51 protein-coding genes and 2 pseudogenes (2 of these 53 cut by a window edge) are annotated in these 57,671 nt (G+C 37.9%); 32 read left to right on the top strand and 21 right to left on the bottom strand.

Annotated features, from left to right (window positions below; all coding sequences use genetic code 11):
- The 3 genes and pseudogenes from G9371_RS13415 to G9371_RS13405 form a co-directional block, all read left to right on the top strand.
- Nucleotides 1–796 (top strand): annotated as a pseudogene (locus tag G9371_RS13415) (OmpW/AlkL family protein) (it extends 317 nt beyond the left edge of the window).
- 179 nt (nucleotides 797–975) lie between these two features.
- Complete coding sequence (locus G9371_RS13410; RefSeq protein ID WP_000161254.1) at nucleotides 976–1,107, top strand: hypothetical protein; 132 nt, start codon at nucleotides 976–978, stop codon at nucleotides 1,105–1,107.
- Between the two features lie 430 nt (nucleotides 1,108–1,537).
- On the top strand, nucleotides 1,538–1,963 hold the full coding sequence (locus G9371_RS13405) for a hypothetical protein (protein ID WP_000720298.1): 426 nt from the start codon (nucleotides 1,538–1,540) through the stop codon (nucleotides 1,961–1,963).
- Between the two features lie 73 nt (nucleotides 1,964–2,036).
- Here G9371_RS13405 and G9371_RS13400 read toward each other — a convergent pair whose 3' ends face one another.
- Nucleotides 2,037–3,623 (bottom strand): ATP-binding cassette domain-containing protein, encoded by a 1,587-nt coding sequence (locus G9371_RS13400; protein WP_029424715.1) that lies wholly within the window; start codon nucleotides 3,621–3,623, stop codon nucleotides 2,037–2,039.
- Nucleotides 3,624–3,881: 258 nt separating this feature from the next.
- Nucleotides 3,882–4,325 carry a universal stress protein gene (locus G9371_RS13395; protein ID WP_001109442.1) on the bottom strand — a complete coding sequence of 148 codons (444 nt, stop codon included), beginning with the start codon at nucleotides 4,323–4,325 and terminating at the stop codon, nucleotides 3,882–3,884.
- A gap of 288 nt (nucleotides 4,326–4,613) precedes the next feature.
- Here G9371_RS13395 and G9371_RS13390 point away from each other — a divergent pair, with 288 nt between their 5' ends.
- The 6 genes from G9371_RS13390 (at nucleotide 4,614) to G9371_RS13365 (ending at nucleotide 9,964) form a co-directional block, all read left to right on the top strand.
- The gene (locus G9371_RS13390; RefSeq protein WP_000774578.1) at nucleotides 4,614–4,841 is read left to right on the top strand and encodes a hypothetical protein; all 228 of its coding nucleotides are present in this window, start codon (nucleotides 4,614–4,616) and stop codon (nucleotides 4,839–4,841) included.
- A gap of 178 nt (nucleotides 4,842–5,019) precedes the next feature.
- The gene (locus tag G9371_RS13385; protein ID WP_001139332.1) at nucleotides 5,020–5,193 is read left to right on the top strand and encodes a hypothetical protein; all 174 of its coding nucleotides are present in this window, start codon (nucleotides 5,020–5,022) and stop codon (nucleotides 5,191–5,193) included.
- Nucleotides 5,194–5,465: 272 nt separating this feature from the next.
- A complete protein-coding gene (locus tag G9371_RS13380) occupies nucleotides 5,466–5,909 on the top strand; it encodes an RDD family protein (RefSeq protein WP_000221476.1) in 444 nt (147 codons plus the stop codon).
- Nucleotides 5,910–6,210: 301 nt separating this feature from the next.
- Nucleotides 6,211–6,372, top strand: a complete 162-nt coding sequence (locus tag G9371_RS13375) for a hypothetical protein (protein WP_004840892.1) — start codon at nucleotides 6,211–6,213, stop codon at nucleotides 6,370–6,372.
- 100 nt (nucleotides 6,373–6,472) lie between these two features.
- On the top strand, nucleotides 6,473–9,229 hold the full coding sequence (gene mgtA, locus G9371_RS13370) for a magnesium-translocating P-type ATPase (protein WP_029424716.1): 2,757 nt from the start codon (nucleotides 6,473–6,475) through the stop codon (nucleotides 9,227–9,229).
- A gap of 15 nt (nucleotides 9,230–9,244) precedes the next feature.
- On the top strand, nucleotides 9,245–9,964 hold the full coding sequence (locus tag G9371_RS13365) for an MgtC/SapB family protein (protein WP_000775740.1): 720 nt from the start codon (nucleotides 9,245–9,247) through the stop codon (nucleotides 9,962–9,964).
- Between the two features lie 73 nt (nucleotides 9,965–10,037).
- Here G9371_RS13365 and G9371_RS13360 read toward each other — a convergent pair whose 3' ends face one another.
- Complete coding sequence (locus G9371_RS13360) at nucleotides 10,038–11,210, bottom strand: benzoate/H(+) symporter BenE family transporter (protein ID WP_001169535.1); 1,173 nt, start codon at nucleotides 11,208–11,210, stop codon at nucleotides 10,038–10,040.
- Nucleotides 11,211–11,396: 186 nt separating this feature from the next.
- Here G9371_RS13360 and G9371_RS13355 point away from each other — a divergent pair, with 186 nt between their 5' ends.
- The gene (locus tag G9371_RS13355) at nucleotides 11,397–11,870 is read left to right on the top strand and encodes an Lrp/AsnC family transcriptional regulator (protein WP_000344223.1); all 474 of its coding nucleotides are present in this window, start codon (nucleotides 11,397–11,399) and stop codon (nucleotides 11,868–11,870) included.
- A 36-nt stretch (nucleotides 11,871–11,906) separates the two neighbouring features.
- On the opposite strand, the gene leuE is transcribed toward G9371_RS13355, so the two are convergent.
- From leuE to G9371_RS13340, 3 genes are all read right to left on the bottom strand, one after another.
- Nucleotides 11,907–12,557 carry a leucine efflux protein LeuE gene (gene leuE, locus G9371_RS13350; RefSeq protein WP_000467074.1) on the bottom strand — a complete coding sequence of 217 codons (651 nt, stop codon included), beginning with the start codon at nucleotides 12,555–12,557 and terminating at the stop codon, nucleotides 11,907–11,909.
- A 72-nt stretch (nucleotides 12,558–12,629) separates the two neighbouring features.
- Complete coding sequence (gene tal, locus G9371_RS13345) at nucleotides 12,630–13,619, bottom strand: transaldolase (protein WP_029424718.1); 990 nt, start codon at nucleotides 13,617–13,619, stop codon at nucleotides 12,630–12,632.
- 130 nt (nucleotides 13,620–13,749) lie between these two features.
- On the bottom strand, nucleotides 13,750–14,643 hold the full coding sequence (locus G9371_RS13340) for a LysR family transcriptional regulator (RefSeq protein ID WP_001024733.1): 894 nt from the start codon (nucleotides 14,641–14,643) through the stop codon (nucleotides 13,750–13,752).
- A gap of 90 nt (nucleotides 14,644–14,733) precedes the next feature.
- Here G9371_RS13340 and aceI point away from each other — a divergent pair, with 90 nt between their 5' ends.
- Nucleotides 14,734–15,168, top strand: a complete 435-nt coding sequence (aceI, locus tag G9371_RS13335) for a chlorhexidine efflux PACE transporter AceI (RefSeq protein WP_002010078.1) — start codon at nucleotides 14,734–14,736, stop codon at nucleotides 15,166–15,168.
- A 66-nt stretch (nucleotides 15,169–15,234) separates the two neighbouring features.
- Here the strand turns inward: aceI and G9371_RS13330 are convergent, their stop codons facing one another.
- Nucleotides 15,235–16,803, bottom strand: coding sequence for an acetyl-CoA C-acetyltransferase (locus tag G9371_RS13330; RefSeq protein WP_029424719.1), 1,569 nt, complete (start codon nucleotides 16,801–16,803; stop codon nucleotides 15,235–15,237).
- 235 nt (nucleotides 16,804–17,038) lie between these two features.
- Here G9371_RS13330 and G9371_RS13325 point away from each other — a divergent pair, with 235 nt between their 5' ends.
- The 3 genes from G9371_RS13325 (at nucleotide 17,039) to G9371_RS13315 (ending at nucleotide 20,690) form a co-directional block, all read left to right on the top strand.
- Entirely contained in the window at nucleotides 17,039–18,430 is a 1,392-nt protein-coding gene (locus G9371_RS13325) for a 3-oxoacyl-ACP reductase (RefSeq protein WP_029424720.1), read from the top strand.
- A gap of 73 nt (nucleotides 18,431–18,503) precedes the next feature.
- Nucleotides 18,504–19,358 carry a MaoC family dehydratase gene (locus tag G9371_RS13320; RefSeq protein ID WP_001097355.1) on the top strand — a complete coding sequence of 285 codons (855 nt, stop codon included), beginning with the start codon at nucleotides 18,504–18,506 and terminating at the stop codon, nucleotides 19,356–19,358.
- 72 nt (nucleotides 19,359–19,430) lie between these two features.
- Complete coding sequence (locus tag G9371_RS13315; protein ID WP_029424721.1) at nucleotides 19,431–20,690, top strand: serine hydrolase domain-containing protein; 1,260 nt, start codon at nucleotides 19,431–19,433, stop codon at nucleotides 20,688–20,690.
- Between the two features lie 47 nt (nucleotides 20,691–20,737).
- Here the strand turns inward: G9371_RS13315 and G9371_RS13310 are convergent, their stop codons facing one another.
- Entirely contained in the window at nucleotides 20,738–21,316 is a 579-nt protein-coding gene (locus tag G9371_RS13310) for a TetR family transcriptional regulator (RefSeq protein WP_000323806.1), read from the bottom strand.
- Between the two features lie 125 nt (nucleotides 21,317–21,441).
- Between G9371_RS13310 and amvA the strand changes: the two genes are divergently transcribed.
- From amvA to G9371_RS13280, 6 genes are all read left to right on the top strand, one after another.
- Nucleotides 21,442–22,920 (top strand): multidrug efflux MFS transporter AmvA, encoded by a 1,479-nt coding sequence (gene amvA / locus G9371_RS13305; RefSeq protein WP_029424722.1) that lies wholly within the window; start codon nucleotides 21,442–21,444, stop codon nucleotides 22,918–22,920.
- A 258-nt stretch (nucleotides 22,921–23,178) separates the two neighbouring features.
- Nucleotides 23,179–24,960 carry a metalloendopeptidase CpaA gene (gene cpaA / locus G9371_RS13300; protein WP_029424723.1) on the top strand — a complete coding sequence of 594 codons (1,782 nt, stop codon included), beginning with the start codon at nucleotides 23,179–23,181 and terminating at the stop codon, nucleotides 24,958–24,960.
- 22 nt (nucleotides 24,961–24,982) lie between these two features.
- Nucleotides 24,983–25,615: a metalloprotease secretion chaperone CpaB gene (gene cpaB, locus G9371_RS13295; RefSeq protein WP_029424724.1), complete on the top strand. Its 633-nt coding sequence runs from the start codon at nucleotides 24,983–24,985 to the stop codon at nucleotides 25,613–25,615.
- Nucleotides 25,616–25,738: 123 nt separating this feature from the next.
- Entirely contained in the window at nucleotides 25,739–27,829 is a 2,091-nt protein-coding gene (locus G9371_RS13290; RefSeq protein WP_000285243.1) for a DNA polymerase III subunit gamma/tau, read from the top strand.
- 144 nt (nucleotides 27,830–27,973) lie between these two features.
- A complete protein-coding gene (locus G9371_RS13285) occupies nucleotides 27,974–28,126 on the top strand; it encodes a hypothetical protein (protein WP_002046836.1) in 153 nt (50 codons plus the stop codon).
- Between the two features lie 27 nt (nucleotides 28,127–28,153).
- A complete protein-coding gene (locus G9371_RS13280; protein WP_029424726.1) occupies nucleotides 28,154–30,382 on the top strand; it encodes a phosphocholine-specific phospholipase C in 2,229 nt (742 codons plus the stop codon).
- Between the two features lie 48 nt (nucleotides 30,383–30,430).
- Here G9371_RS13280 and G9371_RS13275 read toward each other — a convergent pair whose 3' ends face one another.
- A complete protein-coding gene (locus tag G9371_RS13275; protein ID WP_023896554.1) occupies nucleotides 30,431–30,865 on the bottom strand; it encodes an acyl-CoA thioesterase in 435 nt (144 codons plus the stop codon).
- Entirely contained in the window at nucleotides 30,865–32,022 is a 1,158-nt protein-coding gene (locus G9371_RS13270; protein ID WP_029424727.1) for an iron-containing alcohol dehydrogenase, read from the bottom strand. The genes G9371_RS13275 and G9371_RS13270 overlap by 1 nt, the downstream gene beginning before the upstream one ends.
- A 225-nt stretch (nucleotides 32,023–32,247) precedes the next feature.
- Between G9371_RS13270 and G9371_RS13265 the strand changes: the two genes are divergently transcribed.
- From G9371_RS13265 to G9371_RS13245, 5 genes are all read left to right on the top strand, one after another.
- Complete coding sequence (locus G9371_RS13265) at nucleotides 32,248–33,492, top strand: lactonase family protein (RefSeq protein WP_071543220.1); 1,245 nt, start codon at nucleotides 32,248–32,250, stop codon at nucleotides 33,490–33,492.
- A gap of 300 nt (nucleotides 33,493–33,792) precedes the next feature.
- The gene (locus G9371_RS13260) at nucleotides 33,793–34,296 is read left to right on the top strand and encodes a low molecular weight protein-tyrosine-phosphatase (RefSeq protein ID WP_029424729.1); all 504 of its coding nucleotides are present in this window, start codon (nucleotides 33,793–33,795) and stop codon (nucleotides 34,294–34,296) included.
- A 19-nt stretch (nucleotides 34,297–34,315) separates the two neighbouring features.
- Complete coding sequence (murB, locus tag G9371_RS13255; protein ID WP_002060928.1) at nucleotides 34,316–35,350, top strand: UDP-N-acetylmuramate dehydrogenase; 1,035 nt, start codon at nucleotides 34,316–34,318, stop codon at nucleotides 35,348–35,350.
- Between the two features lie 4 nt (nucleotides 35,351–35,354).
- Nucleotides 35,355–36,485: a YdcF family protein gene (locus G9371_RS13250; protein ID WP_165471278.1), complete on the top strand. Its 1,131-nt coding sequence runs from the start codon at nucleotides 35,355–35,357 to the stop codon at nucleotides 36,483–36,485.
- Nucleotides 36,485–37,513 carry an alpha/beta hydrolase gene (locus G9371_RS13245; protein ID WP_001290023.1) on the top strand — a complete coding sequence of 343 codons (1,029 nt, stop codon included), beginning with the start codon at nucleotides 36,485–36,487 and terminating at the stop codon, nucleotides 37,511–37,513. The genes G9371_RS13250 and G9371_RS13245 overlap by 1 nt, the downstream gene beginning before the upstream one ends.
- A 60-nt stretch (nucleotides 37,514–37,573) precedes the next feature.
- On the opposite strand, the gene G9371_RS13240 is transcribed toward G9371_RS13245, so the two are convergent.
- The 5 genes from G9371_RS13240 to G9371_RS13220 form a co-directional block, all read right to left on the bottom strand.
- Complete coding sequence (locus G9371_RS13240) at nucleotides 37,574–38,077, bottom strand: hypothetical protein (RefSeq protein WP_086221507.1); 504 nt, start codon at nucleotides 38,075–38,077, stop codon at nucleotides 37,574–37,576.
- 56 nt (nucleotides 38,078–38,133) lie between these two features.
- On the bottom strand, nucleotides 38,134–39,189 hold the full coding sequence (locus G9371_RS13235) for a linear amide C-N hydrolase (RefSeq protein WP_000474098.1): 1,056 nt from the start codon (nucleotides 39,187–39,189) through the stop codon (nucleotides 38,134–38,136).
- Nucleotides 39,190–39,399: 210 nt separating this feature from the next.
- Nucleotides 39,400–41,073, bottom strand: a complete 1,674-nt coding sequence (locus tag G9371_RS13230; protein WP_000157981.1) for an FMN-binding glutamate synthase family protein — start codon at nucleotides 41,071–41,073, stop codon at nucleotides 39,400–39,402.
- Nucleotides 41,074–41,237: 164 nt separating this feature from the next.
- Nucleotides 41,238–42,575, bottom strand: a complete 1,338-nt coding sequence (locus tag G9371_RS13225; protein ID WP_165471277.1) for a PepSY-associated TM helix domain-containing protein — start codon at nucleotides 42,573–42,575, stop codon at nucleotides 41,238–41,240.
- Between the two features lie 611 nt (nucleotides 42,576–43,186).
- Nucleotides 43,187–43,759, bottom strand: a complete 573-nt coding sequence (locus G9371_RS13220) for a TetR/AcrR family transcriptional regulator (protein ID WP_000043926.1) — start codon at nucleotides 43,757–43,759, stop codon at nucleotides 43,187–43,189.
- A 323-nt stretch (nucleotides 43,760–44,082) separates the two neighbouring features.
- Here G9371_RS13220 and G9371_RS13215 point away from each other — a divergent pair, with 323 nt between their 5' ends.
- The 3 genes from G9371_RS13215 (at nucleotide 44,083) to G9371_RS13205 (ending at nucleotide 47,048) form a co-directional block, all read left to right on the top strand.
- Nucleotides 44,083–44,946, top strand: a complete 864-nt coding sequence (locus tag G9371_RS13215) for an iron-containing redox enzyme family protein (protein ID WP_029424732.1) — start codon at nucleotides 44,083–44,085, stop codon at nucleotides 44,944–44,946.
- Between the two features lie 284 nt (nucleotides 44,947–45,230).
- Complete coding sequence (locus G9371_RS13210; RefSeq protein WP_199958369.1) at nucleotides 45,231–46,397, top strand: MFS transporter; 1,167 nt, start codon at nucleotides 45,231–45,233, stop codon at nucleotides 46,395–46,397.
- A gap of 147 nt (nucleotides 46,398–46,544) precedes the next feature.
- Entirely contained in the window at nucleotides 46,545–47,048 is a 504-nt protein-coding gene (locus tag G9371_RS13205; RefSeq protein ID WP_001238663.1) for a hypothetical protein, read from the top strand.
- Nucleotides 47,049–47,100: 52 nt separating this feature from the next.
- On the opposite strand, the gene accC is transcribed toward G9371_RS13205, so the two are convergent.
- From accC to G9371_RS13185, 4 genes are all read right to left on the bottom strand, one after another.
- Nucleotides 47,101–48,471 carry an acetyl-CoA carboxylase biotin carboxylase subunit gene (accC, locus tag G9371_RS13200; protein ID WP_000939648.1) on the bottom strand — a complete coding sequence of 457 codons (1,371 nt, stop codon included), beginning with the start codon at nucleotides 48,469–48,471 and terminating at the stop codon, nucleotides 47,101–47,103.
- Between the two features lie 16 nt (nucleotides 48,472–48,487).
- Nucleotides 48,488–48,907 carry an acetyl-CoA carboxylase biotin carboxyl carrier protein gene (accB, locus tag G9371_RS13195; RefSeq protein ID WP_000354611.1) on the bottom strand — a complete coding sequence of 140 codons (420 nt, stop codon included), beginning with the start codon at nucleotides 48,905–48,907 and terminating at the stop codon, nucleotides 48,488–48,490.
- A 17-nt stretch (nucleotides 48,908–48,924) separates the two neighbouring features.
- Nucleotides 48,925–49,380, bottom strand: coding sequence for a type II 3-dehydroquinate dehydratase (gene aroQ, locus G9371_RS13190; protein ID WP_000099412.1), 456 nt, complete (start codon nucleotides 49,378–49,380; stop codon nucleotides 48,925–48,927).
- Between the two features lie 235 nt (nucleotides 49,381–49,615).
- Nucleotides 49,616–50,944, bottom strand: coding sequence for a Y-family DNA polymerase (locus tag G9371_RS13185; protein WP_029424733.1), 1,329 nt, complete (start codon nucleotides 50,942–50,944; stop codon nucleotides 49,616–49,618).
- Nucleotides 50,945–51,160: 216 nt separating this feature from the next.
- Between G9371_RS13185 and G9371_RS13180 the strand changes: the two are divergent.
- A pseudogene (locus G9371_RS13180) lies at nucleotides 51,161–51,255 on the top strand (hypothetical protein); the annotation flags it as partial.
- A gap of 21 nt (nucleotides 51,256–51,276) precedes the next feature.
- Here the strand turns inward: G9371_RS13180 and G9371_RS13175 are convergent.
- A complete protein-coding gene (locus G9371_RS13175; RefSeq protein ID WP_029424734.1) occupies nucleotides 51,277–52,287 on the bottom strand; it encodes an ABC transporter substrate-binding protein in 1,011 nt (336 codons plus the stop codon).
- Nucleotides 52,288–52,878 (bottom strand): ANTAR domain-containing response regulator, encoded by a 591-nt coding sequence (locus tag G9371_RS13170; protein WP_001125253.1) that lies wholly within the window; start codon nucleotides 52,876–52,878, stop codon nucleotides 52,288–52,290.
- Nucleotides 52,879–53,262: 384 nt separating this feature from the next.
- Between G9371_RS13170 and G9371_RS13165 the strand changes: the two genes are divergently transcribed.
- The 3 genes in view from G9371_RS13165 to nirD are tightly spaced (at most 12 nt apart) and all read left to right on the top strand, a layout consistent with a single transcriptional unit that may run on beyond the window.
- The gene (locus G9371_RS13165; RefSeq protein WP_029424735.1) at nucleotides 53,263–53,604 is read left to right on the top strand and encodes a hypothetical protein; all 342 of its coding nucleotides are present in this window, start codon (nucleotides 53,263–53,265) and stop codon (nucleotides 53,602–53,604) included.
- Nucleotides 53,605–53,615: 11 nt separating this feature from the next.
- Nucleotides 53,616–56,162 (top strand): nitrite reductase large subunit NirB, encoded by a 2,547-nt coding sequence (gene nirB, locus G9371_RS13160; RefSeq protein WP_000780171.1) that lies wholly within the window; start codon nucleotides 53,616–53,618, stop codon nucleotides 56,160–56,162.
- Nucleotides 56,163–56,174: 12 nt separating this feature from the next.
- Nucleotides 56,175–57,671, top strand: partial view of a nitrite reductase small subunit NirD gene (gene nirD / locus G9371_RS13155; RefSeq protein WP_001028490.1) — the 5' portion only. 126 nt of this gene lie beyond the right edge of the window; 1,497 of the gene's 1,623 nt are visible here — the first part of the coding sequence; it begins with the start codon at nucleotides 56,175–56,177; its stop codon lies beyond the right edge, outside the window.

The raw sequence follows: 57,671 nt of genomic DNA, 5'->3' as shown, positions 1-57,671 counted from the left end.
ACTTGATGAAGAAGGCAATATAAAACCTGAAGTAGCAGGTGAGGCAACGATTCAAGGGTTAGAGCAGTGGCATCAAAATGATGCCGGCCTTGAAGTAGATGACACAGACACATTAGGGCTTATGTTTAACTATTACCTCAATGACAATGTGTCTTTACAATTTATTGGAGGCATTCCCCCTAAAGTCGATATTAAAGGCCAAGGTGAAATCTTGGCACCATTAAGCGGTGTCGCGTTGTCACCAAATGAATTAGTTAAAATTCTTTTTCCGAACGGCATTACCTTAGGTCAAGCAGTCCCGATTACTAACTTAGGCAATAAACCTAAAGCAGCTAGTGTTCGTGCTTGGACCCCTGCAATTGAAGCACAATATCAATTTGGGAAGAGTGGCGTGAACAAGTTTAGACCTTATTTAGGTGTGGGGTTAATGTATGCTCATTTTAATGATATTAAGCTAAATGACGAAATTCGTTCTGACCTGATCTCTGCAGGTCATATGATTCAAAATGTGTTAGATGGTAAGGCTGGGGCTGCCTTGGATCGTAAAGAGTCGAGTGGAAATATGGTGGTTAAAGTAGATGCAGATGATGCGATTGCGCCTATATTTACTGCCGGTTTTACTTATGATTTTAATGATTCTTGGTATACGGTTGCCTCAGTATCTTATGCAAAACTAAATAATTGAACGCAAATTGATGTCATTAACCAAAATACGGGCGCTCGCTTAATTCATGGGTCAACTAAAGTTGATATTGATCCGATCATTACATATTTAGGGGTGGGCTACAGATTTTAATTTTTTAATCATTTGAAGCAGTATCCTGAAGATGAATTCAATAAACTAAAATCTTTGGGATACTTTTTCATTTTACATTTCTTTGTGAACACTACAAAAAAGTCTATAAATCTATGCTGATCGTAATATTAATAGCCAGTATTTATAAGCTAATCAATTAAAACTGTATGAGGTGAGATATGACTAAAATTATCGCTACCCTAGGTTTAGCAGCAATCGTTTCGCTTTCTGTGGCGGCTTGCCAAGGTGAGAATGATACTAAACAGCAAGATAAAACCACGACTCCACACTCAATGGATAAAGACTCCTAATTTTTATAAATTTTAAAGCCTATCGTTAGATGGGCTTTAAAATAACTTTGCTGCGTCTTGCTATTGCTATTCCTAGCTATTGTTAGGGATCAAACTCATCTTGCGTTAATAAGACAACCCCCCTATAGAAAAATATGAATCTTCTTTTGTATGTGCCAGTTGGTTTCCATAACTTGCATTGAATTAAATACGGTTTTTATAGGCCATGTACTTAAAGCCACTTTGATAAAATGACTCATTATGACCATTACCATAAATTTCGGTTGTAAAAGCTAAAGGGTTGATAAGTTAATTTTAATGACAATCATTTTTGAATAGTGATGAAATAACTTACAAATCCAAACGCTACTCATCAAATCTATACATAAAGTTAAATTTAATAAAAATTATCTTTCTTATAATAATTTAAAAATAATTTTGAGGACTAAAAATGAAAAAAATCATTAAAATTTTATTATTATCTAGTTTGATTTCATCTATACCATTATCTGTAGTTGCTAAAAATGTTGAGACTAAAGTAAGCTTTTTAAAAGATTCTTCTCAAATTACGTTAACCGGAAAGTTTCAAGGTTATGATGATGTAAGATATCGAGTTTTTGCAAAAAGTGGACAGATTTTAAAATTTAATATTAATAGTTATGGTAATTTAGCTTATATTAATATTTTCGCTCCAGGTCAAAAGCCTGGTAAAGATAAGCCATTATTCGTGGGTTCGACTGTAGGTTTTTCAGGTGAAGTAACGCTACCTGTCGATGGTGATTATATTGTTCAAGTTTATCAAATGAAAAAAAGCGCACAAAGAAATAGAGCAGTTTCTTTTAATCTAGATCTACAAATATTAGATAATAAAAAATAAAATGATAATTAAAAGATTTATATAAAAGCTCTAATAGTTAGAGCTTTTATAGAGGCATAAAAATAGCGTAGTGTTAATTTAAATAAATTGAATCAACAATCCCGCATTTTTCAACAAAACTTAAATCATGTGAAACTAATAGCACAGCACCCTCATAATTAGAAATAGCATTTGCAAATAACTCTCTTGACTCGATATCTAAGTGGTTTTCTGGTTCATCAAGTAATAAAAGTTCAGGCATAGGCTGAGCATGGCTCAAACCTAGTAAAGCAACTTTTAACTTCTCACCACCACTGAGTTGAGCTAAGGGATATGTGCTTTTATCACCACGAATCCGAAGTTGACCTAATAAATTTCTCCACTCTAACTCAGAAATATTTGGGTTAATATTTCTTAAGTTTTCAACAGCAGAGAGATGGTCTAATAAAAAGCTAAAGTTCTGATCGAGATAGAAGCAATTTGCAAACAGTTTAATTTCATCTGTAGCAGTTACAGCAGATTGATCAATCTGTTTCAGCAAAGTTGATTTCCCAATACCATTTCGGCCAACCAAATGAATCTTTTGACAAGCTTTTAAGGCGAGATGAATTGGTTGTTGTGTCCCATAGTTGAGTTTTAAGTTATCAATTCTAAGAATTTCTCCTGTTCTTTTGTGAAAAGAGGGAAATATAAATTGTTGGGGCTTAACAGTTTCTAGAAGTACTTTTTTACTCTTCAAGTCTTGCTGGCTTTGATCGATTTGACGCTGATGTTGAGAATGAATTGCTCCTAGGCTTTGTCCAGCCTGTTCTTTTTTAAAATCGAGCAAAATTTTAGCTTGAGAGTTTGAGTCACTAAGTTTGTTGCCAGCACGCTCACGTTTTTGGGCTTTCATTAAAACTTCATGCCGCTTTTGCTTCATGTGCTTAACTTCACGTTGATGCTGATGTACTGACTGTTCTAAAGCCTCGATTTGGGACTGATATTGCTCATAAAATTTTTCATAATTTCCTGTAGTGTGCTGTAGGCCATGCTCATTTAAGTGATAAATATGGTCGACTTCATTTAGCAAAGTCAGATCATGACTAATAATCAGAGCGCCTATTGGATGTTTCTTTAACTGAGCAATTAACCACTGTCTAGCTTCTTGATCGAGATGGTTGCTTGGCTCATCAAGTAATAGGTAATGATCAGTTTTTAAAAATAATGCGGATAAGGCTAACTTGGTTTTTTGGCCTTCGCTCAACTGCTTAACAGGAAAGTCTAAATCGGTTGGTAGCTGAGCAGATCGTAGTAAAGCTTCCCAAATATTAGGAAGATCCCAATGTCCTTCTAACAAATCATAATCATCGTATTCAGCTTCGCCTTGTTCCACTCTTTGAAAAGCGTTGTAAAGATGGTTGACCTCTAAAGCTTCTGCAATTGTGTCTGATTGGAGACGAGTGAGCTGAGATAAATATGCATGGTTTGTTTGCCAGTTTATTTGACCACTTATATGCATTTCTGTAGTGGGTGAAATCTTGTGAAGCAATTGCATAAGTAAAGACTTACCTTGACCATTGCGGCCAATTAAGGCTGATACTTGATGATGCTCAAGTGAGAAATTCAATTCTTTAAACATCACTTTTGAAGGAAACTCCAAAGTGAGTTGTGATATTACACATGCCTGCTGCTGAGTCATAAGAACCTCATAAATACAGGATGTACAAAATAGGAGTGTAAAGCTTTAAATAAAGACGCTAAGTCACTAAAGAATAGTCTATTTTGCACATCAAAAAAGAGAAAATTGATGAGAAAAAGACTTACTTCATTGGCGTGACTCACAAAATAGAGGGTAAGAGAGCAATAGTGTATAACGGTTTTTAAGCTGTGTAAAACTTATGCATTTTTTATGATAAAAAGCCTAATCAATGGATTAGGCTTTTAGTCGACTCAGCAATTATTCTTTTACCACCAAAACTTGGATTTTAGTGCTGTTTAGGACATCTTGCGCAAAACTACCCAAAATAAGTTTTTGGAAACCTTTACGACCATGTGAACCAATAACAATCAGGTCTGAACCCAACTCTTCTACAGCTTTAAGAATGCCATCAGATGAGATTTCACCTTGAATAATTTGTGTTTCAATATCAACACCTTCTTCAGCGCATAGGGCTTTTACTTTCGCAAGTGTTTTTTCTGCATTAGCACGCGCTTCAACAAAATAATCTTTTACAACAGGAGAGATGTAATAGAAATCGACACCACTAAACGGGTCCACTGCAACCAGACTAATTGCTGTAAGTTTACTACCAAAAGCTTTAGCGATATGGGCCGCTTGTCGTGCTGCTGCCAAAGAAATCTCAGAACCATCTACAGGTACAATAATATGTCGGTAATTCATAATGTTATTCCTCTTATTTACAAGTTGTTATATGTATGAAGCTTTTCTTACTTAAAGATTAACACATTTGTTTAAAGGTAGAAATCAATTCAATTCACTTATAGTTAAATTAAATGGTATTTAATTATATATTTGATTTTTAATGATTTTATTTGAGATTGATAAAGAGGGAGTTGAGAGTATGCCAAATTTAATTTTTTAGAAGAACTTTACAATAAATTACCTTTCATATTTTTGTCACACAGAAATCGTATAACCGAATCATATGTAAGGGGGAAGTAGTAAGATATGGCCGATTTAACAGCAAAGAAAGTCAGTAAACTTATCGAGGAATTTCGCCAAACTGGTAAAGAGCCAGAAAAGCTAGTGATTGGTTATAAAACTTATGCAAGACTCATGGCAGATGATAAGTTTGCAGAAAAAGTTGTTCCTTCGTTAGAAAACTCAAAAGATCGATTATATAAAAATCTAAAAATAAAACTTATTACTGAAAAACATTATTTTGAAGTTAAATAAAATATAAATGTGATATTTATCACATTTATATTTTTGTTGTTTACATTTAGTAGGAATTATTAACATATTGTTTTTAAGTTGATACAAATATGGGGTGTAATCAACATTTGAAAACAGCATTCCTTTACAGACTCGATAGAATAAATTGCTTTTATTTTTAAGTAGTGGAATAAATTGAATGCCAAGTATTAGTGTAATTTTATTTTATATTTTAGCTATTTTAGGCTTTTGCTCTGCTGTGGGAGGATTATTAAGTTTAAGCATGTTTTTAATCATCATCGGTATTGGGCTTATTTGTGCAGCTTTTTTGCTAAAAAAAGAATTTAAAATTGATGTTTTATTCTGGAAATAATCATTGGTTATAAATGATTAAATTAATAAGTATAATTAGTTTTCACCTCATACAAATGAGGTGTAATTTAAATATTTTAATATGATATATATTATTTTAACTTAAATTGATATGGCTTTTATTTTTCAAAAATCTTATTACAATTCTAAATAAAACCGGAAATTAAAAAATACATTAAGTATTTAAAAATAAAAAGATTTCAATTACGATGAAAGACGAATAAATTAGTTACTGTGGCATTAGGTAAAAAATAACAAAAGCGAGGTGAACACATGACCTATAAATATGAATATGCAGGGTTTTGGTTAAGATTTGGCGCAATGATCATTGATACTCTTATTCTTTTTTTAGCAATTATTCCAGCCGCATGGATCTTTTATCATGGAGATTACGATCTCATATTTGCTACAGGTATGAGTAGTAAACCGCAAAACTATTGGTTTGATATGATCGTAAATTATGCATTTCCATTTTTATATACTGTTTTGTGTTGGATCTACTTTGCAGGGACACCAGGAAAACGTCTAATGCGTTTAAAAGTTCTCGATGAAAAGACAGGTAATAAGTTAACTTTCGTACAATCTCTCATTCGCTATATCGGATATATTCCATCTATTTTAGTGTTTTGTATCGGTCTTATTTGGGTCGCATTTGATGCTAAAAAACAAGGATGGCATGACAAGATGGCGAAAACAGTGGTGGTTAGAGAACTGTGAGTTATAGTCACTGATGAATTAATAAAAAATTACAAAAAAAATCTTGTGCCTTGTAGACTAAAACCTATACTTGCCGCGAGTTTATTTAACGGAGATCCTAAATGGGTAGTTGTTCGAGGTTCGAGTTTAATTATCAATTAAACCAAAGCCAATACTGAGCAAGGTAACCTTTAGGAGAGGCTATCTTGCAATGAGATAGCTTTGTTAAAAATTAGATTAAACCTATACAAATTACTTGATTTGTAATCATTCACTTCAGCATTTATCTGTTTAGTTTCTCGCTAGCAATGGGGAGAAGCCAATGTTTATATACGCTTCCATACATGACCGTTATATCTACCAGATTTTAATCTTGGTAAACAATTCGTCTCATGCGATTCAAAGCATTCGGACCATGTTCATTTATGTGACATTCCGTCAACGTTGGTCTGGCTTTGGGCTAATTTTCTCTTCTTCATCGTAAGTCTACGATCTCCTATTCCTTTCTAAATTAAAAAATTTAAAAGACTTTATTTTCAATAAGGTCGAGAGCTTTGTACGCCTAAAAAATGGAGGATTTCGTGATGAAATTCTGGCAACGACTCTTCACAGCATTTTTACAAAGATTTCATTTGATGCGTTTTTTCGGTCGTAATCGATCTTTTAAAGAGCTACATCAATCTAGTTATGCTCAAGAAATTAGCAAAAATTTATCTAAGCGTTTGCTTAATGCATCAAGGACTCAAACGAATGATCTATTAAAACAATTCGATACTCATTTGACGGGGCTTACAGAAGAGCAAGCGCATACCCAACAAATGACGGTGGGACTTAATGAAGTTACTCATGAAAAGCCATTAACTTGGTGGCAACACCTTTGGTATTGCTACCGTAATCCGTTCAATATTTTACTTAGCCTGTTGGCATTGATTGCTTTCTTTACCGATGATCTAACAGGTTCAACCATTATTAGTGTGATGGTAATTCTTTCAACACTACTTCGTTACTGGCAAGAAGCAAAGTCAAATCAAGCTGCGGATGCCTTAAAGGCAATGGTGAGTAATACTGCTACTGTATTGCGCCATCAAGTCAGTGCAGAAGATTTAGAACTTATGCATGAGCGTTATGGCATTGATACTAAAAACCAAACCACTCACCAATTTGAAATACCAATTCAGTATTTAGTGCCGGGTGATGTAATTTTATTATCTGCGGGTGACATGATTCCTGCGGATTGTAAAATTTTGTCTGCTAAAGATTTGTTTGTCTCTCAAGCTGCAATGACTGGTGAATCAATGCCTGTCGAGAAATTCCCGTTGCAGAAAAATCTTGAAGAAACCAGCGCTTTAGAGCTAGATAATATTGTATTCATGGGGACCAATATTGTTTCTGGTTCAGCTCAGGCAGTGGTTTTAAGTACGGGTATCCAAACATATTTCGGTGCATTGGCTCATCGAGTTACGGCTACTGATCGGAGCACGACTGCATTTCAAATGGGTGTCAATAAAGTAAGTTGGTTGCTCATTCGCTTTATGTTGGTGATGGCACCTGTTGTACTTTTCATTAATGGCTTCACCAAAGGCGATTGGGCCGAAGCATTTTTATTCGCATTATCTGTAGCTGTTGGTCTTACTCCAGAAATGCTACCGATGATTGTGACTTCAACTTTGGCAAAGGGGGCGGTTTTCTTATCTAAAAAGAAAGTGATTGTTAAACGTCTAGATGCGATCCAAAACTTTGGTGCCATGGATGTTCTGTGTACCGATAAAACTGGAACTCTGACTCAAGACAAAATCTTTTTATCCCAACATATTGATGTTCAAGGCGGGAAATCAGACTTTGTACTCATGCAGGCATTTTTAAATAGTTATTATCAAACAGGCCTAAAAAATTTGCTTGATGTGGCTGTTTTAGAAGCTGTTGATGATCAGATCAAAATACAGAAGTTACGTTACAAGAAGTTAGATGAAGTTCCTTTTGATTTTGATCGCCGCCGTATGTCAGTCGTGGTACAAACGCCTCAACAAAAAGCCCGTATGATTACCAAAGGTGCAGTTGAGGAAATGTTAAAGGTTTGCCGTTATGTCGAGGTAAATGGCAAAGTAGAGCCTTTAACAAAGCAACGTGAAGTAGCAATTGAGGCATTAACTCAACGCTATAACCGAGATGGTTTAAGAGTGGTGGCAGTAGCGTATCGTGAGTTTAAAAATCATCAGGAAAATTATTCAGTTGTTGACGAAAGTGATCTGATTTTAATAGGTTATATTACTTTTCTTGATCCACCTAAAGAGTCTGCCAAAGAAGCTATACAGAGTTTACATGCCCATGGTGTAACGGTAAAAGTGCTAACTGGGGATAATGAGTTTGTCACCCAAAAAGTGTGCCGAGAAATTGGCCTGAATTATGATCAAGTTTTATTGGGCGGTGTAATTGAAACCTTAACTGATCAACAACTCAAAAGAGCAGTAGAGCAATACCACATTTTTGCGAAATTAAGTCCGGTTCACAAAGAACGTATTGTTGAGCAGTTAAAAGCAAATGGTCACGTGGTTGGTTTCTTAGGAGACGGTATTAACGATGCCGCTGCTATACGTGCTGCCGATATTGGTATTTCAGTAGATACCGCAGTAGATATCGCTAAAGAGTCTGCAGATTTAATCTTGCTTGAAAAAAGCCTGATGGTTCTTGAAAAAGGTGTGATTGAAGGCCGTAGAACTTTTGCCAATATGCTGAAATATATCAAAATGACGGCGAGTTCAAATTTTGGTAACGTTTTTTCGGTACTTATTGCGAGTGCTTTTATTCCATTTTTACCAATGCTGCCTATCCACTTATTGATTCAAAACTTACTTTATGATGTTTCACAAATTGTGATCCCTTTTGACAATGTGGATGAAGAGCTAATTGCAAAACCACAGCGTTGGCAACCTGAAGAAGTTGGCCGCTTTATGGTGGTGTTTGGACCGATTAGCTCCATTTTTGACATGATTACCTTTGGGTTAATGTGGTTTGTATTTTCAGCAAACACTCCTGAACATCAGACGCTATTCCAATCAGGCTGGTTTGTGGTGGGTTTACTTACCCAGACATTAATTGTCCATATGATCCGCACAGCTCAAATTCCATTTATTCAGAGTCGTGCCGCGACTCCATTATTAATAATGACAGCGGTGATTATGTGTATCGGGATTTTCTTACCAATGGGTCCTTTAGCAAGCTATTTAAAACTACAAGCTTTACCTTTAAGTTATTTTTTATATTTACCTGTAATTTTAGGTGCTTATATGTGTGTTACTCAATGGGTAAAGAAAATCTATATCCGCCGTTATGGCTGGCAATAAAACAATAGGTGCAAAATGAAATTGCAATTTCTACAACATACAGACTTATCAAATATTATTGATACTTTAATTAGTCTCTCGGCTGCTTTTATTTTAGGGGCGTTAATTGGGTTCGAACGTCAGTATAGGCAACGTACAGCTGGTCTTCGAACAAATGTTCTAGTTGCGGTAGGTGCAGCAATTTTTGTAGATATTGCAATTAATCTTACTGGAGCAGATGGAGCTGTTCGGGTAATTGCCTATGTTGTTTCGGGTATTGGTTTTTTGGGTGCGGGTGTCATTATGCGCCAAGAAGGCAACATCCACGGTTTAAATACCGCAGCGACTTTATGGTGTTCTGCGGCAGTAGGTGCTGCCGCGGGTGCTGATTTAATTATTGAAGCAATATTGGCGACAGCCTTTATTTTATCTGCCAATACGCTATTAAGGCCGATTGTCCATATTATTGACCGTCGTCCGTTAGACGATGACACAGAAGTTTTACATGTAATCTACATTATATGTGACCGAAGTCAGAGCAAGGTTGTTATGGATGAATTAAACCTAACCTTAAAGCATCATAATTATCCTGCTAAAGATATTGATGTCACACCTTTTGGAGAAAAAGAGGTTGAGATAGAAGTAACGCTAATTGCAACTTCAATCGAAGCAGAAGAAGCACAACACATCATTAATCACTTAAATGCAATGCCGCAAATACGGCAAGCGTTTTGGGATAAAAACACAATTAACTAATTTAACGAGAGTTTGCGTTTAATTTTTTATGAATTTCTCTAAATGATGAAGCGCAAACTCTTTCGTTTAAGCCTTATTTTTTAGCTTTAAATTTAAGGACTATAAATACAACAATACCGACAACCAGTCCCCAGAAAGCTGAACCAACACCGAAAAATTGGATACCTGATGCACTACATAAAAAGGTAAATAATGCCGCTTCGCGGTCTTCAACTGGACCAAACGCAAGCGCAATGTTATGGCTAATGGTACCAAGTAAGGCAATGCCTGCTAAAGCTACAATAAAAATATGAGGAAAAGACATCAGTAAGCTTGTAAGGGTTGCAGCAAATAGCCCCATCAACACATAAAAAAAGCCACAGCTTATACCCGCAATATAACGTTTGCTTGGATCAGGATGAACTTGGTCGTCTAAGCTTACGGCAGCACTTATCGCAGCAATATTAACGCTGTAACATCCAAAAGGTGCAAGCACAACTTGAGTTAAACCAGTCCAACCAATTAGTTGATTAACGTGCGGTTTATAGCCATAACTCTTGATCATGGCTATACCGGGTAGATATTGCGACGCCATGCTAATCACAAAAAGTGGTAATGCTAAGCCTAAAAGTGCTGACCAGCTAAATTCAGGGCTAATCCAAACGGGTTTAGCCAAGGACCACTCAAGAGTAGGCATATGAAAGTCTAAAAAAACAGGGCAGAGGGCAATACCTGCCAAGGCGGTAAATACAATGCTGTAACGCGGCCATAATCTTTTTGTAATGACATAAATGGCGAGTAAAGATAAAACAAATGTCCAATCATTTTGCAAGCTCGCGAAAAGTGAAATACCAAACTTAAGCAGAACTCCGGCAAGCATGGCACTGGTTAGGCTTTGTGGTATATAGGAAAGCGCTTTTTGGAATATACCTGAAAAGCCTAAAATCGCAGTGAGTAAACCACCTACTAAAAAAGCGCCAATTGCTTCATTTAAACTATAGCCACTACCTGTTGCCATAATTAAAGCGAGGCCCGCTGTTGACCAAGCTGTTGCTACGGGATATTTAAATTTCCAAGAAAGGATGAGTCCTGATAAACCAATACCTAAGCCTAAAGCCCAAAACCATGAGGTGATTTGTTCAGATGACGCACCTAAAGCTTGAGCAGCCTGAATCACTAAAATAGCTGAAACACTAATACCAATAAGAAAGGTAATAAAACCAGCAAATACGGCTGGTATTGAGAAATCTTGAAGAATCTTTTGCATAGCTAAATGTTCTAAGTCCCTGAAAAATTAATATGTTTCTGCCTATGTTTTCAGCTAGGTAAATCTAACAATTTTTTTTAAGAAGGTGCTTTCTATTTTTGACTTTAAAATGAAAGAATATTTTTTAAATAGCCAGTAATGATATTATTTATTTCACAACAAACGGTGAATTTGGGATATTGTTTTATGGATGAGCAGGCTGAAAATTTAACACCTCTTGAATTGAAAATTATGCGCTGTTTACAAGAGAATGGACGTTTAAGTAATGCTGAACTGGCAAAACTTGTTGGCATTAGTACTTCGTCATGTTGGAACCATACTCAGCGTCTTTTTAAGATTGGGGCCATCTTGGATGTGCGTGCTCGAATCAATCCGGGTATGGTGCAACGTGAGACTATTGTTTTGGTCGGAGTAGTGCTGGATCGCTCGACACCTGATAGCTTTCAGGCGTTTGAACAAGCAGCAGGTGATTTGGAGAATGTTCTAGAATGTTACTTGGTTGCCGGAGAAGTCGATTACTTTCTAAAAATTCGTGTTAAAGATTTGGCTGCTTTTAACCGTTTTCATAGTGAAAAAATTATTGCCTTACCTGGGGTAAGACAGGTGAGGACATTTTTTGTGCTCAATGAAGTTAAAACAGATGGCATGCTGGCATTTTAACAACTTAATAGGTTTCGACTTCCTTGACTCGGCAGCTTACATTGTTGAAGTTGCCAGCTTTAAGCCAAATCCGAAAAATAAAATGCCAACTAAGAAAATTCCGCTTGCTGCAATTTTATGGTTTTGTTTGAAAAAAGTTGAAAGTTTAATTCCAGAGAAAATAAGCGCAGTTAAATAACTAAAGCTAATAATTTGTAAAATCACCGCTAAAATTAAAAAGCTTAAAGCTGGATAGGCATAATCCGGTTCAACAAACTGCACAAAGAAAGACAGGAAAAATAAAATCGCTTTAGGGTTGAGTAAACTAATACTTAAGGCTGTTTTATAAGGGTGAACTTTATCTAAAGCAGGTAAATCAGCCATTTCTGCTTGGGGTTGATTACGTAATTTCCAGCGCTGAATACTGCCTTGTAAAAGCTTAAAACCTAAATAAGACAAGTAAAGTGCGCCGACGAGTTTAAGTACAATAAAAACCCAAGGGAATGCTTTTAATAAAGAAGCTGCACCAAGTACAGTACAGAGCATTAAAATTAAGTCACCGGTAAAAATACCAAGTGCACCCATATATCCGGTTTTAATACCATAGCGTGAAGCAATCGACATCACATAAAGAGAATTGGGTCCTGGCAATAACACAATTAGGAATGTACCAATAATATATGTTGTTAAGTCTGTTATGCCGAACACGAGAAACCCAATAAAAAACCGATTTTTGTCATGATAACAAAAATCGGTAATTTTGTATGAAAAGTGCAGTTTTTAAGATTTAATTTCTGCATCAATTCCAAAAGATTGACGTAATAAAAGACTTAATTGATCTCGCGCTTTAATAAAGCCATCAACACCACCTTGTAAAAGTTGGAATGCCATTAAGTCATGGTTAAGTTCATCTTTAAAACTTTGCTCATCTTGAGCTGGTCTAACAATCGCTTCTGCCTGTTTTGCTTTGTTTGCATCAAGTGCTGCATCGACTGTACGCGTATCTTGCTCAAGCTGCGTTAGCAAGCTTGGAGAGATCGTAAGCAAATCACATCCTGCAAGGCCTAGCACTTGGTCGATGCTACGGAAGCTCGCACCCATGACTTGAGTTGGAATATTTTGCTGCTTGTAGTAAGTGTAGATTTTCTTAACTGAAACCACACCTGGATCTTTCTCGATTGGGTAAGAACCTACACCTTCAGCTTTTTTGTACCAGTCTAAAATACGGCCTACAAAAGGTGAGATTAAAGTAACTTTGGCATCTGCACACGCTTGGGCTTGATGTAAACCGAAAAGGAGAGTGAGGTTGCAGGCAATTCCTTCAGCTTCAAGCACTTTAGCCGCTTGAATACCTTCCCAGGTCGATGCAATTTTAATAAGAATACGTGACTGATCGATCCCATATCCTTTATAAAGCTCACATAATTCATGTGCTTTTTGAATGGTTGCTTCGGTGTCGTATGAAAGTGCAGCATCGACTTCTGTAGAAACACGGCCTTCTATAAGTTTTAAAATTTCTACACCAAATTTTACGGTTAAAATATCAATGGTTCTTTCAATCAGTTCATCATTTTTATAGCCTTCTTCTTTGGCTTGATAATAAGCATCTTCAATGAGCTCTTTACTTTCTGGTTGCTCTGCCGCAGCGGTAATTAACGAAGGATTCGTCGTAGCATCTAAGGGACGAAATTTACGAATTGCTTCAAGGTCGCTACTGTCAGCAACAACGGTCGTTAATGTTTTTAATTGGTCAAGTGCTGTATGAGTCATTGATATTCAACATCTTCAATAAAAAATCTTATGTTTTCTTTATAGCACAAACTCTATCCATACTGTCGATATATCAATTGTTATGTTTCAAAGAAAAACGTTTAGGTTCTGCATCTAAATTGAAATGATTTTACGGAGCTGGTTGCATTCGCTTATTACGAATATAGTCAATCAAAAACCGTGCAGCAGCACCGAGTTCACTTTCGCGGCTCCAGACCAAATCAACGTAATATTCAAATCGAGGCGTAAAATCAAATACATCTAATGCTTTAAGCTTATTGTTTAACTCAGGATTTTCTTTAAACATCTCTTGCGGAAGTACGCCCCAACCTAAATTACGTAAAATCATTAAGCAAGCAGAGTGGTGGTTGTCTGTACGCCAGTAATGTTTTGAAAATAATAATTCGGGTTTTAATGTTTCATCTCGACTTGCCACCACAATTTGTCTTGTACCTAAAATCTGCTCATATGAAACATGCTCTTGGCTTGCGAGCGGATGGGTTTTTGAAATAACAGGAATTAAGGCTTCACGTTTGAGTTCAACAAACTGTTCTCTATTGTCTAAATGCTCACGTTCAAACATAAGGGCCAGTTGGGCAGATCCATCTAACAACATTTGAAGCGCATCTTCTTGAGGGGCAGATACAATATTAATTTGTAGATCGGGAAAGCGACTTTCTAGCAGGCAAACATAGTCGGTCCAATTGGTATGTAGCAGCTCAGACACCACAACAATAGTAAGATTAGGTTCCAGCCCAGTACTTAATGCATGCGCGTGCTGTTTCCATTGATTCATTTCAATCAATAGTTGCGCCGTTTTTTCATATAGCACTCGTGCTTCGGCTGTAGGAGTAGGTTCGCGGCCTTTACGTTCAAATAAAGTCAGGTTCAGATCAATTTCTAAATTAGCAATCGACATACTCACAGCAGAGGGGACTTTACCGAGTTTCCTTGCTGCTGCTGAAAATGAACCTGTTTCCATAACGGCTTGGAACATGAGAAGTTGTTCTTGATTAATATTCATCTATCAAAAAAAATGAAAGAACCTAATTGGATTAATCAAAATTATAAAAATAAAATGCACATTATCCAAGTTATTATTGAGTATTTAAAAATGTTGATTTCCAAGAGAAGACTCATTCATGCAATCAGTTATGAAGGAATTTTGTTGGTCATCATTGCGATTGCATTAAGTTTTATTTTTGACATGCCGATGGAAGTGACCGGAACACTTGGTGTGTTTATGGCAGTGGTTTCAGTTTTCTGGAATATGATTTTTAACCACTATTTCGAAAAAGTAGAGCATAAATTTAATTGGGAAAGAACGATCCCTGTGCGGATTTTACATGCGATTGGTTTTGAGGGTGGTTTGCTGATTGCGACTGTTCCAATGATTGCATATATGATGCAGATGACAGTGATTGATGCATTTATTTTAGATATAGGTTTGACCTTATGTATTTTGGTTTATACCTTTATTTTCCAGTGGTGCTATGACCATATTGAAGATAAGTTTTTCCCAAATGCTAAAGCAGCATCACTTCATTAATTCACATAGATTGAAATGAAATAAGCACCCAGATGGGTGCTTATTTTTTTGGTCGATAAATAGAAATTATTTTTCTACAATCGCAACCACACCTTCACCGCCTGCTGTACAGATCGAGATTAATGCGCGGCCTGAACCTTTTTCATTAATTAATTTAGCTGCAGTAGCCAAGATACGACCACCAGTTGCAGCAAATGGGTGACCTGCACCTAAAGATGAACCATTTACGTTCAGTTTAGAGCGGTCAATTGAACCCAATGGTGCATCTAAGCCAAGACGTTCTTTACAGAATTTTTCATCTTCCCAAGCTTTTAAGGTAGAGAGTACTTGAGATGCAAATGCTTCATGGATTTCGTAGAAATCGAAGTCTTGAAGCTTAAGGTTAGCACGCTTAAGCATACGAGGTACTGCATAAGCAGGAGCCATCAATAAGCCTTCTTTAGGACCGTTCTTGCCAATGAAGTCAACAGCTGCTGTTTCAGAGAAAGAAAGATAAGCTAAAACTTCATGTCCGTTTTCTTTTGCCCATTCTTCAGAAGCAAGCAATACCACAGAAGCACCATCAGTCAACGGAGTTGAGTTACCCGCTGTCATTGTTGCAGTTTCGCCTTTACCGAAAACTGGTTTTAACTTAGCAAGTTTTTCAACTGTACTGTCAGGACGTAAGTTGTTGTCACGGTTAAGACCTAAGAATGGAGTCATTAAGTCATCAAAGAAACCACGCTCATAAGCAGCAGCAAGTTTTTGATGGCTGCTTGCAGCTAATTCGTCTTGTGCTTCGCGAGTGATACCCCATTCTAAAGCAGTGATTGCTTGGTGCTCACCCATTGAAAGGCCAGTACGCGGTTCACCATTGCTTGGTGCATCAAGAAGCTTTTTAAAATCAATTTTTGTGAGTGCTTTAAGGCGGTCTTTACCCGTTTTAGCAACATTAAGCTCAAGTAAAACCTTACGTAAACCATCACCTACAGCAATCGGTGCGTCAGAAGTTGTATCTACGCCACCTGCAATACCTACGTCGATTTGACCAAGCGCAATTTTGTTAGCAACAACAAATGCTGCTTGTAAACCTGTACCACATGCAATTTGGATGTCGTAAGCAGGAGTTTCAGGAGCAAGATCTGTGCTCAATACAACTTCACGAGTCATGTTGAAGTCACGGCTATGTTTTAAAACTGCGCCCGCAACAACTTCGCCAATACGTTTACCTTGTAAGTTAAAGCGCTCAACCAAACCATTCAATGCTGCTGTCAGCATGTCAGAATTAGACGCTTTAAAATAAGCAGTATTTGAACGTGCAAATGGAATACGGTTGCCACCAAGGATTGCAACGCGGCGAACAGTGTTTTGACTCATGGTTTTATCCTGTTGAACAGAAGTTTTGGTTTTTGTTGCTTTTGGTGCTGCAGCTACATTTGAAGATGTAGACGGGGTTGCTGAAGCAGCGCTCTTACTACGAAGGCTACGTGCAGGTGCAGTCGTTGAACGAGTACGTGTCGTTTTTGGTGTATTAGTTGCTGCTTTAGGAGTAGTGTTGTTACGCTTAGCCGTGTTAGAAGCCGACTTTGATGTATTTGACACTTTTTCCTGAGCAGAATTCTCGACTGCTGGATTTTCTTGAGTTGTTTTGCTCATAAGGCTTTTCCAAGCATAATAACGATATTCTTGTTAGCTACCTTAACACAATTCAAATAGACCTGTATTGACTAGAATGACATTGTAGATAGTATTCAGGTCAAGACATCCTAAGATGAACTCAAGTATGATTTGGAGTAACTCTAATGAACGACTGCTTTCATATTGTTTCTATCCATCTCATAACATAATGAAGCCTGTCGTAGAAAATTCATTTCTTTGAGAGATAATAATCATGACTGATCAATACCAAGCATTTACGCAATCTCCTATTGGTAAATTCGTTGTTAAAAATCTGGGTTTACCTTCGCCTGTTGTATTAGAGCGTTTTGAAAGTGCTCAGCCAGTAGTGAAAGGTGCAGTATTGGTTGGCGCGGCGCCGTCAAGCGTTTTGTCTGGTGCGATTGCACAAGTACTTAGCAATATTCATGCAGATAGCTATGTAGGCAATAATGTTGCATTACAACAAGAAGCTGCAAAAGTTGGTTTAAATTTACGTCCATTCAATGCAGGCGATAAAGAATCAAAATTCAAAGCAGTTGTATTTGATGCATCTGGTATTCAAAACTCAGAACAGTTAAACGAACTTTATAAATTCTTTAATCCGATTGCACGTCAAGTTGCGACTTCTGGTCGAGTGATTGTTATTGGTACAACGCCTGAAACTGCAAAAACTGTAAAACAGGCGATTGCTCAGCGTGCACTTGAAGGCTTTATCAAATCTGTAGGTAAAGAATTTAAAAAGGGTATTACTGCTCAAGTTGTGTATGTAGACGAAGGTGCTGCTGCAAACCTTGAATCAACATTACGCTTCTTGCTTTCACCACGTTCAGCTTATGTATCTGGTCAAGTGATTCGTGTTTCTAAAGCAGATGTAGTTGATGTTGATTGGGCAAAACCGCTTGCTGGAAAAACTGCGTTAGTAACTGGTGCAAGCCGTGGTATTGGTGAGGCAATTGCACATGTGTTGGCACGTGACGGTGCTCATGTTATTTGTTTAGACGTACCACAACAACAAGCTGATCTTGACCGTGTAGCAGCTGACATTGGCGGTTCTACATTGGCAATTGACATTACAGCTGCTGATGCGGGCGAAAAAATTAAAGCTGCTGCGGCAAAACAAGGCGGTTTAGATATTATCGTTCATAACGCGGGTATTACTCGTGACAAAACTTTGGCAAACATGAAGCCAGAGCTTTGGGACTTGGTCATTAACATTAACTTGTCTGCTGCTGAACGCGTAAATGACTACTTGTTAGAAAACGATGGTCTAAACGCAAATGGCCGTATTGTTTGTGTATCATCAATTAGCGGTATTGCTGGTAACCTTGGTCAAACCAACTATGCTGCATCGAAAGCGGGTGTAATTGGCCTAGTTAAATTTACTGCACCTATTCTAAAAAATGGTATTACCATTAATGCAGTAGCACCTGGCTTTATCGAGACTCAAATGACTGCTGCGATTCCATTTGCAATTCGTGAAACTGGTCGCCGTATGAACTCAATGCAACAAGGCGGTTTACCTGTTGATGTAGCAGAAACAATTGCATGGTTTGCATCAACTGCTTCTACAGGTGTAAATGGCAACGTTGTACGCGTGTGCGGTCAAAGCTTGTTGGGCGCTTAAGCACTTTTAGCTAAAAGGGGTGCTTGTGCATCCCTTTTTTATTCAAGAATTTATAAATTATAAAAGGTTAGGTATGAATACTCGTCATTTTAGCCAGCTACCAAAAGCGGCATTGGCTTATCCAAAAGTAGTGCAAGGTTTAATTTTTAAAAAGCCTAAAGGCCCAAAAATCTTACCGCAAGTTGAATATGTGGTAGATACCCTAGAAATTGATCAGAACCATTTGAAGGCTTATAACGAAGTATGTGGCTTTCAAAATAATGGCTTTGTACCGGCAATTTATCTAGCGGTACTTTCTCAAAGCTTGCAAATGCACATGATGACAGCAGAAGCCTTCCCATTTCCAATTTTAGGTTTAGTGCATATCCGTAACCAGATTAAACAGACCAGACCGATTGGCGTAACTGAAAAACTCACTCTGTCATGTAAATTTGGGGAACTAAAACCACATGATAAAGGCGTTCAGTTTGACTTTATTACCACGGCAAAAGTTGGCAATGAAGTGGTGATGGAAGGCTTAACAACTTATTTATCTCGCCAAAAAGTTGAGAAAAGAGTAGGTGAGAAAGCTAAAGAAGAACAAGTGCCAGCTTATGTTCCAAAGGCAGAGTGGAATATTTTAGAAAACACTGGTCGCCGTTATGCGAAAGTGTCTGGTGATTTTAACTTAATTCATATTCATGCTATTACAGCAAAAGCTTTTGGCTTTAAGCAAGCCATTGCGCATGGCATGTGGAGTAAAGCGAAAGCATTAGCGAATCTTGAATTACCAAATGCTTATGAAGCAGATGTATGGTTTAAGCTGCCAATGTTCTTGCCATCAAAAGTTGAGTTTTTAACGGCAAATGCAGATAAAAAGACAGATTTCTTGATTCGTAATGCCAAATCACAAAAACCGCATGTTGCAGGAACTGTAAAAGCATTATAAAAATAGCAGCAGCCTGAACAGAGGTTTGGGCTGCTTTTGAGGAAAATAACAAAAAAATGCAAGGAACTTCATGTGATTAAAGAAATTTTACTGGCCGATACCCATAACTATCACGGTATTTTAGATGAACGTTTTATTGATTTAGCTCACCAGTTCAGCCGTCTTCAAGATGCTAGAACAGGACAAGGTGGAGCTGCTTTAGCGGTTTATTTTAGAGGCCAAAAAGTTGTAGATATCTACACCGGTCTAAAATCACAAACTGAAGCTTGGCAACCTGACACATTGGCAGTTTGCTACTCTACGGGTAAAGGTGTACTTGCAACTTTAGCGCATATTTTGGTAAGTGAAGGGTTTTTAGAATACGACAAACCGATTGCGACCTATTGGCCTGAGTTTGCTCAAAATGGAAAAGAGCAAATGACTTTGCGTCATGTGCTAAGCCATCAAAGCGGCATGTTTGATGTTCGAAATATCATCGAAAGTGCGAGAGAAATGCTCGACTGGTCACATATGTTAGAAGTGGTCGCGGCGACTAAGCCAAGATTCCTTGCAGGAGAGGGCAATGCTTATCAAGCTTTAACATTCGGTTGGCTTGTCGGTGGCATACTTGAAAAAGCAACTGGTCAATCTTTAGATCAGCTCATGCAAAAATATCTTGTTGAGCCATTACAGCTAGATGGTGCTTATTTTGGAACGCCTGCAAATGAGTTGGATCGTGTAGCACGTTTAATTATTCAACCAAAACCAGAAAAACCAGCATCTACTCAAGTTGAAAAACCTAAAAAGCCACAGACGCGTAAGAGTTCACTCTCTGAAAAAGTGATTACATGGACGGGTCAAGACCCGCAAGACTTTCAGGATGCCATGATTCCAAAAGGAATGAAAAATTTTAGTTTCTTTAGTGATGAGGGACTGCAAGCAGTCATTCCGGCAGCGAACGGGACATTTACTGCAAATAGCCTTGCTAAAATTTATGCGATGCTAGCAAATCAAGGTGAATGGGATGGACAGCAATTGATTCACCCAGAAATATTTAAAGAACTTAGTACTATTCAAAGTTATGCACGTGATCGTGTCATGCCAATACCGATGAATTGGCGCTTAGGATATCACCGTATTATTACCATGGGTAAACGTGCAAAAAATGGTTTTGGGCATATTGGTTACAATGGTTCAGGAGCGTGGTGCGATCCTGAGCGTGACCTTAGCTTTGCTTATACTCATAACTTCCAGATTGGTTCAATCACAGGCGATTATCGTTTGTGGGGCCTGACCCAAGAAGCTTTACGTTGCACCGACCAAATTTTAAAAGGCCGTAAAGGCTGGTTCTAATTTTAGTATTTTAAAGCTGGTATTTTTAAGCAATGCCAGCTCAACATTTATAATAATTCTAGGCGAATAATTGCTTCGGTATGACGCTTAAAATCTTCTTCAGCCAAACCTTGTAAACCAAGTTTATAAATCCCTTCTAATCCGCAAACAAAGGCAATGAGTCGCCATGCAATATCTGTGGAATTAGACCTATTTTTAAATTCGCCTTCTTTTTGACCGCCTTCAATCGATTGCACAATAGCTTGATGCCAACTTTGCATGGCGAGGTTATACGCTTTTTGTATTTCTGCATCTTGTTCAATCAAGAGTTCAGCTTCATTCCATAAACGTAAGTAGGGCTGAAGCCTGTCTATATTTTCTGCACCTAATAAGATGAAGAGTCTTTGAAATTGGCTAGTTGTTTGGAGAGTTTGTTCAATTTCATCAAGCTGTTCCATCAGCTTTAAAAAAGCTTCAGCTTTTAAATGAGATGCCGAAGAAAAATGATGATGGACTTGTCCGGTAGAGGTTTGTGCTTCTGTTGCGATTCTACGTACCGTCATGGCTGTAAAACCTTCAGCCAAAGCAATTTGCATGGCAGCTTGCAGAATCATTTCTCTGCGTTGATCGCGATTAAGATAGGCCATGTTTCTTACACCTGACTGAATTCGACACAAACTACATTAAAATTTAAAGTTGGACAAGTGTCCAATTGTGTATATAATAACCGCAATTTGAACACATGTCCAAGTTTTGGATATCGAAGAGCGTTATGCAAAAAAAATGGTTAATCCTCACAATTATCGTCCTCATTTATTTACCTGTTACGATTGATGCAACGGTGATGCATGTTGCAACACCATCTTTAAGTGCAGCATTGAATTTAACTGCCAATCAGCTTTTGTGGATTATTGATATTTATTCACTGATTATGGCGGGTTTGATTTTACCGATGGGTGCACTCGGTGATCGTATTGGCTTTAAAAAATTATTATTTATTGGAACCGCAGTTTTTGGTGTTGGTTCTTTAGCTGCGGCTTTTTCTCCAACTGCCTATGCCTTAATTGCTTCTCGTGCTGTCTTAGGTCTAGGGGCAGCTATGCTTATTCCTGCCACTTTATCAGGTATCCGTAATGCTTTTACCGAAGAAAAACAGAGAAATTTTGCACTTGGTCTTTGGTCTACAGTAGGTGGAGGTGGAGCAGCTTTTGGTCCACTAGTTGGTGGTTTTGTATTAGAGCATTTCCACTGGGGAGCTGTATTCCTCATTAATATCCCGATCATTTTAGTGGTTCTAGTTATGATCGTGATGATCATTCCTAAACAACAAGAGAAAACTGATCAGCCAATTAACTTAGGGCAAGCTTTAGTTTTGGTTGTAGCCATTTTAAGCCTGATCTATTCAATCAAATCGGCTATGTATAACTTCTCGGTGCTCACGGTTGTGATGTTTGTGGTGGGTATAAGCACATTAATTCACTTCATTCGAAGCCAAAAAAGAGCTACGACACCAATGATTGATCTGGAATTGTTTAAACATCCTGTGATTTCTACCAGTATTGTTATGGCAGTTGTGTCCATGATTGCTTTGGTTGGCTTTGAATTATTACTGTCTCAAGAGTTGCAGTTTGTGCATGGGTTTTCACCATTACAGGCAGCTATGTTTATTATTCCATTCATGATTGCGATTAGTTTAGGTGGTCCATTAGCTGGAATTTGCTTGAATAAGTGGGGACTTAGACTTGTATCTACTGTTGGTATTTTAATAAGTGGATTTAGTCTATGGGGACTTGCCCAGCTTAACTTTTCAACTGACCACTTTTTAGCATGGACGTGTATGGTCTTTTTAGGCTTTAGCATTGAGATTGCCTTACTTGCTTCAACTGCTGCGATTATGTCATCTGTACCTCCGCAAAAGGCGAGTGCAGCAGGTGCCATTGAAGGGATGGCCTATGAGCTTGGGGCTGGTTTGGGCGTTGCTATATTTGGGTTAATGTTATCTTGGTTTTATAGTCGTTCAATTATTTTGCCAGAACAGCTCCCAACGGACTTAATTGAAAAAGCGAATATCTCGATTGGAGAAACCATGCAATTAGCGTCTAACCTTGAAAATCCTTTGGGAGGACAATTAATTGCAGTTGCGCAGCAAGCTTTTAGCTATGCCCATAGTTGGGTGCTTACCATCTCAGCGATCTGTTTCTTCCTTTTAACTGTATTTGTCTGGCTGAGCTTTCCAAATAAAGTAAATTAAAACTAAAGGATAAAAAGAGAGACTACCTTTCTTTTTATCCTTAAATATCTTTTTAATATTTTCTACATATTAAAAATTGGTTATTTAATTCTCATAAATAAACTATTCTTTAAAAAGGTTCATATTTTTATTTCAAAATGATTCAGTGGTCATGTAATTGAAATTTAATGAAAAAATAATTATTGTGAAATTGACTGCGTAAAAATGGTTTGCTAACCTGCTATTCGAAAAATCTAAAAACAAATAAAAGAGGCTGCTGTGAATTTTAAATTAAAAACATCACTCATTATTGGAGCAATTGTTGCGTCTTCACTTGTATATGCCGCAACTGTACTTTCACCAAATCAGAATAATAATAGTGGATCAATTCCATCCGGTTATTCAGATTTAGAATTTAATCTAGCAAATGGGAATTGGGTCAAAAACCTAACTTTACCCTCAAGCGCTAATAATTTGGACAAAATTACAATTCGTTCTAGTGCTGCCTATAGTAGCTATTTAGATACTTCTAATACCAATATTCCGTTAGAAGTATTAAAGATAAATAGTGGTGATGTTTACCAATTCATCTTTAATAGTAGTCAAAATAAATGGATCGCTCAGTTAGCGACAGTGAGTCCTACTAATGGTGCGACCTATGAAGTCGTTCCATTAACAACTGCATCAATGCAAAAAGTACTTATTCAAAATGACAAATGGGCACAAACCATAGCATTACCGAGTGATGTCCGTGATGGAACAACCTTACAAGTTGTTTCTACAGCAAGTGCAAGTTCGGACATTGATAAAACAAATTTACTATTCCCGAGCAGTTTTACATTAAAAAATGGCTCTGAATATTGGTTCAAATATTATTCTGCTTTAGGAAAATGGGTTCCAGAGTATATAAAACCTCAGAAGCTAAATGTTCAGCAAATTGGAACGTCATTAGCGACAGTTAATAGTCCACTTACAGAAGTTTCATTTGGAGATGGAAACTGGGTTTCCAATTTCACTTTGCCGAGCACTGCAAGTGATCGGGATAGAATTATTATCAAGTCTACAGCGACTTGGTCTGCAAAAATTAATAATACAAATATTAATAGCCAAGCGACCCTAATGCTTAAAACAGGCGATCAATACGAGTTTATGTATGTAAGCGACAAAGGATATTGGCAGTTGATCTCTTCACCTACAAAGGTGATTGATTCTACAGCAACAATCCCAGCAACTTTACCGAATATGACGCAGCCCACTTTAAAGGTGAAACTGTCTACTTCAAATTGGCAACCGACCTTGCAGCTACCTGCTAAAGCTCAAGTCGGCGATAAAGTTGTTATTGTGTCTAATGCATCGGCAGACACTTATATTAATGCCGCTAATGGCTTGTCTACTGCAATTAAAAAGGGTGAAAATCGCCGTTTTATCTACACCGCTCAAGGCTGGACAGTAGATAGTTATACAATTGATATGTTGTTGGTTTCTAGCCCAGAGGTAAACTCAATTTTAGGAGAAAGCGCTGCTAAACTTAGAATGATTGAAGGCGTAAATTTAACGAATTTAACTGCTGAAAATTCGAATGCACGTTTTTATTTAAGAGATGTAGGTTATCTAACTTATAAAATCCCTGCTACCACTTTAAAAGAAGCAATCTCGACTGGACGAGATGACACCACGGTACAAAATGAGCGTAAACGTGTATTGGCAGACGGTGTCTATTATCAAGGTAATGAACCGGGTGATGGCGGTTGTGGTTGGGCTTGGATTAATGCTTCTGCATATAACATGATTGGCGCAAATGATATTGCCGGTTGTTCTTTCGCTGCTATGCGTCATGAAGTTGGGCACAATCTAGGCCTATACCATAATGGTTCAACCAATATTGGCTCAGGCTTTGCTCATCCGTTAGGAAGTACAGCAATGGGTGGTAATAACATTAATTTTTATTCGAGTCCCTATCTATATAACCCTAAATATGGCGTACGTTTAGGTGTAGATGGAAAAATTGATGCGGTCAGTGTCATTAATCTGAATGCGCAGAAAATTTCTCTATATAATTAATCTCTATTTCTAGCTGTAAATAATGAAGAAAAATAAATTGTTAATAGGAACTGCTATCGCTTGCGTGGCGTTAGCAGTTTTAATCTGGTTTGCCTTTTCACAGCAAAGCTCTTCTGCTTTAACGTCGTCTTCAGAAAATGGGCAAGGGACTGGGCAAAAAATGGCAGAGAATCAGAATGAATTTGCTCGTCAAAATATACTGAATTTGAGTCCGTCTGAAAAAGAAAGATTGTCTCAGCAACAGATTGTTTTTAATGAAATAGAAAAGGATCAAATACCTTCTAATGTTAATTTTCCACTAATTAAAAATGCAGAAGGTATGGTCATTAAATATGATCCAAATGTGATTGAACTTAAAAAAGTGGGTGACACTGTTAAGTTCCAAATGTTGGAATATGGCATTAATCGCACGGGTAAAATTGTAGAGATCGAACCTGTTGACCAAGATATTGTTCGGTGGATCGGTAAATTTGATCAGGGTGATCCGAATCAAAATTTCTTTACCATTACTCAAAGTCAAAAAGACCACTATACGATTATGCAAATTTTTACCGAGAAGGGAAATTATTCGGCTGAAATTAAGGATGGGGTGGGACTCGTGCAAACGATGGATGAGGGTGTTACAGATCAGGAGTTACACCATGATCATCCTTAGACAAATAAACGGTTCTGGTAGAGAAAAGAAGCCAGTTCGCAGTTTATCTGTACGGATATGAGCTTTATGCGTTCACACTCTTTTAAAAACAAAGTATGCTTATGCCTGTAACAAGGAGCATACATGTATCAAGTACTTGCTAGAAAATACCGTCCACGTAATTTCAATGAGTTAGTGGGGCAAAACCACGTTTCTCGTGCATTAAGCAGTGCATTGGAACGCGGTCGTCTTCACCATGCTTATTTATTTACAGGAACGCGTGGTGTAGGTAAAACTACAATCGCACGTATTTTAGCCAAGTGTTTGAACTGCGAAACGGGTGTGACTTCTACACCATGTGAAGTTTGTGCAACGTGTAAAGCGGTAAATGAAGGCCGTTTTATTGACCTAATTGAAATCGATGCTGCTTCAAGAACAAAAGTAGAAGATACGCGTGAACTTTTAGACAACGTTCCTTATGCGCCAACGCAAGGTCGTTTTAAAGTTTATCTGATTGACGAAGTACATATGCTATCGACGCATTCTTTTAATGCGTTATTAAAAACACTAGAAGAACCACCAGAACACGTTAAGTTTTTGTTTGCAACGACAGACCCACAAAAGCTACCGATTACGGTTATTTCACGTTGTTTGCAATTTACTCTACGACCTTTAGCTGTCGATGAAATTACCAAGCATCTTGGCGCTATTCTTGAAAAAGAACAGATTGCTGCTGACCAAGATGCAATCTGGCAAATTGCTGAATCTGCACAAGGTTCATTACGTGATGCATTATCTTTAACTGACCAAGCGATTGCTTATGGGCAGGGTGCTGTACATCATCAAGATGTTAAAGAAATGCTTGGCCTGATTGACCGTACGATCATATATGATTTGATTTTAGCGGTTCATCAAAACCAACGTGAAAAAGTGAGCCAATTATTACTCCAGTTTAGATATCAGGCCTTGGATGTCTCATTAGTCCTGGATCAGCTCATTTCAACATTGCATGAGTTGGCTTTATTACAATATTTACCAGAGCTCGGCTTAAAGTACAGTGAAGAAATTAATGCCAAAATTCTTCAGCTTTCTAAACTGATTTCTGCTCAAGATTTGCAGCTTTACTACCAAATCGCATGTAAAGGCCGGTCAGACTTGCAGCTTGCCGTAACGCAAGAGCAAGGTTTTGAAATGTGCGTTTTACGATTATTGGCATTCCGTCCTTTAGCACCAAATGAAATTTTAGTTTCAGAGCCTGTTCAACAAAATGGGCAAGCAGAAGTAGGTCTAAATTCACAAGCTCAAACAGCCCAAGAGATTACTCCTGTAAGTGCTATTCAGCCTGTTGAAGTTATTAGCCAACCCGCTATGGTTGAACCTGAACCTGAACCTGAACCTGAACCTGAACCTGAACCTGAACCTGAACCTGAACCTGAACCTGAACCTGAACCTCAGCCTAATCAGGACTTAATGGTATTTGACCCAAATCATCATGAGTTGATTGGACTTGAGTCAGCAGTTGTTCAAGAGACTGTTAGTGTTCTTGAAGAAGATTTCATTCCGGTACCAGAACAAAAGTTAGTACAAGTTCAGGCTGAAACCCAAGTCAAACAAATCGAACCTGAACCAGCTTCTACTGCTGAGCCTATAGGTTTATTTGAAGCATCGAATGCTGAATTTTCACTTGTTCAAGATACGTCAGCTTATGACTTGGTTTCTGAACCTGTTATTGAACAACAGTCATTGATGCAAGCTGAAATTGTTGAAACAGTTGCGGTGGTAAAAGAGCCTAACGCAACAGATAACAACCAGCTGATGCCACAAGATATTTTAAAGTTGCCATCACAAACTTTGGAAGGTGAGTGGACACTTGAAAAGTGGGAGTTTTGGTTTAGAAATAGCCAGCTTTCTCCAGCCGTTCAAGAACTTGCTCAACATGGTGTGATGACTGGGGAAATTGGTGGCAACACGGTTTTCCATATTCCTCAAGAATATGAAAATATGTTGACTCAGCTACAACAAGCCCTAATTGAAGCTTTAAAGCAGCAGTGGCCAAATACACAATTTACGGTCGAGTATGGTGCAGTCAATACTGCTACACCGTATGTTATGCAAAGCGTTCGTAAAGAAAAAGCTTTCCATCGGGCTACAGAACTATTACAGCAACAACCCGTTATTAAAAGCCTCATAGAGACTTTTGATGGTGAGCTGCAAAATATTCAATTAAAGCCTTAAGTTCAATTGAGTTTTGATCTGGTGAGAAATTTGAAAAATTAGAATTTTCATAGTTTTCACTGGATTGAAATATTCAGGTCACGCCACTGTCATTGTACTTTTCTATGTTAGCCATTTTAGATTTTAAATGGACTATATATCGTCATGAAAAGGCAATGCACAGGAACAACTTCCTTTAAATATTCTTATTTTTTATTAATCGGCGCCATTCTGCTGAGTGGCTGTAACGACTCGGCAAATGATAATTCGAATGCACCTGACACAGGTAAAAAGCCTGTCATGCGCTGTGCTCCATAAACTTACAATAATAAAAAGAATTTGATCATGATTACACGTCGTAAATTTTTAAATTACTCTTTAAATATGGGCTTTGGCGCTGCAGCGTTAGCGGCTTTCCCATCGAGTATTCAAAAAGCTCTAGCAATTCCTGCAAATAATAAAACGGGCACTATTCAGGATGTTGAACATGTCATCATCTTAATGCAGGAAAACCGATCTTTTGACCATTATTTTGGTACGTTAAAGGGCGTTCGAGGCTTTGCTGACCGTTTTACAATCCCTCTGCCAAATGGTCGCCGTGTCTGGGAACAGCTGAGAAGTAATGGTCAGGTTTTAACCCCATTTCACTTAGATGGAACAGCCAATAATGCACAGCGTGCAGATGGTACGCCTCATACGTGGGATGACAGTCAGTTGGCGTGGGACAATGGACGTATGGCAAACTGGCCAACTCATAAAACCGATATATCTATGGGCTATTTTAAAGAAAAAGAAATCCCATATCAGTTTGCACTTGCCAATGCCTTTACAATTTGTGATGCCTACCATTGTTCCATGCACACCGGAACAGATGCGAACCGCTCTTTTCATTTAACTGGTACCAATGGTGCAACACCGACCAAGCGTTCATTTGTAAATAATGAATGGGACTGGATTGATGGTAACCCAGCAACGGCAGACCGTGGTTACACTTGGAAAACCTATGCCGAAAGATTAGAAGAAGCAGGGATAAGCTGGATTTGTTATCAGAATATGCCGGATGAATGGGGCGATAATATGTTGGGTGCATTCCGTTCTTTTAGAAAGGCCAACATTGCATCCGGTTATCCCGTTTCAAGCGGTGGGGAGCCGAATAAACCATATGCTGATACGGGTCAAAAACTACCGTATAAAGCCTATGATGCGGCTACTGATAATGCCAAAAATCCACTCTATAAAGGCATTGCAAATACGCTACCGGGCAATAAACCAGAAGAGTATCTCGACGCTTTTAAAAGAGACATTCGTGAAGGGAAGTTACCTCAAGTTTCTTGGATTAATGCGCCATCAATTTACTGTGAACATCCAGACCCTTCAAGCCCAGTTCAAGGAGCTTGGTTTATCCAAGAAATTATTGATGCATTAACTGCTGTACCAGAGGTGTGGAGTAAAACGGCTCTGCTCATCAACTTTGATGAAAATGATGGTTACTTTGACCATATGCCATCGCCATCAGCACCATCTCGACTCAAAAACGGCCAGTACGCAGGTAAATCGACACTAAGCAGTGTTGATATGCAGGATGAATATTTTGATCATGCTGCACCTGAAGGAAGTCATTCTCAGCCTACACCTGATGGACGAGTTTATGGTCCGGGCCCTCGTGTTCCGTTATATGTGATTTCCCCATGGAGCCGTGGTGGCTGGGTGAACTCGCAAGTTTTTGACCATACTTCTGTGCTCATGTTTTTAGAAAAACGTTTTGGTGTAAAAGAGCCGAATATCAGTCCATACCGCCGTGCAGTGTGTGGTGATTTAACAAGTGCATTTAACTTTAAAACACCAAATGCAGATGTTTTACCGCAGCTGAGTGGTAAACAAACACGTCTGCAGGCAGATGCGCTAAGGGAAAACCAAGAAGCTTTGCCAGCTGTTCCTGTACCCACGGATATTAAGTTACCCATTCAGCAAAGTGGGATCCGTCTATCACGGGCGCTACCTTATGAGTTGCATACCAGTGCGCGTTGTAAAGCAGATGGTAAGGTGCAATTGATTTTTTCTAATACGGGTAAGCAGGCAGCGGTTTTCCATGTATATGACAAGCTCAATTTAGACCGTATTCCAAAGCGTTATATTGTCGAGCCGAATAAAACTTTAGATGATGAGTGGGATGCTTTAAACGATAACTTAGGCCGTTATGACCTATGGGTACTTGGTCCAAATGGCTACCATCGTCATTTTAAAGGGGATACTCAACGTATTATCGATAGTGGTGTTAAACCTGAAATTCGAGTGTGCTATGACATTGCTAATGGTGATGTTTATGTCGAACTCATGAATGAGGGAGCCAAGGATACAATATTGACAGTAAAACCTTGTGCATATCGACAAGATGCGCCATTGCAACTGACCGTAAAAGCGGGACAAGTTGTTAAGCAACATTGGTCGTTGGCTGATGTTGGGCATTGGTATGATTTTGAAGTTACGAGCCAGAGTGATCCGTATTATTACCGACGTTTTGCTGGCCGAGTCGAAACAGGTGAGGATTCCTTTAGTGATCCTGCAATGATCTAAGTTAGGATGAGGCAAAAAGAGGAGCTTATTTTCTTTTTGCCTCATTTTTTATAATAAAAAATTCTCTAAAACTTCACGGACTGACTCGGATATTGGAACAGTCTTGCGTGTTTCACGGTCAACAAAAACATGCACAAAATGTCCTTGAGCTGATGCTTGGTCTTGTCCTTGTTTAAAGATTGCCAATTCATAGCGTAAAGATGTGGTACCAATATTACCAATCGCAACGCCTACCTGAATAACTTCTGGAAATGATAACTCTTGAAAAAAGCTACAAGCTGAGTCGACGACTAAACCAATTGATTTTGCTTCATGAATATCAAAACCTGTTTTCTGGATGAGCAAAGCATTGGCTGCCGTATCAAAATAGCTATAGTAAGTCACATTATTCACATGACCGTAAATATCGTTATCTGCCCAGCGAGTTTGAATATCTAAAAAGAACTTAAATTGATCACGAGTTTTTAAAACGGGTTTAGTCATTAATAAATCGCCTGATAAATTGCTAAAGCAGCTGCTTCTGTCATGTCACGTGGATTATTTTGCAGTAATCGAGTTTGCAACATGGCATCTTGAGCAAGTCTTGGTAAGCTAGACTCTTCAATACCTAACTCACTAAGTTTTAAAGTCAAACCACTACGGTCTAAGTGATTTTGCATATGGTCAATAAACAGATCACATAACCCATCGGTGCTACCGTTGCTATATGGGTCTAGCCATTGCATAAGTTCTGCATAGTATTGTTTGGCATAGGGCGCATTAAATTTCAGTACTTCAACCAGCACCAAAGCATTGGTATGTCCATGCGACAAATGAAAATGCCCACCCAATGGATATGCTAAAGCATGCACGGCAGCAACAGGTGAGTTTGCAAATGCCTGACCTGCAAGCATTGAACCGAACAGCATGTTCTGACGTGCTTCTAAGTCATTACCGTTTTTAAGAACTTTCGGTAAGTTATGGTTCAGCAGCTTCAAAGCGTGTTTCGCTAAAATATCGGTATAAATATTTTTCTTATGTTTAGAGGTATATGCCTCAATGGCATGGACCATTGCATCAATACCTGTAGCAGCCGTAATATGGGCAGGTAGATTTTGAGTAAAAGTTGCATCAAGAATTGCTGTATCGGCATAGAGTACCGGAGAGACAATTCCCATTTTTGTCGTTTCACCTGTAGTCACTATTGATATGGGCGTCACTTCCGAGCCAGTACCGGCTGTAGTGGGAATTAAAATAAGTGGAAGTCGGGCTGTTTTGACCTGATTTACCCCATACATTTCTTGTAGGTTTTGAGTTTGGTTAGGATGTGCGAGTAAGGCAATCACTTTGGCTACATCTAAAGAACTTCCGCCTCCAAAGCCGACAATAACATCTACATTTTGCTGTTTAGCATAATTCGCTGCATCTAATACCACTTGCTCTGGTGGGTCGGCCTGAACATCAGCATAAATGACATGTTCAATTTTAAGAGTATCTAAAATTTGAAGAATAGGCAGGTGTAACTGATTTTTAATCATACCCGCATCAGTTACCAGTAATAACTTGCGGTAAGTTTTTGATGCCAACACATTCTGTAATTCTTGTATAGAACCGAGTCCTGAAATAATGTTGGGAACGGTCTGAAACTGAAAATGGCTCATATACATTATTTCCTTATTTTTGAAAATTATTATAGATGCATTCTATAGGATTCATTCTGCAAATTCTCTTAAAAGTAGCTGTGCTTTTAAGCTGCATTTAGTTAAAGAAAATTCACTTGAAAATTGGCATTTTATAAACTAATTTTCAAAATCATTAAATGAAATTAGATTGTGAATACCTTATTGGTAAATGCAAGTAAGGTAAATTTTTTTAAGGATATGCATGTGAAAATAGATACTGATGTCAATACTGGATACGGCAAGGATACCGACAAAAATGGATATGCAAATATTAAGTATCGTGAGCTAATTCAAAAATTAACAGCAACATTATCATTGACGCTTTTGTCATTTGGATGGGGCTCTACAGTAAACGCAGCACAACAACAAATCGCTTTAGTAGGAACCTGGACATCTATCCCAGATGCACCGCTTGTGCAAAAACCAGAAAAAGCCAGTGAAGGTTTGTACCAGCTACAAGTTAATGCTGACGGGACCTTAACTCCTGTTAAGGTATTGCAAATGAAAAGTCCATCTTGGGTTGTAAAATCGAAAGATGGCCGTTTTGCATATACCACTAATGAAGAAAATGAAGGGGCGGTAACGGCATTATCGATTCAAAACGGAAAGGTAGAGGTATTGAACACGGTAAATAGTCATGGCGGGCATCCAACACATGCATCCATCAGTTTAGATGGTAAATTCCTATTTGTGTCGAATTATTCTGCATTTGATAAAGGACGTGGCGGTGTTGCTGTTTTGCCAATTTTACCAAATGGTCATTTGGGTGAAATGGTACAAAATATTGTTTTTGCGGAGGGTTCTGGTCATGTTAAAGGGCGTCAGGATAGTGGCCATGCCCATTCGACAACTTTTAGCCCAGATGGTAAGTATTTATATGCAAGTGATCTTGGAAATGACAAAGTCTATGCTTTTCGTTACAACCCAAGTAAGCCTCAACCACTTGAAGCGGACAAGAGCCGAGATGTGAGTTTTAAGCATGGTTCTGGTCCACGTCATATGGTCTTTTCACCAAATGGTAAACAGGCATACATTACCGCGGAAATGCGAAGTGAAATTGTGACGTTTAACGTACAAGATGGCCATTTGAAAAAAGTCGCTGAGCTAGAACTAGTTCACGAAGATAAAACACCTGAATTCAAGAGCGCAAGTGGAATTATTCTTAGTCCAAATGGTAAGTATGTGATCGCTGCAAATCGTGGTGCGGACAACAAACTTTTGGTATTTAAAATCCAACAGAATGGGCTGTTAGGTCAACCGCAAGTTTATAAGCCCAATGGTATTGAACCACGTGCTTTTTCATTTGATGAGTCAGGTAAATATCTGTATGTGACGAATGTTTATAGTAATAACATTAGCTTATTCCGTTTTGATACCAAAAATGGCTCATTAAAACCTTTAGGCGATGCAGCTAAAATATCGACTCCAACTGATATCAAATTCTTTTAATAATTTTTCCTCACACTGATCCTGCAATATTTATAAGCTATTAGATTTTTCAGTGTTCATTGCTACAGATACTCAATCTTGAAAGACAATCAAGATTGAGTTGAGGATTGAGCACATAGAAAATTCCTTTAAAATCTCTTATTTTACTTTTCAAGACGCGTGAGTTTTGAGAAAATGAGAGCTTGTCACAATGGTCAATTCAAACCTGATAATAATGGATAATTTTGTCGGGTTTTTGCAGATTTTTGCGTGTAAAATACTTATTTATTTTTTAGTTTAAGTGGTTGGAATAAATTTCTAATGGAAGCACAGTATAAGGTGTTATGTGTCTGTTTAGGAAATATTTGCCGTTCTCCCACGGCTGAAGTGGTTTTTAGACATTATTGTGATCAGCATCAACTCAATATCATTGTCGATTCAGCTGGAACAAGTAACTATCATCCAAATAAAGCACCTGATCAGCGTAGCCAATTGCATGCAAAAAAAAGAGGCTATGACTTATCTTCTTTGCGGGCAAGACAACTTTCAACTCAAGACTTTTTAGATTTTGATTTGATTTTGGCAATGGATCATCAAAACTTTGATGATATTCTCGACTTGCTACAAAGAGCTATCTTCCAATTTGGCAGTCATCAAATTCGGGCAAAAGTGGCATTAATGAGTGAACATGATCCTCAATATCCACAACAAGCTCTGCCTGACCCTTACTATGGTGGAGATGAGGGCTTTGAACGTGTACTCGACCAATGTGAATCAAGTGCGTTGGCGTGGATTAATATCCTAAAAAAACAATTGAATGTTTAAAAACAGGTTTTTCAATACAATGCAAATTCAAAATCAAGTACAGCTTAAGCCATTCAATACTTTAAGTTTAGATGTTACAGCTTCTCATTACACTAAGGTCAAATCTATTGAAGATATTGAAAAAGCTTTAACTTTTGCTAAAGAGCATGAGCTAAATGTACTTGTATTATCTGGCGGTAGTAACATGCTATTACCGCAACAAATTAATGCTTTAGTTATTCATCTTGATATTCAGGGCATAGACGTTTTATCTGAAGATCAGGATTTTATTCGAGTTAAAGTCGGTGCAGGACAGGTTTGGCACGATTTCGTTTTATATACTACAAAGCAAAATTGGTTTGGCTTACAGAACTTGGCACTTATTCCGGGCTTGGTTGGTGCTTCACCAGTGCAAAATATTGGTGCTTATGGTGTTGAGGTTGGTGAGTTTATTGAGTCGGTACAAGTCTATGACCGTCTATTAAAACAAACCGGATCAATTTCGGCAGCAGATTGTCATTTTTCTTACCGTCATAGCATTTTTAAAGATGAACCAGCTCGCTACATCATTACTCACGTCACCTTTAAGCTGCTTAAACAAGCCAATCTAAAGCTAAATTACGGTGATTTAAAACAGGCAGTAGGAGATAACCTGACTGCTGAAAATTTACAAAATCAGGTCATTCATATTCGTCAAAGTAAATTACCTGATCCAAAAGAATATCCGAATGTAGGAAGTTTCTTTAAAAATCCGATTGTAAATACTCAAGAATTTGAACGATTAATCGCACAATTCTCAACAATTCCACATTATCCTCAGGCTAATGGTAACGTTAAAATTGCTGCTGGTTGGTTAATTGATCAGGCTGGATGGAAAGGTAAACAGCTCGGTGTAGTGGGAATGTTCCATAAGCAAGCCTTGGTTTTGGTGAATTATGCCAATGCATCTCTTGCGGATGTAAAGAAAACTTATCAAGCTGTACAACATGATGTTGAACAGCGTTTCCAAATTATGTTAGAACCAGAGCCTGTGCTTTATAACAATTTAGGTTTAATTGAAAATCATACGGAATAGTTTTATGCCAAAAGTACACTTGATGGTACGTTTTGTACAAGTAGTTACTGTACTATTTGTAATATTAGGCTGTTTCGTGATTTTTTTGTATTCGCCGTTTTATTCAAAACTTATTGTAGCTGGACTTAACTATTTTGTTCCGGTAGATGTTAATGAAGTGGCTGCGGAAAGCCAGCGAAAAGCAGCATTAAGTGAACATGACAACTTAGAGCCGGGGTCAAATTTATGGATTGCTCGTCAGGCTTATTTGAAGTTAACAGAAGATGCTTTACGTGAAAATAAGACTGCAGATTTGGGTTACATACAAGAAAACTATAAAGCTTTGCAGCAAATTATTCTTTTAGAAGAAAAAGAACAAGAACTACAGGAAGAGAAAGAAACGACGGCTGTGAGTGTTCCTTTGGTTGCGAAAAATTCAGAAATTGATGCGGCCGATGAAGCAAGTAGTCCTATCGATGCAGCACTTTCTATTAATAGTTCTGAAAATAAAGCCCTTACAGAGCAATATACGGAGTTTTTAGCAAGAAAACCTGTAGTGCCAGAGCATCAAAAACCGGCGAGTGAGCCTGAGCAGAAAGTTGAATATGTTCGTAAAAACCCTCTGCCTGCTCAACCTAAAAAGTTATCAGAACCTTATGCGATTGTAGTATTAGGCGGTGGTTTAACTTTAGATAAAAATGGCAAAGATATTGTAGTTAACAGCTATACGCGGTTAAGACTAGAAAAAACCTTAGAAGTTGAAAAGAAAAACCATCTACCTATCGTACTAAGTGGAGTTGAAGCCCCTTATATGCAAGCATGGTTGAAAGCGCGTGGGGTAGATGCAAAATTATTAGAAAAGCGCAGTATGAATACCTGTGAGAATACTCGCTTTAGTTCATTGTTACTTCAAAAGAAAGGTGGTGCGCCTACAGTTATGCTGGTCACAGATGAATATCATATGCCACGTACGCGCCGTTTATTTGCTTTAAATGGGATAGAAACTATTCCTGTTACCGCTCCAATGCCAACCCCGCTTACAAGTTGGCAACCGAGTACACAAAACTACGATCATAGTCGTCGTGCAAATTATGAATTACTTGCGACAATTCGTGACATGTTATTTGGTTCAAGTGATTGTCGAGAGGTGCCTTAATGTCTGAGATTCCATTTCTCAATCCTGCCGTATTAAAACAATTAGATTTACCGGTTCCGAACCGTGAACTCACTCCGCAAGTTTTAAGCCCACTCAATTTAAATACCTTAGAAGAACCTTCTCGTGAGCTTTTAGCATACCGTAAATTATACGGTTTACATTTACTGGACTGTGAGCATTGGCAAGGCTATGTCCAAATGCCTTTATTTCGTCTGCATGTCCAAGTTTTTAAACCTAAATTAGACAAAATCCAAGGAACCGTATGTTTATTGCATGGTTATCTGGAGCATAGCGGAATTTATCAGCCCATTATTCGCGAAATACTCGAACAAGGCTTTAGTGTTATTACCTACGACTTACCTGGTCATGGTTTGAGTAATGGTTCACCTGCAAGTATTCAAAATTTTGACCATTATCAACAAGTTTTGATGGCGGTTTATCAATATGTCAAACATGCTGATCAATTACCGAAACCATGGGTAGGTATTGGTCAAAGTACGGGTGGGGCAATCTGGATGCATCACTTGCTTGAGTATGCAGAAAAAAGACAAGACCCAATCGTCGATAGGGTTTTATTGCTTTCACCATTAATTCGACCTGCTAAAACAGCATGGTGGCATAATCCGGTAGGTCTAGGCATTATTCGTCGTATTAAGCGTCAAGTGCCTCGACACTTTAGACGGAATAACCATAATCCTGAATTTTTAAGATTTATTCGTTTAAAAGATCCATTGCAGCCACGCATGATGGGCATGGACTGGATTTTGGCAATGTCAAAATGGATGCAGGAAATGGAAGAGCGACCTGCTTGCCGTATTCCTGTCTGGCTTGCACAAGGGGCATTAGATCAAACAGTAGACTGGCGTTACAACATCGAGTTTATTCGCCGTAAGTTTAGGCTTCAAACATTATTGATGCTAGAAGAGGGTTCTCATCAATTAATTAACGAACGTGCAGATATTCGTGCGGCTTTAACAGGTTTAATTCCAGCCTTTTTACATGCAAAGCCGAAACATTTTTATTATTAAAAAATTAATGCACTCATTCTAGTCAATAGATTGAGTGCATCAGTTAATCAAATCAGATGATTATTTTAAACTTTGATAAAGTTCTACGAAATTTTTATACACTGAAGACTGTTTCTGCGGTGAATACATATTCCGCTCAATAATACCTTTATCAGTCTTAACTAACACATTAATTTTTTTTGCATTTTTAAATTCCTGTAAGAACTGACTTGGAATAATAAAGTACGTGGTCGAGTGTTTAGGAACAAATCTGCTAACAGTAGTTTTCTCAGTAGCTTGAGCTGGGTTATAGCTAAATTGTTTTCCATCAATATCAAATACTAATGAATTAATATCATAGAAGTTATAACTACTGCTTAAATGTACATCTACACGGACTTGGTTTTTCTGTTTTTCATTCCATTTAACAAGTAAGCTTGGACAAAGTTCTGTAGGTAGGCAATTGAGATGACCAGCTGTTTTTAGCTCAGATGTTGCTGTCGTGGTAGTAGATTTATATGAGGTCGTGCTACAAGCTGTTGTAAGTAAACAAGTACCTAATAAAAATAGGGCTTTTTTCATAATGTAATTCCAAGAAAGCAGATATTATTTATCTTATAGGTGATAAATTTTACCCTTTATTAAAGAGTTTTTGGGCTTAAAAAAGCAAATGGTTTTGCAATTTTAAAATCAGAAGTCGCATCTCCAGCATAGATATGGCTCTGCTCGGGACCGAGATCCAGTCTACGGGTTTTACCATCTTTAAAATTTATTTTCTTCAAGTCCACCCAAAATACATTGGGTGATAAAGCGGATTCAAAAAAATAAAGCATCTGTTTATGGTCTGCAACAGTTCTCCAACGGGTCGATGAAATATTAGGCTCTTCTTGTGTATTTAATCCATATGGAACAGAGGCATTTCGAATAACGCTAAATACAGAAGCCTGAGCTTGTTTCATATCGTCATTTTTTGGAATTGCATTAATATAAAATGATGCTCGTGCAAAACGGTCAGAAGCGCGGTTAGTACCCGGAAGCATAACGGTACCGCCGATTTGTTTCCAATATTCAGCAAGTGCAAGCTGTTTATCAAATGTAGGGGAGTTGGTCATGATTTGATAATTCCGGCTGTGATGAATCACTTGTTTCCCGCCAATATACTCAATAATTGCGCTATCACCTGTTTTATCGGAAATAGACAAATGAAGTGTTGTTAGTCTAGATTCACCCGGAACGCTGTCTGTTACGATTGTATAGGGTTCTTTCTCAAGAGCTTTAACGGCTTCATCAACGGTTGCGAAATTATCGAGTACATACTGTGCCCAAGCTGCGATACTTAATAATGGTTTATTAGAATTTTTTACATCTGGATACTGAGATTCGACTAACCATAAGACATTAGCGACTAAACCAGCTTCATTCATCCCGTCGGTCGTAGAGACTTCATAACCTGTTGCAATAACGCTGCCATATTTAGAAGTCCATTTAATTGAATTTGGTCCTGCACTTCCATCACGAGCAACACCACTCGGTAAAATCCATAAATTTGTGCCGGTATCAACTTTCCAGTCCATTGAACGGGCTGTAATAATATGTTGATTATTACCTAAATATACCGCACGTGTACAAGCCGATGCATAGCTACTTAACCCTACAGCAAAAGCAATAAAAGTGGGAATGAATGTTTTTTTAAACATGAGTGAACACCTTCTTGTTATTACAGTTTGAGGATATTTATTTAATAAAATTAAAGCATGTATATTATTTATACTTTTATAGTAGGTGAAAAATATATTAAATACAAACTAAAAGAAGAGGCTATTTAAAGCAAAAATCACATATAAATTTAAAATATGAGAGAGCATCACATTTTAAATATGATGCTCAAATTATTAAGTTAGTATGAATTAAAAATGATTAGCGTCAGCCATATTCCACATACGATAATAGAAATTATCATCATCATTTTTCAGTTCAGATTGTAAAAGCTCACCTTCTTTTAAGAAGAAGTGTAATTGAGCATAGTTTTTAATTTCACGGTCATTAATCCGTTGAGCTAAATGATGAGCTTTAATATCCGATGGATGACGTAAACCTGCCGCAGCAATCATTTCTGATAATGCATGTAATGTATTTTTGTGGAAATTAAATACACGTTCTGCTTTGGTCGGTACATGGAGTGCTTTCTGGCGATCTTTATCTTGGGTTGCAACGCCTACAGGACATTGGTTTGTATGGCAACTTTGCGCTTGAATACATCCAACTGCAAACATAAAGCCACGTGCTGAGTTCACCCAATCTGCACCGAGAGCAAATGTGCTGGCAATATCAAATGCACTAATAATTTTACCGCTTGCACCAATTTTAACTTGATCTCTTAGGCCAGCACCTACAAGTGTATTATGAACAAAGCGTAGGCCTTCACGTAATGGTGTTCCGATATAGTCACTAAACTCAATAGGGGCTGCGCCAGTACCACCTTCAGAACCATCAACTACAATAAAATCAGGCACAATTTTTGTTTCAAGCATTGCTTTTACAATACTCATAAATTGCCAAGGTTGACCAATACACAGTTTGAAACCTACCGGTTTACCACCAGATAAAGTTCGTAACTTCTGTAAGAAATGCATCATTTCAATTGGTGTCGAAAAGCTTGAATGCTTGGCAGGAGAGATACAATCATGGTCACGGGAAACACCACGGATCTCGGCAATTTCAGCAGTAATCTTATGTTTAGGTAAAATACCGCCATGGCCCGGTTTAGCCCCTTGCGAAAGCTTAAGCTCAATCATTTTGATTTGTGGCAATTGAGACTGCTTAGCAAACTTTTGTTCATCAAATTTTCCGTCTAAAGTTCGACAGCCAAAATATCCACTGGCAATTTGCCAAACAATATCACCACCATTTTCTAAATGATAAGGGCTGAGACTACCTTCACCGGTATCGTGATAAAAACCGCCTAATTGTGCTCCCTTGTTTAATGCACGTATTGCATTCGCACTTAAACTACCAAAGCTCATGGCAGAGATATTCATAATGGATGCACTATAAGGTTGAAGGCATTGGGCATTACCAATTTGAATACGGAAACTCTTAGGATCCGCTGGCGGACATGGACTAATGGAGTGAACAATAAAGCGATAATCTTCTTGATAGACATCAATAATTGATCCAAAAGGTTTATCTGCATTCTCATTTTTAGCACGTTGATAAACCAAACTTCTTTGCATACGCGAGAAAGGAAGGGCATCTTGATCCGCTTCAATAAAGTATTGGCGAATTTCAGGGCGTATATCTTCAAATAAAAAACGGAAATGGCCCATAATCGGGTAATTTCTTAAGATTGAATGCCTATTTTGTAAGACATCATATAGACCTAATAAGCTTAATGCGCCACTGACGACCCATAAACCGTTGAGTAAAGTATCCGAAATAAAATAATAAATACTATGAGGTGTATATACGGTTCTAAACCACGTGATTGTGAGTGCAGTAAAAATACACAAGAACCAAATAGAGTGGCGTGAAAAGAATGTATTGAGAAATTTATGTCGAATGATTTGTGCCGGACTCGCCATATGTGAACAAATTCCTAATGTTTTACTGGCACATACCTTGCCAAGAAGCGGCCAAAACTACAAGTAGGGAATTGTTTAACCGGTATTTTATTCATTTAATCTTTTACCAACTGATCACCTCCCTAATACGAGAAGCTGATGAGTTGGCAAAGACCAGAGCTTTATTAAGCTTTAAGAGGGAGCTGTTTTTTTATGAGCAAAATAAATAAGGTGATGACTAAGCTAAATCCAAAAATAGGTAAACTCAGCCCTAGAATAGCAAGCATTAATGTCGTAATTATTCTTTGTTGTGTAATTGCATGTTTCCATACGAACAAAGTTTGGTTAATAAAATGATGGGTCGTAAGTTTTAAATTGGAGGTTTTAAACCAAGCTTTATACGCATAAACAATCATTACACATAGCCCGAGCGCATACAGAACCAGAATTAATTGATTGACCCAACCGAATAGTACCCCAATATGTGCATCAACTCCCCAGCGTGTAAGTTTTGCAACTAATGAATAATCTTTAAAAGCGAGTTTATCGATTACCTTGTGTTCATGCATATCAATCGCAATACTATCTGCTTGTGTGGGCCATTTACGCTGTATTTCCGCAACAGTCCAAGCTTGGTTCTCAGCAACTGGCGGTTTGATTTGTATTTCTGTTGAATTAATCCCATTTGCTCGAGCAATTGCTAATACAGAATCGAATTCAGCTGGCATGATGTCTAAATTTGGCGTTTCCATGATCATTTCGTGATGTTCATGATGAGCCATTTCTGGCAATGAAATCTGATTTAGTGAGGTGGTCAATATTGGTGTTTGCCAGTTTAACCATTGACGGGCAATACGAATATTATCACCAGCCCATTGAGACCATGTAAGACCAGTAATCGCAATGAACAATAAAAGTGGTAGTAAAGCTAACCCAATAGAACTATGCCATTTTAATAAGTGATTTTTATTTGTTTGTCTGTTTTTGAAGTTTGAGCGACGCTTCCACCAACTGTATAGCCCACTTAAAGTTAAAAAACCAAGCCAACTTGCAGCAAGTTCACTATAAAAACGTCCCCATTTTCCTAATAATAAATTGCTGTGTAATTGATCTAAGAATGTACGTAACGGTAATACGCCACTGGTTCCATACACAGCAAGTTGTCCTTTTACAGAAAGCGTATAAGGATCAATAAAAATGGCTTCATTATTTAGATGGTGTGTATGATCGGAAAAAATAACCCGCGTAGTTTGCACAGGGCTTGGTGATGGTCTGACTTCTGTAATTTTTGCAGTTGCAGGCATGACTTTTCTTGCGCTTTCAATCTGCTGGCTTAGAGGATATATCTGATTTAAAGGCTGAACATTTAATACATCTTTATAGATGAATTGCTCTAACTGAGGCGTAATTGCATATAGTAAGCCAGTAAATGCGGCAACAAATATAAATGGGGCAATAAAAATACCGGCATAAATATGTATGAGACGGAAGAGACTACGCCAAAAGCTAGAAGTAGGGGACATTTTAAAGTGATATCGAGCAAACTTTGTCGTGAAGTATATCTACTTTAAATTGTATTTTGAAATTGCACTTTTCATTGGTTAGCTTGATTGTAGATTTTCTAAAGTATCATTGTGCTGAATTACTAGCAATGCTGTTGCTTGGTGTTATGAAATATCTCGTAAATTTTGCTCTCTAAATACACAGCTCATATGATCAATACAATATTTAGTATAGATATTTATGAAAAAGTTCTTTATAGAAAAATTTTTATTGTTAAGTTTGTTTTAAATATTATTCTTTTAATTTATCTATAGAAACTAAATAATCTATGATTTATTTCTTAATAATTATAATTTCGTAATTTATTCTAGTACCAATAGATTTATGATGTTGGTTTGAGTGAATACAGCTAATGAGTAAGAACTCTTTTATGGATATTAATGGTTTATGTCTAAGCTTTTTGAGAGAGTTTTATATTGTTACTAATTCTATTGATTAATATTTTAATAAAAATTATCTTATTAATTTTTATAATATTTAGTGCTTAATAAAATTTTTAAATGAAACTTCTAGACTAAAAAACAAAAGTATACACTCTTGTTTTTTAGTCTAGTATTTCAATGTTATTAAATTAAATAGCGACTAATTCCTCAATTTTCTCAAGATCGATTATTTTTTTAATATAAGACCAAGTTTTTTCAGCATTAATTAAATTTTTATCAATTGTTCCATCATTAATAACTCCATCGAGGATATTAAGAAATAGATTGGTTAATGCAGCTGCGTCTTCTACCTGAATTTTAATTAAAATAGAAAAAACAAGCTCATAGAGCCATTCTCTATATTCATTAATAGGATTTTTAACGGATGGATAAAGTTGTACTACTTCCATAGTTGCCTTTTTAAATAAGCATCCATTAAAGTCTTCTGTGTAAATCCAGTCAATATACCAATTAAATAAGCTTCTGAGTTGAACTAAAGGTAGGTCATTGGTATTGATTCTTTCTAATATAGCGGACTGTATATCAGAGTTTCTCTTGTAAAGGCATGATTCTATTAGCTTTTCCTTTGAAGGAAAATACTTGTAGAATGTCATCTTTGCAACATTAGATTCAGCAATAATTCTGTCCACTCCAATAGAGTTATAGCTTTTTTCATTAAAAAGGGCAGTTGCTGTTTTTATAATAGTGTCTCTTTTTGACATCGATTTCCCCGTAGTAAATCTTTTGAAATCCGTTTCTTTTTTAAGGCTAGTGCTCTGGCAAAAGTCAGTTTAATCATATTGAAAACGCTAATGTAATACAACATGTGAGAGCCTAAAAAAATAGTATTTTTCGATATTAATTGTTATTTGATTCATTAAAAAAATTCATTAAATTATCCATTGATTTGTAGTAATAATAAACCTAATATCAAATTGTTTAGGGATGAGTATACAATTTTATTTAGTAGCAAATGAATGCACGATTAAAATAATGGGGAACTCATAACCTAACTATAAGAATTAATTTGTTATTGAGAATGATTATGTCAAAAAAATTTGAAGATTTCGATAATCCAAGACAAAAGGCATTACTGGGGATGAAGAATAGTATTCCTACAGAACAGTGGGAAGAAAATCTAAAATTTCTCAAACAATTAAGAGCGAGAATTGCTGAATTACCAGTATGTAAACATCCGGCGATCGAAGTTTTAAATAATGGATTGCTTGATAAATTCACTTTAACAAGAATTCATTTAGAATATCGTCATGCGATTGTTCAGATTTTTACTGATGCCTTATTAATGGCCCAGTTCCAGACAAAACAATTGGAGCCTAAACTCCATTCTGGAGCTAAAATGTTTCCACGTGTTTTATTAAGTTTAAATGTACTTGATGAATTTGGTTTTAGACCAGGAACAGACTCAGACAATTATTATCTAGGTAATCCGGAGTATGCACATTATCCTTTATATGAAGATTTATTAAATGATTATGGTTTGAGTGAGAAGGACCGTAGAGAGTATCAACCTTCAAAAATTGCAGATCAGGTAAGAAATTTTCTAGAATCATCTTATGATAGTTATATTAAAGTAGTTGCTTTACTTGCAGTGGCGGAAGAAGAAGTGATTCTTTTTAGCCCACCACTTCGTGAAGCGACTAAAGCCATTGGCGTGGATGTTGAAGGTGGCGGCTATTACCATGTTCATGGGGTATCTACTGACGAAACCTCAGAAGCAGCAGATGATGATCATGAAGATGATCTCTGGTTTGCGTTAGCGCAAGCAATAACTAAAGAAGACCATGAGAGCTTAACAACGCTTTGTATGGATTATTGTGCTTTATGGAATGAGTTTTGGGATGCACAAATTGCTGATATTCACTACTTAGAAGCAAAGAAGTTAGCATAACTTGTATTCATAGTAAGACGAATAATTGATAAAAACTAAAAAGCCTATTCACATATGAATAGGCTTTTTTAATACTTTAAATCCAGCCCATCTATAAACTAATAACCTGAAGTATTTCATTTAATACATTATTTGCATCTGTGGGAAATGATAGAATTACGAAAGTCAGTAAGTTGATATGTATGGGGCTTAAAAACATGCATCCTATAAGTGTGAGCAAATGAATACATTCATATACAGCTATCTGAAATTTTTAACCTATTGAAAATACAAAGGTTCACGTCTTGTTCCCACCATTTACAATCCAAACCAGATTAGGCGGATTCTACTTCTTTTATTATTCCATTGTTGGCACATTTATGCCGTATTGGAATTTATATCTCCAAGATCAGGGGTTTAATTATCAAGAGATAGGTATTTTATCTTCTATTGCTATTGTGACGCGCTTCTTTGCCCCTTTGGTTTGGGGCTGGATCGCCGATAAATCCGGTAAAAGAATGCTATTAGTGCGGATTGCCACATGGATGGAGGCATGTATATGGTTGGCTATTTTTATAATTCCTAATACCTTTCAGTCCGTCGCTTTACTGATGCTTATTTTTAGTTTTTTCCAAAACGCTATTTTAGCTCAATTTGAAGGAGTAACTTTATTTTGGTTAGGAGACCAAAGGGCGAAACTTTATGGCAAGATTCGAAAATGGGGATCAGTTGGGTTTATTGTAGGTGTATTTACAATAGGGGCAATTTTAGAAATCATTCCGATTTCAATGTTGCCTATATTATTGCTTATCATTGCCTCCTTAGCATTTATTTGGGCATTTACGATACGTGAACCAGAAGGGGCCCCAACTTCACAAAAGCATTTACAACCTTTATTGCCTGTGCTGAAACGTCCTGAAGTTGCTGCTTTTTTCACAATTGAGTTTATTCTTCTTTTTTCACATGCACCTTTTTATAGCTTCTATAGCAATTTTCTGAAATCGTTAAATTTTAGTACAACGGAAATTGGCTTTTTATGGGCTATGGGCGTGGTTTCTGAAATTGTGATGTTTGCATATGCAACTACGTTTTTTAAATATTTTTCTTGGCGTAGCCTTGTAGCAGTATGTTTGATTTTGACAAGTATACGCTGGTTATTAGTTGCTATTTTCTCTCACTATTTCATAGGTCAGTTATTTGCACAGTGCCTACACGCCTTTAGTTTTGGCTTATTTCATCTCATCGCAATGCGGCTTATCTTTCAAAACTTTTCAATAGGGCAACAAGGTCGAGGTCAGGCTTTTTATAGCACCATGTGGGGACTTGGAGTGGCGTTCGGAAGTATTTTGGCTGGTCATTACTGGAAAATTCTTACGGGTGAGCATATTTTTATGATCGCCGCTTTAGTGGTTCTATTTGGTTTGTGCTTTGTCTATTGGTTACCTAAACAAATCGAAAAGTCAGTTTCTTAGATTAAATAGTGATAAAAATTGTTAGGAATACAGAGTTAAAGATAGAAATTGTTTGATGAGAAGTATCGGTTCGTTACGGTTGAAAAATATTGTTTTTATATGGTTATGAAACAATGTTTTTCTAAAAAAATGTGCTAACTTAAACTCATGCGTTTAATGATTAATAAATCTATGAAAAATATTTATATTATGGGATTATTATTGGCTTGTTCTGGTTTTGCTATGGCTGAGACAGTGACTCAACAGCCCACAGAACAACCTGTTCGCACTGCAAGTAATCCTAATGCTATACGTATTGTTACGCGTCCTGAAATTATGGGATTATGGGGAATGGAGATTCCAAATAATAAAAAATGTGTAGAGTATTACAACTTCCGCAGTAGTAACGATGTGGTGATTAAAAGTGGTGAAGAGTGGTCATATGGTATTTATGAATATCAGCCATCTGATGACCCTAAAGAGCAGCTATCGGCTTTAGTAATGCAAATTAAGTTTGATAATAATAAAGTAGATTGTTCTGGTCAGAAGCAAGATCAGACAGGTGATATTTCTCAATATTTCGTGCAATGGAAAAATGACCATACTATTAATTTTTGCTCAACGGCTAAGGGTGAGCAATGTTTCGCAACTTTACGCCGAATGTTGCCATAAACAAATTATAAAAAAAGCCTCTTATTTAAGAGGCTTTTTTATATGAAGCAGATTATGCAGTTTCAGCTTTCTTTTCTTCTTCCACTTGCTTTAACAAGTGTTTTTCAAGGTAATGGATGTCCATTGCTTGAGAACAGAAGTTTTTATCCTGCAAAATAAGATCTTTATGTAAAGGAATATTGGTTTTAATTCCTGTAAGAATCATTTCATCTAACGCTTGACGCATGCGGGCAAGTGAAGTTTCACGATCTTTACCATGAGCAATCAATTTTGCAATCATTGAATCGTAATATGGCGGAATGCTATATCCAGGATAGATATGAGAATCTAAACGAATACCCGCACCACCTGGTGCATAGAAACTTTCAATTTTACCTGGTGAAGGTAAGAATGTTGTTGGATCTTCGGCATTGATACGACATTCAATGGCATGACCACGAACTTCAATATCTTCTTGTTGAAGCTCTAAGCCTAAACCAGCTGCAATACGTAATTGCTGCTCAATAATGTCAACACCAGTCACCATTTCAGTTACAGGGTGCTCAACCTGAACACGAGTATTCATTTCAATGAAGAAGAATTCACCATCTTCAAATAAGAATTCAAACGTACCAGCACCACGATATTGCATTAACTGACATGCGTGTACACAGGCTTGTAAAATATCAGCACGTGCTTGTTCCGGTAGATTTGGCGCAGGAGCTTCTTCTAACACTTTTTGGTGACGACGTTGTAATGAACAGTCACGGTCATATAAATGAATCGCGTGGCCATTACCATCACCCAAAACTTGAACTTCGACATGGCGAGGTTTTTGTAAGAAGCGTTCCATGTATACGGTATCATCGCCGAACCACATTTCTGCATCACGTTGAGCCGCTTGAACTGACTCAAGTAGTGTGTCTACACGTTCAACAATACGCATACCACGACCACCGCCACCAGCTGCCGCTTTAACAATAAGCGGGAAACCGATTTCTTTCGCTTCAGCTAATGCGTTATGGATAGTTACAGCATGGTCACAGCCAGGTACCGTAGGTACGCCAGCTTTTTTCATTGCAACAATTGCAGAAACCTTGTTACCCATTAAACGAATATGTTCTGGGCGAGGGCCAATAAATGTGAAACCTGAGCTTTCTACAATTTCAGCAAACTCGGCATTTTCCGAAAGGAAGCCATAACCTGGATGAATTGCATCGGCACCAGTAATTTCTGCAGCAGTAATAATTGCCGGGATGTTTAAATAGCTGTCACTACTTGCACCCGGACCAATACATACTGCTTCATCAACGAAACGTAAATGCATCAAATCTTTATCGGCATCTGAATAGATACCAACAGTTTTGATTCCTAATGTTTTGCAAGCCCGGGTAATTCGTAAAGCGATTTCACCACGGTTTGCAATTAAAACTTTTTGCAACATAGATGTCCCCGGGGTATTACGCGCGATAACGGAATAAAGGTTGACCGAATTGGATCACTTCACCATTTTTCACTAAAATTTCTTCAATCACACCGCTTTGAGTTGCTTCAATCGGGTTCATGATTTTCATTGCTTCAATAATACCCAAAGTCTCACCAGCAGATACTGTTTGACCTACTTTGACAAATGGTGCTTCGCCTGGGCTTGGAGCAGCATAGAACACACCAACCATAGGAGAAGTTTCAACTGCTCCACGTGGTGTTTTTGCAACAGGTGCTTCAGCAACAGGAGCTGCCGGAAGTGCTACACCAGCCGCAGCAACGACAGGATTGCGACGAGTTAAAGCGATCGATTGATCACCTTCTTTAACTTCAATCGCTTGCAAGTCAGACTCAATCATTAAATCGATGAGTTTCTTAATTTTGCGGATATCCATGGGCGACTATTCCTGAACTAGTTTGGGTTAGATGGTTGAATTTTTTCAATAGCGTAATCGAGTGCAAAACTATAACCTTTTGCACCTAGACCACAAATCACGCCAATTGCTTTGTCTGATAAATAAGAGTGATGTCTGAAAGCTTCACGTGCGTGAACATTTGATAAATGTACTTCAATAAAGGGAATAGCAACGCCAAGTAAGGCATCGCGTAAAGCAACTGAAGTGTGGGTGAGGGCAGCAGGGTTAATAATAATCAGTTTTACGCCTTCTGTTTGTGCCTGATGAATACGGTCAACAATGGCACCTTCCCAGTTGCTTTGAAAAGTATCTAGTGTAATTGAGGCTTGTTCAGCTTGAGCAATAAGTTGTTGGTTGATATTGTCTAGGGTAAGATGACCATATACTTCTGGTTCGCGTTTTCCCAGCAAATTCAAATTCGGTCCATGAATTACCAAAATGGTCGAACTCATTCAGATTGCTCCAGCTCTAAAGTTGCAAATAATCTTTGCAAGATGTCTGCAAAGTTTGCTTATTATGGCATATGTTTCTACAAGTTTTTTATAATTTCTTTTAATTGTCGCAGAAAGGGTACACCAAATTCGGCTTATATATTGTAAATTTTGCGACGAATTAGCAATGTTAAAAAATGACAAAATTTCAAGTAATTTAACGGAGCTTATTTTAAACCGAATTGACAAAAACAGTTCATGTATTTTGTGTAACGGTGGTATAAGCATCTTCAATCGTTAACATCTCATTCCAGCGTGTTAGGTAATTTTTTGAGCGATGACATTGTTTCATTTGCCAAGATGGATTACGTGAGTGATATCCAACTTGTAAATAGTGGCTACCAAAGCGCTTACGGACTGTACCTAAAGTTTCCATCAATTGTTGTCTTTGATGAATAAGTTCCAGAGGTTGCCATAAATCATCAATATGTTGCTGACGTGCGTGTAGACCACAAAATAATACTCCAATTTTTATATAACTTTTATTTTCTTTATATAAAACATCAATTTGCTGCATCGCTGCTTTAGTAAGTATGCATAAATCATCTGTTGCATAATGAAGACCAATTGCTTGAGATGTGGCTTTTTTATAGGGTGGTTTGTCGGTTTTTTCATAAAGCATAACTTGAACACAGGCACAAAGTTGTTCTTGTTTCATTAAACGGCGATGTGCCCGATTAAGGTGAAAGATAAGTGCTTGTTTAATAATCTCAATACTGGATAAAGCTTGAGCAAAACTTCGTGATGCTAAAATCCGTTTCGTTGGAATAGCTGGATCATCAAGTTGAATACAGGATTGGCCTTTTAGCTCACGAATAGTGCGTGCCATGACCACAGAAAATGCCTTTGCCATATGGTGTTCATTGGCAAAAGTTAAGTCTAGGCATGTGTACACCTCATAACTTTGTAGCTGTTTGACTAATTGATAGCCGATTCCCCATACCTCTTTGACTGATGTCTGTTGCATGAGGTCTTCCATAATTAATGGATCTAAGGTGATGAAATTACATACTCCTTTAAAACTTTTAATTTTCTTAGCATAGTGATTGGCAAGTTTAGCTTGTGTCTTTGAATATCCAATTCCAATGCAACAAGGTAAGCCTAACCATTTTAGGAGAGTGTTTCTCACTTTGTTGCAGTAGTCAGAGATATCGATAGATTGGAGGTAAGGGGTGAGATGAATAAAGCATTCATCTATAGAGTAGGCTTCTAAATCATCTGGAGAGAAAAACTCACCGAGAACAGCAAAAAAACGGCGGGACATCTCGGCATATAAAGTGTAGTTGCTTGAATAGACTTGAACGCCTGCTTGTAAAGCATCTTTTTCAATTTGGAACCAAGGTATTCCCATTTTTATTCCTAAAAGTTTTGCCTCTTCACTACGTGAGACCACACATCCATCGTTATTAGATAAAACAACTACAGGTTTATCATTGAGTTTAGGGTTGAAAAGACGCTCACAGCTGACATAGCAATTATTAATATCAACCAGTGCATAAACTTCACGGTGTGAGATATCTTTCATGATTTCATCCCCTTACTCATTAGCTAAAATCTGCATTTTGAATTTGTAACATAATCAAGTTAACAAAATTACGGGCTGATATCTAGGGGAGTTTCAGCTGTTCGTCGAAATTATAGGTGGGAGATAAAATCTATGAAATGTCAGTTATTGATATGGAAATGTCTGAAAATGATAAGTTTTAACTGGTTATGATCGGAAACATAAGAGCTATATTTAATGGATGAGTTGAGTCTTTTAAATGTAGTAATGCGTATAACGCATTTGTCTTATGGGTCTTTCAAGCTGTCTTTGTTAATAAAGACAGCTTTTTTTATAATGTGTTTAAGTATTTTTTAGAGTTTGGCTTGATTGTAGCAATCGAGATTAATGCATTGTGCACTCAGTTCTATGATTTGATCAGGGGCTAATTGAAGTTTTTCCCATTTTTGCATTTGCTGAAATAACCAATGGAAATCTTCAGGTTGTGGAGCCGCATTTTCTTTAACCAAGTGCTTTACAATATTTTGAATCATATAATATTTATCGACATGCACTTCTTCAGAACAGTGAAATCGGACAATCCCGAACTCGACCAATAACTTTAAGACAGGTGCAAAATCTTTTAAATTACTCAATTCTTTTTGAGCTTTCATAATTGCCGTTGTAAGGGCAACTAAGGTTTGAGGATGTTGTTCAGCCCATTCTTGAGTTACTGCGAGAACTTTATCTGCCACATTGGGAATAATGTCTTGACTTGAGCAGACGATTTTACTTAAGCCTAAAAGTTCTCCTTGAGTATTCCAAGGCTCTCCCACACAAAAACCATCAATCACATGGTTATCTAAAGCTTCGACCATATACGGTGGCGGAAGTGCTTTGAGTTTGAGCGTTTGAGCTATTCTAGAGTCTGCCAAAGCAAGCCATTCTCTTAAACAATAATGATGGATTGAATGTTTAAATACATGGGCTAGAGAAAGAGTATGATCTTGCTCAATGTATTGAGTAACTTTTTGGGCGGTAGTTTGTGCATTATCATTTTCTTTAATAGCCAGTTGATGAATTAATTTTTGGCTTAAGCTGATAAAAGCACGGTTTTTACTTAAAACGAGCGGGGTTTGCAGTGCAATACCAATTTGGTCTGCACCCATTGCTGCTGCAGGGAGCATCGCAGATAAACAATGTACAGCATCTAATAAACCAAAAGCTAAACGGTCGCGTAGACTTGCCCATGATGCTTCTTTGACTAAAGTAACTTCTAAATCGACTTCTTCGAAGAAACCTTGCTGCTTTGCCCAAAGTAAAGCGATGCAATCAAGTAAAGGAATATAGCCGAGTTGCAATTGAGTCTTTTCTAATTTGCTCATTTATTCATCCTTTAGTTGATCATTTAGTAATTTTTGAGCGTCAAGTAAACGCCGTGCCATTTCTCCAATCGTTATACGGTGACTCATGGCATTTTTTCTGAGTAATTGAAAAGCTGTGTCTTCAGGTAAGCCGTGCAGTTGCATGAGTAGCACTTTGGCCTTTTCAACATCTTTACGATCTGCCAGTTTGGTTTGAGCTTCTTTTAAGTCACCTTCGAGCTTTTTATGTTTTTTATATTGCTCAATTGAAATCTCTAAAATGGTATGTAAGCGAGCGGGGTCTATGCCATCTACAATATAAGCCGTTACGCCTGCATCTATAGCTTGTTTGATGGTGTCTTTATCTGAATTTTTAGTGAATAGAACAGTTGGTAGGTCATAGCTACTCACACAACTTTCAATAATGTCACGATGGGGATGATCCATATCGAGCAAGATGACATCGGCTTGTAAATCTTCAAGACGAAAAATATTTAAGTGGTCCAAAGTAAGGCAGGCAACCACTTCAAAGTCATTTTCAAGCAGACTATTTTTTATATAGTCGGCCCGCGCATGATCATCATCGATAAGAGCTATTTTGAGTTTTGGCATAAGTTCAGAAAATCAGGCTAAGAAAATGCGCCAATTCGACGCGTTTTTTGTTATCAATTTTTAAGCAAGATTAGTGCCATCCAAAATTAAACAAAAAAACAGGCATGAGTGGTCCTTTACTATGCTAATGCATTGTTTTGATCAATATTGGTGCAAAAAAGCGATTCATTTTGTGGCAAGACTTATTTTTGTTTAAACCATATAGACGAGCAGCAATAGTGCAGGGAAAATTAAATATTCTTTTTGGATAAAAATGGGTTTTATTTTAAGTATTTGAAAATAATAATAAAAAATTATTAATATTAATTTTAAAAAGAATTGGCATGCAAAATGCTTAGTTAATTACAGGTCGAAGACGACCATAAGTTTTAAAGACGGCCAACGATGTCCGTTCTGATCGAATTTGTGAGTGCAACTGTACACACAGAAAATTTACGTTCAGTCGGAGTGAAGGCTATGTCTTTATTTTTATTGCATAAAAAAGTTACATCTGAATTAACTAATTTTTCAGTTTCAGCGATGCGAGCCTTCCGTATGAGGGGGCTCGCTTTTTTTATTTGTTTTTATGACTTTGCTATGCATTGGGTGTCGTCAACGAGTGGAAAAAATGGGTTCCAAGCAGCTATACGCTTTGTGATGTTGATACGTTTCTCGGTAGAGCACAAGGCAAAACAACAATGTCTATTTGAGAACGCAAGTACGCAGCTTAAAAGCAACGTGATTTGAGGAGAAACACTATGAAATTGGTAATGATCGGTCATGGTATGGTGGGCCACAAATTCATCGAAGCCATTTTAGAAAAAGCAGATGATGAATTGGAAATCACAATTCTTGCAGAAGAACCTCGTATCGCATATGACCGCGTACATTTGACTGAATACTTCTCAGGGAAATCGGCAAAAGATTTATCTTTAGCACGCTTTGATTTTGCTGATGCGTATGGCATTGACCTGCGTTTAAATACTAAAGCAGTGGCGATTGATACAGCTGCACAAACCGTAACAACCAATCATGGTGATGTGATTAGCTATGACAAGTTGGTGCTGGCGACTGGTTCATATGCATTTGTTCCGCCAATTCCGGGTAATGACCGCGAGAACTGTTTTGTTTACCGTACCATTGAAGATCTAGATGCCATTCGTGCAGCAAGTTTAAAGGCTAAAACAGGCGTAGTAATTGGCGGTGGTTTACTTGGACTTGAGGCAGCCAAAGCATTACGTGATTTAGATTTAGAAACACACGTTGTTGAGTTTGCACCACGTTTGATGGCAGTTCAAATTGATGACTTAGGGGGCAAGGTTTTACGCCGTAAAATTGAAGATTTAGGTGTAAAAGTCCATACACAAAAAGCGACTCAGTCTATTGAGTCTGGGGTAAATACCACTCATGTGATGAAGTTTGCCGACGGTAGTGAACTCGAAACTGATGTGATCTTATTCTCTGCGGGGATCCGCCCACGGGATGAATTAGCGCGTAATAGCGGACTTGCGATTGGTGAGCGTGGCGGTATTGTAATTAATGATTATTGCCAAACATCAGATCAAAACATTTATGCCATTGGTGAATGTGCGCTTTGGCAAAATAAAATTTATGGCTTGGTTGCACCGGGCTATGACATGGCGCGTATTGCAGCAAAACACATTTTAGATGAAGAGTGTCATTGCTTCGCTGGCGCAGACATGAGCACCAAGTTGAAGTTGATGGGCGTTGATGTTGCTTCTGTTGGTGATGCACATGCCATGACCCCAGGTGCATTAAGCTATTTCTATGCAGATGAACATGCACTGGTTTATAAAAAGATTGTTGTAAATGCCGACAAAACCAAATTGCTTGGCGCGGTTTTAGTGGGTGATGCCAAAGAATACAACGACCTTTTACAAATGATGTTGAATGGTCTGGCTTTACCGGAAGTGCCTGAAAGTTTAATCATGCCGGGTTTTGAGCAATCAGCAGCAAAATCTGGTGGCAGCGGAGTCGATTTGCTGCCAGACAGCGCGACTATTTGTTCATGTAACAACGTATCAAAAGCAGACATCTGCCAAGCAATTAGCGATGGTTCGACCTCTTTAGGTGCATTAAAGAAATGCACCAAAGCAGCAACAGCATGTGGTGGTTGTGCACCATTAGTGACTCAAGTATTGAAGTCAGAGTTACAACGTCAAGGTGTGACTGTTAATAATCACATTTGCGAACACTTCCCGTACTCGCGTCAAGAGTTGTATCACTTGGTTCGTGTCAATGAAATCAAGACATTTGATGATTTAATTCATCAACATGGTCATGGTTTAGGTTGTGATATTTGTAAACCGGCGGCAGCAAATATTTTGGCATCTTGCTGGAATGATTTCGTACTTAAGCCAAGTCATGCAGGTCTGCAAGACAGTAACGACTACTACCTAGGTAACATTCAAAAAGATGGCTCTTACTCAATTGTACCGCGTATGGCAGGCGGGGAAGTCACTCCGGATGGCTTAATTGCGATTGGTCAAATTGCGAAGAAATATAACTTGTACACCAAAATTACTGGTGGTCAACGTGTTGATATGTTTGGTGCCCAAGTTCATGAACTTCCATTTATTTGGGAAGAGTTAAATGCTGCGGGTTTTGAGTCTGGTCATGCCTATGGTAAGTCGTTGCGTACAGTGAAATCTTGTGTAGGTAGCACTTGGTGCCGTTACGGGGTAGATAACTCGGTTGGTTTGGCGATTGAACTTGAAAACCGCTACAAAGGTTTGCGTTCACCACATAAATTGAAAATGGCAGTGTCTGGCTGTACACGTGAGTGTGCGGAAGCGCAAGGTAAAGATGTAGGCGTGATTGCCACTGAAAAGGGTTGGAACCTTTATGTATGTGGTAACGGTGGTATGAAACCGCGTCATGCAGAATTACTTGCATCTGACCTCGATAAAGAAACACTTATTCGTTATATCGACCGTTTCTTTATGTTCTACATTCAAACGGCAGACCGTTTACAACGTACCAGTGTATGGCGTGACAACATGGAAGGCGGTCTAGACTACCTTAAATCTGTGATCGTTGATGACTCTCTTGGTTTAGCTGCCGAGCTTGAGCGCCGTATGGAACACATTATTGGTACATATCAAGATGAATGGCGTACAGCTGTCGAAAACCCTGAGGTGCGTAAACGCTTCCAAACGTATATCAACGCAGGAGCAAATGAACAGGCCGATCCACACATTCAATTTACAACTGAACGTGGTCAAATCCGTCCATTAACCGAAGCTGAACGTTCAGAAGACCGTATTCCAATGGTTGAAGCATAAAGGAGAGTTTCTATGAATATTGTACAAGACAAAAATATGCTTCCTGATGATCAATGGATTGACGTTTGTGCCCTCGATGATTTAACCCCCAACACTGGTGCAGGAGCGCTAGTGGGCGGTCAAGCGGTTGCAATCTTCCGTGTGGGGCATGAAAAACGTGTTTATGTACTGAGCAATAAAGATCCATTTAGCCAAGCGAATGTGATGAGTCGTGGGATTATTGGTGATTTACAAGGCGAACGCGTCGTTGCATCACCAATTTATAAACAACATTTCAGTTTAGCTACGGGCCGTTGTTTAGAAGATAAAGACCAAAAATTAGCGGTTTATCCGAGCAAAATTGTTGATGGCCGTGTTTGGGTCAACGCGGTGCCGCAAAAAACTTATATTACCAATACAGGTGTATCACAAGACAAACTTAGACTGGTGCTGATCGGAAATGGTTTGGCAGGGATGCGTTGTCTGGAAGATTTACTTGATATGGCACCAGACCGTTATGAAGTTACGGTGATTGGTGAAGAACCATGGGGTAACTATAACCGTATTATGTTGTCTCCGGTTTTATCGGGTGAAAAAACCATTGAAGACATTATGTTGCATCCACCGAAGTGGTACGACGATAAAGGCATTAAATTTATTGCTGGTGATAAAGCCGTAAAAATTGATCGTCCGCGTAAAGTGGTTTACACCGAAAAAGGCCAGACAGTTGATTATGACCGTTTGATTCTGGCAACAGGCTCGGCACCATTTATTCCACCAGTTCAAGGTGTTGACCTAAAAGGGGTGTTAACTTTCCGTGATATTTATGACGTTAACACCATGATTGAATACTGTGGTTCAAAAAATAATGCAGTCGTGATTGGTGGCGGTTTGCTGGGTTTAGAAGCTGCCTATGGATTAAAGCAACGTGGTATGAATGTCACAGTTCTACATTTGATGGACCGTATTATGGAACGTCAACTTGATGGGCGTGCGAGTCAATTACTTCGTCATAGCATTGAGCAAAAAGGCATTCAAATCATTACCGAAGCCAATACCGAAGCGTTAATCGGTGATGAAAACGGTCATGTTAAACAAATCCGTTTGAAAGATGGCACAGTGTTAGATGCTGACCTTGTGGTGTTTGCTGTAGGTATCCGTCCGAATATTGCTTTGGCGCAAAGTGCAGGATTACGTTGTAACCGTGGTGTATTGGTGAATGACACCATGCAAACATTTGACCCAAGTATTTATGCCGTGGGTGAGTGTATCGAACACCGTGGTCAAACTTTCGGTTTGGTTGAACCACTGTGGGGCCAAGCTTTTATTTGCGCGACCCATTTAGCAGAGCACGGCAGCTTAACTTTTAAAGCGCCAACCGTACCGACTCAGTTAAAAGTCAGTGGTGTCGATGTATTCTCTGCGGGCAATTTTGAACCGAAAGATGATTATGAAGACATTATTTTAAACGATGAAAAACGCCAGATTTATAAACGCATTATCATTCAAAACGATCGGGTAATCGGTGCA

Source organism: Acinetobacter sp. EKM10A, from assembly GCF_011075215.1.
GTDB classification, from domain to species: Bacteria; Pseudomonadota; Gammaproteobacteria; order Pseudomonadales; family Moraxellaceae; genus Acinetobacter; species Acinetobacter baumannii.
The sequence above is the reverse complement of the archived record's forward strand: the minus strand, read 5'-3'. Positions and strand labels throughout refer to the sequence as shown.

Coding starts and splice junctions, on each gene's coding strand:
- G9371_RS13410 (WP_000161254.1), top strand. CDS start 976: ATGACTAAAATTATCGCTACCCTAGGTTTAGCAGCAATCGTTTCGCTT.
- G9371_RS13405 (WP_000720298.1), top strand. CDS start 1,538: ATGAAAAAAATCATTAAAATTTTATTATTATCTAGTTTGATTTCATCT.
- G9371_RS13400 (WP_029424715.1), bottom strand. CDS start 3,623: ATGACTCAGCAGCAGGCATGTGTAATATCACAACTCACTTTGGAGTTT.
- G9371_RS13395 (WP_001109442.1), bottom strand. CDS start 4,325: ATGAATTACCGACATATTATTGTACCTGTAGATGGTTCTGAGATTTCT.
- G9371_RS13390 (WP_000774578.1), top strand. CDS start 4,614: ATGGCCGATTTAACAGCAAAGAAAGTCAGTAAACTTATCGAGGAATTT.
- G9371_RS13385 (WP_001139332.1), top strand. CDS start 5,020: ATGCCAAGTATTAGTGTAATTTTATTTTATATTTTAGCTATTTTAGGC.
- G9371_RS13380 (WP_000221476.1), top strand. CDS start 5,466: ATGACCTATAAATATGAATATGCAGGGTTTTGGTTAAGATTTGGCGCA.
- G9371_RS13375 (WP_004840892.1), top strand. CDS start 6,211: ATGTTTATATACGCTTCCATACATGACCGTTATATCTACCAGATTTTA.
- mgtA (WP_029424716.1), top strand. CDS start 6,473: ATGAAATTCTGGCAACGACTCTTCACAGCATTTTTACAAAGATTTCAT.
- G9371_RS13365 (WP_000775740.1), top strand. CDS start 9,245: ATGAAATTGCAATTTCTACAACATACAGACTTATCAAATATTATTGAT.
- G9371_RS13360 (WP_001169535.1), bottom strand. CDS start 11,210: ATGCAAAAGATTCTTCAAGATTTCTCAATACCAGCCGTATTTGCTGGT.
- G9371_RS13355 (WP_000344223.1), top strand. CDS start 11,397: ATGGATGAGCAGGCTGAAAATTTAACACCTCTTGAATTGAAAATTATG.
- tal (WP_029424718.1), bottom strand. CDS start 13,619: ATGACTCATACAGCACTTGACCAATTAAAAACATTAACGACCGTTGTT.
- G9371_RS13340 (WP_001024733.1), bottom strand. CDS start 14,643: ATGAATATTAATCAAGAACAACTTCTCATGTTCCAAGCCGTTATGGAA.
- aceI (WP_002010078.1), top strand. CDS start 14,734: ATGTTGATTTCCAAGAGAAGACTCATTCATGCAATCAGTTATGAAGGA.
- G9371_RS13330 (WP_029424719.1), bottom strand. CDS start 16,803: ATGAGCAAAACAACTCAAGAAAATCCAGCAGTCGAGAATTCTGCTCAG.
- G9371_RS13325 (WP_029424720.1), top strand. CDS start 17,039: ATGACTGATCAATACCAAGCATTTACGCAATCTCCTATTGGTAAATTC.
- G9371_RS13320 (WP_001097355.1), top strand. CDS start 18,504: ATGAATACTCGTCATTTTAGCCAGCTACCAAAAGCGGCATTGGCTTAT.
- G9371_RS13310 (WP_000323806.1), bottom strand. CDS start 21,316: ATGGCCTATCTTAATCGCGATCAACGCAGAGAAATGATTCTGCAAGCT.
- amvA (WP_029424722.1), top strand. CDS start 21,442: ATGCAAAAAAAATGGTTAATCCTCACAATTATCGTCCTCATTTATTTA.
- cpaB (WP_029424724.1), top strand. CDS start 24,983: ATGAAGAAAAATAAATTGTTAATAGGAACTGCTATCGCTTGCGTGGCG.
- G9371_RS13290 (WP_000285243.1), top strand. CDS start 25,739: ATGTATCAAGTACTTGCTAGAAAATACCGTCCACGTAATTTCAATGAG.
- G9371_RS13285 (WP_002046836.1), top strand. CDS start 27,974: ATGAAAAGGCAATGCACAGGAACAACTTCCTTTAAATATTCTTATTTT.
- G9371_RS13280 (WP_029424726.1), top strand. CDS start 28,154: ATGATTACACGTCGTAAATTTTTAAATTACTCTTTAAATATGGGCTTT.
- G9371_RS13275 (WP_023896554.1), bottom strand. CDS start 30,865: ATGACTAAACCCGTTTTAAAAACTCGTGATCAATTTAAGTTCTTTTTA.
- G9371_RS13270 (WP_029424727.1), bottom strand. CDS start 32,022: ATGAGCCATTTTCAGTTTCAGACCGTTCCCAACATTATTTCAGGACTC.
- G9371_RS13260 (WP_029424729.1), top strand. CDS start 33,793: ATGGAAGCACAGTATAAGGTGTTATGTGTCTGTTTAGGAAATATTTGC.
- murB (WP_002060928.1), top strand. CDS start 34,316: ATGCAAATTCAAAATCAAGTACAGCTTAAGCCATTCAATACTTTAAGT.
- G9371_RS13250 (WP_165471278.1), top strand. CDS start 35,355: ATGCCAAAAGTACACTTGATGGTACGTTTTGTACAAGTAGTTACTGTA.
- G9371_RS13245 (WP_001290023.1), top strand. CDS start 36,485: ATGTCTGAGATTCCATTTCTCAATCCTGCCGTATTAAAACAATTAGAT.
- G9371_RS13235 (WP_000474098.1), bottom strand. CDS start 39,189: ATGTTTAAAAAAACATTCATTCCCACTTTTATTGCTTTTGCTGTAGGG.
- G9371_RS13230 (WP_000157981.1), bottom strand. CDS start 41,073: ATGGCGAGTCCGGCACAAATCATTCGACATAAATTTCTCAATACATTC.
- G9371_RS13225 (WP_165471277.1), bottom strand. CDS start 42,575: ATGTCCCCTACTTCTAGCTTTTGGCGTAGTCTCTTCCGTCTCATACAT.
- G9371_RS13220 (WP_000043926.1), bottom strand. CDS start 43,759: ATGTCAAAAAGAGACACTATTATAAAAACAGCAACTGCCCTTTTTAAT.
- G9371_RS13215 (WP_029424732.1), top strand. CDS start 44,083: ATGTCAAAAAAATTTGAAGATTTCGATAATCCAAGACAAAAGGCATTA.
- G9371_RS13205 (WP_001238663.1), top strand. CDS start 46,545: ATGCGTTTAATGATTAATAAATCTATGAAAAATATTTATATTATGGGA.
- accC (WP_000939648.1), bottom strand. CDS start 48,471: ATGTTGCAAAAAGTTTTAATTGCAAACCGTGGTGAAATCGCTTTACGA.
- accB (WP_000354611.1), bottom strand. CDS start 48,907: ATGGATATCCGCAAAATTAAGAAACTCATCGATTTAATGATTGAGTCT.
- aroQ (WP_000099412.1), bottom strand. CDS start 49,380: ATGAGTTCGACCATTTTGGTAATTCATGGACCGAATTTGAATTTGCTG.
- G9371_RS13185 (WP_029424733.1), bottom strand. CDS start 50,944: ATGAAAGATATCTCACACCGTGAAGTTTATGCACTGGTTGATATTAAT.
- G9371_RS13175 (WP_029424734.1), bottom strand. CDS start 52,287: ATGAGCAAATTAGAAAAGACTCAATTGCAACTCGGCTATATTCCTTTA.
- G9371_RS13170 (WP_001125253.1), bottom strand. CDS start 52,878: ATGCCAAAACTCAAAATAGCTCTTATCGATGATGATCATGCGCGGGCC.
- G9371_RS13165 (WP_029424735.1), top strand. CDS start 53,263: ATGTCCGTTCTGATCGAATTTGTGAGTGCAACTGTACACACAGAAAAT.
- nirB (WP_000780171.1), top strand. CDS start 53,616: ATGAAATTGGTAATGATCGGTCATGGTATGGTGGGCCACAAATTCATC.